General features: G+C 73.1%; 54 protein-coding genes (2 of these 54 cut by a window edge). 41 read left to right on the forward strand and 13 right to left on the reverse strand.

Translation table 11 applies throughout. From position 1 onward, the window contains the following. The 3 genes in view from DEJ23_RS07285 to DEJ23_RS07295 are tightly spaced (at most 36 nt apart) and all read left to right on the forward strand, a layout consistent with a single transcriptional unit that may run on beyond the window. Nucleotides 1-323, forward strand: partial view of a hypothetical protein gene (locus tag DEJ23_RS07285; RefSeq protein WP_111239622.1) — the 3' portion only. The gene continues 364 nt to the left of window position 1, outside the view; only the last 323 of its 687 coding nucleotides appear in the window; its start codon lies beyond the left edge, outside the window; it ends in the stop codon at nt 321-323. A 36-nt stretch (nt 324-359) separates the two neighbouring features. Then, nucleotides 360-1,805, forward strand: coding sequence for an NAD(P)/FAD-dependent oxidoreductase (locus DEJ23_RS07290; RefSeq protein WP_111239623.1), 1,446 nt, complete (start codon nt 360-362; stop codon nt 1,803-1,805). A gap of 3 nt (nt 1,806-1,808) precedes the next feature. Continuing rightward, entirely contained in the window at nt 1,809-2,252 is a 444-nt protein-coding gene (locus tag DEJ23_RS07295) for an SRPBCC family protein (RefSeq protein WP_111239624.1), read from the forward strand. 66 nt (nt 2,253-2,318) lie between these two features. Here the strand turns inward: DEJ23_RS07295 and DEJ23_RS07300 are convergent, their stop codons facing one another. After that, nucleotides 2,319-3,137, reverse strand: coding sequence for a shikimate 5-dehydrogenase (locus DEJ23_RS07300; protein WP_111239625.1), 819 nt, complete (start codon nt 3,135-3,137; stop codon nt 2,319-2,321). Nucleotides 3,138-3,234: 97 nt separating this feature from the next. On the opposite strand from DEJ23_RS07300, the gene DEJ23_RS07305 reads away from it, so the two are divergent. After that, nucleotides 3,235-4,608, forward strand: coding sequence for an L-serine ammonia-lyase (locus DEJ23_RS07305; protein WP_111239767.1), 1,374 nt, complete (start codon nt 3,235-3,237; stop codon nt 4,606-4,608). A 24-nt stretch (nt 4,609-4,632) separates the two neighbouring features. Here DEJ23_RS07305 and DEJ23_RS07310 read toward each other — a convergent pair whose 3' ends face one another. Further along, complete coding sequence (locus DEJ23_RS07310) at nt 4,633-4,854, reverse strand: hypothetical protein (RefSeq protein WP_146240219.1); 222 nt, start codon at nt 4,852-4,854, stop codon at nt 4,633-4,635. Nucleotides 4,855-4,955: 101 nt separating this feature from the next. Between DEJ23_RS07310 and DEJ23_RS07315 the strand changes: the two genes are divergently transcribed. The 7 genes from DEJ23_RS07315 (at nt 4,956) to DEJ23_RS07345 (ending at nt 13,450) form a co-directional block, all read left to right on the forward strand. Then, a complete protein-coding gene (locus DEJ23_RS07315; protein ID WP_146240220.1) occupies nt 4,956-5,204 on the forward strand; it encodes a hypothetical protein in 249 nt (82 codons plus the stop codon). Between the two features lie 45 nt (nt 5,205-5,249). Beyond that, complete coding sequence (locus DEJ23_RS07320; protein ID WP_111239628.1) at nt 5,250-6,935, forward strand: bifunctional 3'-5' exonuclease/DNA polymerase; 1,686 nt, start codon at nt 5,250-5,252, stop codon at nt 6,933-6,935. Between the two features lie 70 nt (nt 6,936-7,005). Continuing rightward, entirely contained in the window at nt 7,006-7,896 is an 891-nt protein-coding gene (locus DEJ23_RS07325) for a phosphatase PAP2 family protein (RefSeq protein WP_111239768.1), read from the forward strand. An 81-nt stretch (nt 7,897-7,977) separates the two neighbouring features. After that, nucleotides 7,978-9,711, forward strand: coding sequence for a serine/threonine-protein kinase (locus DEJ23_RS07330; protein WP_111239629.1), 1,734 nt, complete (start codon nt 7,978-7,980; stop codon nt 9,709-9,711). Between the two features lie 51 nt (nt 9,712-9,762). After that, nucleotides 9,763-12,906 carry a GH92 family glycosyl hydrolase gene (locus DEJ23_RS07335; protein WP_258375329.1) on the forward strand — a complete coding sequence of 1,048 codons (3,144 nt, stop codon included), beginning with the start codon at nt 9,763-9,765 and terminating at the stop codon, nt 12,904-12,906. 34 nt (nt 12,907-12,940) lie between these two features. Then, nucleotides 12,941-13,171, forward strand: a complete 231-nt coding sequence (locus DEJ23_RS07340) for a hypothetical protein (protein WP_111239630.1) — start codon at nt 12,941-12,943, stop codon at nt 13,169-13,171. 75 nt (nt 13,172-13,246) lie between these two features. Further along, entirely contained in the window at nt 13,247-13,450 is a 204-nt protein-coding gene (locus DEJ23_RS07345; protein WP_146240221.1) for a hypothetical protein, read from the forward strand. Between the two features lie 22 nt (nt 13,451-13,472). On the opposite strand, the gene DEJ23_RS07350 is transcribed toward DEJ23_RS07345, so the two are convergent. From DEJ23_RS07350 to DEJ23_RS07360, 3 genes are all read right to left on the reverse strand, one after another. Beyond that, nucleotides 13,473-14,411, reverse strand: a complete 939-nt coding sequence (locus tag DEJ23_RS07350) for an aldo/keto reductase family oxidoreductase (protein ID WP_111239632.1) — start codon at nt 14,409-14,411, stop codon at nt 13,473-13,475. Nucleotides 14,412-14,528: 117 nt separating this feature from the next. Continuing rightward, nucleotides 14,529-15,140 (reverse strand): hypothetical protein, encoded by a 612-nt coding sequence (locus DEJ23_RS07355; RefSeq protein WP_111239633.1) that lies wholly within the window; start codon nt 15,138-15,140, stop codon nt 14,529-14,531. A 55-nt stretch (nt 15,141-15,195) separates the two neighbouring features. After that, nucleotides 15,196-15,951 carry an SDR family NAD(P)-dependent oxidoreductase gene (locus DEJ23_RS07360; protein ID WP_111239634.1) on the reverse strand — a complete coding sequence of 252 codons (756 nt, stop codon included), beginning with the start codon at nt 15,949-15,951 and terminating at the stop codon, nt 15,196-15,198. Between the two features lie 34 nt (nt 15,952-15,985). On the opposite strand from DEJ23_RS07360, the gene DEJ23_RS07365 reads away from it, so the two are divergent. Then, on the forward strand, nt 15,986-16,795 hold the full coding sequence (locus tag DEJ23_RS07365) for a putative RNA methyltransferase (protein WP_181429169.1): 810 nt from the start codon (nt 15,986-15,988) through the stop codon (nt 16,793-16,795). Nucleotides 16,796-16,999: 204 nt separating this feature from the next. On the opposite strand, the gene DEJ23_RS07370 is transcribed toward DEJ23_RS07365, so the two are convergent. Further along, a complete protein-coding gene (locus tag DEJ23_RS07370) occupies nt 17,000-17,419 on the reverse strand; it encodes a VOC family protein (protein WP_111239636.1) in 420 nt (139 codons plus the stop codon). 62 nt (nt 17,420-17,481) lie between these two features. Between DEJ23_RS07370 and DEJ23_RS07375 the strand changes: the two genes are divergently transcribed. The 11 genes from DEJ23_RS07375 (at nt 17,482) to DEJ23_RS07425 (ending at nt 30,222) form a co-directional block, all read left to right on the forward strand. Next, nucleotides 17,482-18,435 carry a YafY family protein gene (locus DEJ23_RS07375; RefSeq protein WP_111239637.1) on the forward strand — a complete coding sequence of 318 codons (954 nt, stop codon included), beginning with the start codon at nt 17,482-17,484 and terminating at the stop codon, nt 18,433-18,435. A gap of 228 nt (nt 18,436-18,663) precedes the next feature. After that, nucleotides 18,664-18,753, forward strand: coding sequence for a potassium-transporting ATPase subunit F (locus DEJ23_RS07380; RefSeq protein ID WP_111239638.1), 90 nt, complete (start codon nt 18,664-18,666; stop codon nt 18,751-18,753). Continuing rightward, complete coding sequence (gene kdpA / locus DEJ23_RS07385; protein WP_111239639.1) at nt 18,753-20,438, forward strand: potassium-transporting ATPase subunit KdpA; 1,686 nt, start codon at nt 18,753-18,755, stop codon at nt 20,436-20,438. Before DEJ23_RS07380 ends, kdpA begins: the two co-directional genes overlap by 1 nt. Nucleotides 20,439-20,449: 11 nt before the next feature. Further along, complete coding sequence (gene kdpB / locus DEJ23_RS07390) at nt 20,450-22,564, forward strand: potassium-transporting ATPase subunit KdpB (protein WP_258375332.1); 2,115 nt, start codon at nt 20,450-20,452, stop codon at nt 22,562-22,564. Nucleotides 22,565-22,567: 3 nt separating this feature from the next. Continuing rightward, nucleotides 22,568-23,173, forward strand: coding sequence for a potassium-transporting ATPase subunit KdpC (gene kdpC, locus DEJ23_RS07395; protein ID WP_111239641.1), 606 nt, complete (start codon nt 22,568-22,570; stop codon nt 23,171-23,173). A 121-nt stretch (nt 23,174-23,294) separates the two neighbouring features. Beyond that, nucleotides 23,295-25,787, forward strand: coding sequence for an ATP-binding protein (locus DEJ23_RS07400; protein ID WP_111239642.1), 2,493 nt, complete (start codon nt 23,295-23,297; stop codon nt 25,785-25,787). Continuing rightward, nucleotides 25,784-26,482 (forward strand): response regulator, encoded by a 699-nt coding sequence (locus DEJ23_RS07405; RefSeq protein WP_111239643.1) that lies wholly within the window; start codon nt 25,784-25,786, stop codon nt 26,480-26,482. Before DEJ23_RS07400 ends, DEJ23_RS07405 begins: the two co-directional genes overlap by 4 nt. 46 nt (nt 26,483-26,528) lie before the next feature. Then, entirely contained in the window at nt 26,529-27,206 is a 678-nt protein-coding gene (locus DEJ23_RS07410) for a response regulator transcription factor (protein ID WP_111239644.1), read from the forward strand. Further along, a complete protein-coding gene (locus tag DEJ23_RS07415) occupies nt 27,199-28,545 on the forward strand; it encodes a HAMP domain-containing sensor histidine kinase (RefSeq protein WP_258375333.1) in 1,347 nt (448 codons plus the stop codon). Before DEJ23_RS07410 ends, DEJ23_RS07415 begins: the two co-directional genes overlap by 8 nt. 76 nt (nt 28,546-28,621) lie before the next feature. Continuing rightward, the gene (locus DEJ23_RS07420) at nt 28,622-29,245 is read left to right on the forward strand and encodes a PepSY domain-containing protein (protein WP_111239645.1); all 624 of its coding nucleotides are present in this window, start codon (nt 28,622-28,624) and stop codon (nt 29,243-29,245) included. Between the two features lie 254 nt (nt 29,246-29,499). Next, nucleotides 29,500-30,222, forward strand: a complete 723-nt coding sequence (locus tag DEJ23_RS07425) for an alpha/beta hydrolase (RefSeq protein ID WP_181429170.1) — start codon at nt 29,500-29,502, stop codon at nt 30,220-30,222. A 75-nt stretch (nt 30,223-30,297) separates the two neighbouring features. Here DEJ23_RS07425 and DEJ23_RS07430 read toward each other — a convergent pair whose 3' ends face one another. Beyond that, nucleotides 30,298-31,647 carry an APC family permease gene (locus DEJ23_RS07430; protein ID WP_111239772.1) on the reverse strand — a complete coding sequence of 450 codons (1,350 nt, stop codon included), beginning with the start codon at nt 31,645-31,647 and terminating at the stop codon, nt 30,298-30,300. A gap of 249 nt (nt 31,648-31,896) precedes the next feature. Here DEJ23_RS07430 and DEJ23_RS07435 point away from each other — a divergent pair, with 249 nt between their 5' ends. The 3 genes from DEJ23_RS07435 to DEJ23_RS07445 all read left to right on the forward strand — a co-directional run bounded on the left by DEJ23_RS07435 (nt 31,897) and on the right by DEJ23_RS07445 (nt 36,149). Then, a complete protein-coding gene (locus tag DEJ23_RS07435; protein ID WP_111239646.1) occupies nt 31,897-32,646 on the forward strand; it encodes an HAD family phosphatase in 750 nt (249 codons plus the stop codon). A gap of 48 nt (nt 32,647-32,694) precedes the next feature. Further along, on the forward strand, nt 32,695-35,205 hold the full coding sequence (locus tag DEJ23_RS07440; protein ID WP_111239647.1) for a glycoside hydrolase family 65 protein: 2,511 nt from the start codon (nt 32,695-32,697) through the stop codon (nt 35,203-35,205). Between the two features lie 176 nt (nt 35,206-35,381). Further along, entirely contained in the window at nt 35,382-36,149 is a 768-nt protein-coding gene (locus tag DEJ23_RS07445) for an SDR family NAD(P)-dependent oxidoreductase (RefSeq protein WP_111239648.1), read from the forward strand. A gap of 2 nt (nt 36,150-36,151) precedes the next feature. Here the strand turns inward: DEJ23_RS07445 and DEJ23_RS07450 are convergent, their stop codons facing one another. Next, a complete protein-coding gene (locus DEJ23_RS07450; protein ID WP_258375334.1) occupies nt 36,152-36,316 on the reverse strand; it encodes a hypothetical protein in 165 nt (54 codons plus the stop codon). Between the two features lie 108 nt (nt 36,317-36,424). Here DEJ23_RS07450 and DEJ23_RS07455 point away from each other — a divergent pair, with 108 nt between their 5' ends. The 3 genes from DEJ23_RS07455 to DEJ23_RS07465 all read left to right on the forward strand — a co-directional run bounded on the left by DEJ23_RS07455 (nt 36,425) and on the right by DEJ23_RS07465 (nt 38,992). Further along, entirely contained in the window at nt 36,425-36,997 is a 573-nt protein-coding gene (locus DEJ23_RS07455; protein WP_111239649.1) for a transcriptional regulator, read from the forward strand. Then, entirely contained in the window at nt 36,994-38,313 is a 1,320-nt protein-coding gene (locus DEJ23_RS07460; protein ID WP_111239650.1) for an MFS transporter, read from the forward strand. Before DEJ23_RS07455 ends, DEJ23_RS07460 begins: the two co-directional genes overlap by 4 nt. Before the next feature lie 214 nt (nt 38,314-38,527). After that, nucleotides 38,528-38,992: a hypothetical protein gene (locus tag DEJ23_RS07465; protein WP_111239651.1), complete on the forward strand. Its 465-nt coding sequence runs from the start codon at nt 38,528-38,530 to the stop codon at nt 38,990-38,992. 123 nt (nt 38,993-39,115) lie between these two features. Here the strand turns inward: DEJ23_RS07465 and DEJ23_RS07470 are convergent, their stop codons facing one another. Then, complete coding sequence (locus DEJ23_RS07470; protein ID WP_111239652.1) at nt 39,116-40,588, reverse strand: NCS2 family permease; 1,473 nt, start codon at nt 40,586-40,588, stop codon at nt 39,116-39,118. A 144-nt stretch (nt 40,589-40,732) separates the two neighbouring features. Here DEJ23_RS07470 and folE point away from each other — a divergent pair, with 144 nt between their 5' ends. From folE to DEJ23_RS07495, 5 genes are all read left to right on the forward strand, one after another. Then, a complete protein-coding gene (gene folE / locus DEJ23_RS07475) occupies nt 40,733-41,356 on the forward strand; it encodes a GTP cyclohydrolase I (RefSeq protein ID WP_258375335.1) in 624 nt (207 codons plus the stop codon). Further along, nucleotides 41,353-42,291: a dihydropteroate synthase gene (folP, locus tag DEJ23_RS07480; protein ID WP_111239653.1), complete on the forward strand. Its 939-nt coding sequence runs from the start codon at nt 41,353-41,355 to the stop codon at nt 42,289-42,291. Before folE ends, folP begins: the two co-directional genes overlap by 4 nt. After that, entirely contained in the window at nt 42,288-43,028 is a 741-nt protein-coding gene (locus DEJ23_RS07485; protein WP_111239654.1) for a pyrimidine reductase family protein, read from the forward strand. The genes folP and DEJ23_RS07485 overlap by 4 nt, the downstream gene beginning before the upstream one ends. A 17-nt stretch (nt 43,029-43,045) precedes the next feature. Continuing rightward, nucleotides 43,046-43,699 (forward strand): HAD-IA family hydrolase, encoded by a 654-nt coding sequence (locus DEJ23_RS07490; RefSeq protein ID WP_111239655.1) that lies wholly within the window; start codon nt 43,046-43,048, stop codon nt 43,697-43,699. Between the two features lie 89 nt (nt 43,700-43,788). Next, nucleotides 43,789-44,334 carry a type 1 glutamine amidotransferase domain-containing protein gene (locus tag DEJ23_RS07495; RefSeq protein WP_111239656.1) on the forward strand — a complete coding sequence of 182 codons (546 nt, stop codon included), beginning with the start codon at nt 43,789-43,791 and terminating at the stop codon, nt 44,332-44,334. A gap of 108 nt (nt 44,335-44,442) precedes the next feature. On the opposite strand, the gene DEJ23_RS07500 is transcribed toward DEJ23_RS07495, so the two are convergent. Then, the gene (locus tag DEJ23_RS07500; protein ID WP_111239774.1) at nt 44,443-44,940 is read right to left on the reverse strand and encodes a molybdenum cofactor biosysynthesis protein; all 498 of its coding nucleotides are present in this window, start codon (nt 44,938-44,940) and stop codon (nt 44,443-44,445) included. A 357-nt stretch (nt 44,941-45,297) separates the two neighbouring features. On the opposite strand from DEJ23_RS07500, the gene DEJ23_RS07505 reads away from it, so the two are divergent. From DEJ23_RS07505 to DEJ23_RS07525, 5 genes are all read left to right on the forward strand, one after another. Continuing rightward, nucleotides 45,298-46,881, forward strand: a complete 1,584-nt coding sequence (locus DEJ23_RS07505) for a DNA-3-methyladenine glycosylase 2 family protein (protein WP_111239657.1) — start codon at nt 45,298-45,300, stop codon at nt 46,879-46,881. Next, the gene (locus DEJ23_RS07510) at nt 46,878-47,417 is read left to right on the forward strand and encodes a methylated-DNA--[protein]-cysteine S-methyltransferase (protein WP_111239658.1); all 540 of its coding nucleotides are present in this window, start codon (nt 46,878-46,880) and stop codon (nt 47,415-47,417) included. Before DEJ23_RS07505 ends, DEJ23_RS07510 begins: the two co-directional genes overlap by 4 nt. 138 nt (nt 47,418-47,555) lie before the next feature. Then, nucleotides 47,556-48,404, forward strand: coding sequence for an alpha/beta fold hydrolase (locus tag DEJ23_RS07515; RefSeq protein WP_111239659.1), 849 nt, complete (start codon nt 47,556-47,558; stop codon nt 48,402-48,404). A 49-nt stretch (nt 48,405-48,453) separates the two neighbouring features. After that, nucleotides 48,454-49,326, forward strand: coding sequence for a hypothetical protein (locus DEJ23_RS07520; RefSeq protein WP_111239660.1), 873 nt, complete (start codon nt 48,454-48,456; stop codon nt 49,324-49,326). Between the two features lie 154 nt (nt 49,327-49,480). Further along, nucleotides 49,481-50,956 carry an APC family permease gene (locus tag DEJ23_RS07525; RefSeq protein WP_111239661.1) on the forward strand — a complete coding sequence of 492 codons (1,476 nt, stop codon included), beginning with the start codon at nt 49,481-49,483 and terminating at the stop codon, nt 50,954-50,956. A 94-nt stretch (nt 50,957-51,050) separates the two neighbouring features. On the opposite strand, the gene DEJ23_RS07530 is transcribed toward DEJ23_RS07525, so the two are convergent. Beyond that, on the reverse strand, nt 51,051-51,833 hold the full coding sequence (locus tag DEJ23_RS07530; RefSeq protein WP_258375336.1) for a LysE/ArgO family amino acid transporter: 783 nt from the start codon (nt 51,831-51,833) through the stop codon (nt 51,051-51,053). Nucleotides 51,834-51,903: 70 nt separating this feature from the next. Between DEJ23_RS07530 and DEJ23_RS07535 the strand changes: the two genes are divergently transcribed. Then, nucleotides 51,904-52,824, forward strand: a complete 921-nt coding sequence (locus DEJ23_RS07535; RefSeq protein ID WP_111239663.1) for a LysR family transcriptional regulator ArgP — start codon at nt 51,904-51,906, stop codon at nt 52,822-52,824. A gap of 101 nt (nt 52,825-52,925) precedes the next feature. Next, on the forward strand, nt 52,926-53,423 hold the full coding sequence (locus DEJ23_RS07540) for a hypothetical protein (RefSeq protein WP_111239664.1): 498 nt from the start codon (nt 52,926-52,928) through the stop codon (nt 53,421-53,423). A gap of 12 nt (nt 53,424-53,435) precedes the next feature. On the opposite strand, the gene DEJ23_RS07545 is transcribed toward DEJ23_RS07540, so the two are convergent. Both DEJ23_RS07545 and DEJ23_RS07550 read right to left on the reverse strand, forming a co-directional pair. Beyond that, nucleotides 53,436-54,215, reverse strand: a complete 780-nt coding sequence (locus tag DEJ23_RS07545; RefSeq protein WP_111239665.1) for an Fpg/Nei family DNA glycosylase — start codon at nt 54,213-54,215, stop codon at nt 53,436-53,438. A gap of 80 nt (nt 54,216-54,295) precedes the next feature. Then, nucleotides 54,296-56,857, reverse strand: partial view of an ATP-dependent helicase gene (locus DEJ23_RS07550; RefSeq protein ID WP_111239666.1) — the 3' portion only. 2,181 nt of this gene lie beyond the right edge of the window; the window shows 2,562 of its 4,743 coding nt (coding positions 2,182-4,743); its start codon lies beyond the right edge, outside the window; it ends in the stop codon at nt 54,296-54,298.

The raw sequence follows: 56,857 nt of genomic DNA on the forward strand, positions 1-56,857 counted from the left end.
CGACGATGCTCGACCGGCGCCGCGACGACCAGGGCTTCGTCGACGGCATCGTGCTGCAGGCCCGGGCACGCGCGTGGGACGACATCGGCACCACGGTCGTCGGACGGCTCGGCTGGGCGCAGCGTCCGACCGACGACTACGAGATCGGGCGGGACGAGCGGCTGCAGCAGATGCTCGACGAGGACTTCGCGGCGCTGCTCGCCGAGCACCCGGCAGGTGCGGAGGCACCCGCGGCCACCCCGGCGGACGCCGACGAGCCGGACGAGGGCGACGGGCCCGAGGACGGCACGGACCCCGCGGACGCGGACACCGCCCGCCCCTGACCGCTCGCCGGGGCTCCGGTCCCTAGGCTCGTGCACATGGTGGATGCGGTGGTCGTCGGTGCCGGACCGAACGGGCTCGCTGCGGCGGTGACGCTCGCGCGGGCCGGTCTCTCGGTCGAGGTCGTCGAGCGGAACGACACGATCGGCGGCGGTGCGCGCACGGCGGAGCTCACCCTGCCCGGGTTCCACCACGACGTCTGCTCCGCCGTCCACCCGATGGCGCTGCAGTCCGAGTTCTTCCGGCGGTTCCGCATGGAGGACCGCATCGAGCTCCGGTTGCCCGAGGTGCAGTACGGCCACCCGCTCGACCGGGGCCGGGCCGGCATCGCGTACCGCGACCTCGAGCGCACCGCCGAGGGCCTCGGCCTCGACGGCCGGGCGTTCCGGAACCTCATGGCGCCGCTGTCCGGCAACGCCGACCAGGTCGCCGACTTCGCCACCGACGCGCTCCTGCACGTCCCGCGACACCCGCTGACGGTGCTGCGGTTCGGCCTCCGGGCGCTGGAGCAGGGCAGCGTGGCCTGGAACGCTCGCTTCCGGGACGAGGTCGCGCCCGCGATGGTGTCCGGCGTCGCAGCGCACTCGATCCAGCACATGCCGTCGCTGTCGACCGCCGCCGCGGCCCTGTCGCTCGGCTCGTACGCGCACGCCCGCGGATGGCCGGTGCCGATCGGGGGCAGCCAGGCGATCGTCGACGCGCTCGCCGCCGACCTGGTCGCGCACGGCGGCACGATCGAGACCGGTCGCGAGGTCCGCTCCCTGGGCGACCTCACCCCGGCCAAGGCGGTGCTGTTCGACACGAGCGTGCCCGGGATGCTCGGGATCGCCGGGAATCAGATCCCGACGCCGAAGCGCGGGGCGCTGCGGCGCTTCCGGTTCGGCAACGCGGCGGCGAAGGTCGACTTCGCCCTCTCCGACCCGGTGCCGTGGACGAACGCCGAACTGCGCCGCGCGGGCACGGTGCACATCGGCGGTACCCGGGCGGAGATCGCCGAGGCGGAGCAGGCGGTCGCCCGCGGCCAGCACGCCGAGCGCCCCTACGTGCTCGGTTCGGAGCCGACCGTGGTCGACCCGAGCCGCGCGCCCCGCGGGAAGCACGTCTTCTGGGCGTACGCACACGTGCCCGCAGGCTCCGACGTCGACCCGACGGACGCGGTCGTCCGGCAGATCGAGCGGTTCGCCCCGGGCTTCCGCGACACGATCCTCCGGTCGAGCAGCCGCACCGCGGTGCAGATGGGGGAGTACAACCCGAACTACGTCGGCGGCGACATCGCCGCCGGGGCCGCCAGCTTCTGGCAGCTCGTCAAGCGGCCCGTCCTGTCGTCGGACCCCTGGCGGATGGGTGGCGGCATGTACCTGTGCTCGGAGTCGTCCGCGCCCGGCCCGGGTGTGCACGGCATGGCCGGTTGGCACGCGGCCCGGAGTGCGCTGCGGCACACGTTCGGGATGTCCGAGCACGTCGAACTCGCACCGGAGGACTGAACCATGGCCAAGAACGTCCGCATCCTGCACTGCAGCCCGGAGGACGTCTTCGACGTCCTCCGTGACGGCTGGCTCTACCCGACGTGGGTCGTCGGCGCCTCACGCATGCGGGGGCAGGAGAAGGGGTGGCCGGCGGTCGGCGCTGCGCTGCACCACTCGTTCGGCGTCTGGCCGTTCGTCATCAACGACACGACGACGGTGCTCGAGTACGCCGAGCCCCGGCGGATGGTCACCCAGGCGCGCGGCTGGCCGGTCGGTGAGGCCCGCGTCGAGATCGACGTCGAGCCGCACCCGCGCGGGTGCAAGGTCACGATGCGCGAGAACCCCGTCGAGGGCCCGGGGACCCTCGTGCCCGGGTTCATCGCACAACCGGGCATCTGGGTCCGCAACCGCGAGAGCGTCCGCCGGCTCGGCTGGGTCGCGACCGGTCGCGCACGGAACGGCTGACGTGACGGCCGGGAGGAGCGGGGCGGCGCCGCCCCGCTCCTCCCGGCCGGCACGCGGTCGCGCTCGTCACTCCGCGCGGCTGAACTCGCTGGCGCGCCGGACCTGGTCGTCCGTCAGGGCGACGCCCGTGTAGCGCTCGAACTGCCGTGCGGCCTGCAGGGCGATGACCTCGGCACCCGTGATGACCCGCGCACCCGCTCCACGGCCGGCCCGCACGAGCGGGGTCTCCGAGGGGAACGCGACGACGTCGAACACCGTGGCCGCGGCGTCGACGCGGTCCTGCTCGAAGGCGAGCACGTCCTCGTCCGCGCCGCGCATCCCGAGCGGCGTGACGTTCACCAGGACGTCGGCATCCGGCGCCTCCTGCTCGGTCGCGACCCAGTCGAACCCGTACTGCTCCGCCAGTGCCGGGCCGGTGTCGGTGTTCCGCGCGACGACCGTCAGCTGCTCGAAGCCCGCGCCGCGGAAGGCCGCCGTGACCGCCTTCGCCATGCCGCCGGACCCGCGGAGCACCACGCGGGCGGCCGGGTCGACCTCGTGGGTACGGAGCAGGGAGGCCACGGCCTCGTAGTCGGTGTTCGAGGCGGTGAGCACGCCGTCGTCGTTCACCACGGTGTTGATCGACTGGATCGCGGCCGCGGAGTCCTCGACCACGTCGACGAGGGGGATGATCGCCTCCTTGAAGGGCATCGACACCGAGCAGCCGCGGATCCCCAGGGCGCGGATGCCGGTGACGGCTCCGGGCAGGTCGGTCGTCGTGAACGCCTTGTACGCGAAGTTCAACCCGAGCTCGTCGTACAGGAAGTTGTGGAAGCGCGTGCCGATGTTGCTCGGCCGGGCCGCGAGCGAGATGCAGACCTGCATGTCCTTGTTGAGGATGGGCATGGCACGAGTCTCCCACGACCTCGCCGATGGAGCGGTCCATCCCGGTCCGGCTGGCGGCGCTGGTCGCCACCCCGTCTGGACGGGTTAGTGTGGCGTGGTGCCGGTCTCCGTCTTCGATCTGTTCAGCGTCGGGATCGGCCCGTCGAGTTCCCACACCGTCGGGCCGATGCGTGCCGGAGCGGCGTTCGCCGCCGGGCTGACCGGCGTTCCCGTCGTCGGGCTCGACGTCCACCTGTACGGCTCGCTCGCGTCGACCGGGCAGGGGCACGGCACGCTCGGCGCGGTGCTCGCCGGCCTGATGGGCTCCGACCCCGAGACCGTCGACCCGGACGCCATGGCGGCGGCACTCGACGACCTCGAGCGGACGGGGACGCTGCGGCTCGCGGGAGGCACCTCCGTGCCCTTCCGGCAGGCCGACATCGTCCTGCACCCGCTGACCATGCTGCCCCGCCACCCCAACGCCATGCGGCTGGCCGCGACCGCCGCGGACGGCACGGTGCTGGCCGAGGAGACCTACTACTCGATCGGCGGTGGGTTCATCACGAGCGACACCGAGGGCGCCGTGTCCGAGGCCGCGATCCCGGTCGACGACGCCGTGCCGCACCCGTTCTCGAGCGGTGCCGAGCTCCTCGCGGCCTGTGCGGCGACCGGCCTGCCCGTCAGCGGCGTCGCGATGGCGAACGAGACCGTCACCCGGAGCGTCGAGGACGTCCGCGCGGGCCTCCTCCACGTGCACGACGTCATGCAGGAGAGCGTCGAGCGGAGCATCCGCCGCACCGGCACCCTGCCCGGCGGCCTGACCGTGCGGCGCCGCGCGGCGGACTGGTACGGGCAGCTCACGCGCGACGACCCGCACCACGACCCGCTCTTCGCCATGGAGTGGGTGAACCTCACCGCGATGGCGGTCAACGAGGAGAACGCCACCGGCGGCCGTGTCGTGACGGCGCCGACGAACGGCGCCGCCGGCATCATCCCCGCCGTGCTCTTCTACGCGCTCACCTACGTGTCCGAACTCGCTCCGGAGGACCACGACGACGCCGTGGTCCGCTTCCTGCTCACCGCCGGCGCGGTCGGGTCGATCTACAAGGAACGGGCGTCGATCTCCGGCGCCGAGGTCGGCTGCCAGGGCGAGGTCGGTTCTGCGGCGTCGATGGCGGCGGCCGGGCTCGCCGAGGTGCTCGGCGGGACGCCGGAGCAGGTCGAGAACGCCGCCGAGATCGCGATGGAGCACAACCTCGGGCTGACCTGCGACCCGATCGGCGGTCTCGTGCAGATCCCGTGCATCGAGCGGAACGCCATCGCGGCGAACAAGGCGATCAACGCCGCCCGGATGGCCATGCGTGGCGACGGCGTGCACCACGTGTCGCTCGACCAGGTGGTCGAGACGATGCGGCAGACGGGTGCCGACATGTCGACGAAGTACAAGGAGACCGCGATGGGTGGTCTGGCGGTCAACGTCCCGCTCTGCTGATCCGCGTCAGGGCGAGGGGGACGGTCAGCCGACCTGCATCTCCAGCGTCGTCGAGCACGGTGCGACGTGGTGCTGTCCGTCGTCGGCGCGGACGACGAGCGACGGGCGGCCGTGCGCGTCGAGCACGTCGACCGCCGTCCCCGAGACGAGCCGACCGCGGTCCTCGTAGCGCACGACGGCGTGCATCGGGACGTCGTCCGGCGCCACCGATCGCCACCGCGGTGCTCCTGCGTGTTCCGTTGCCATGCGCATCATCATGGCGGTTGTCCGATTCGCGCACGAATCGACGAGTCTGGCTCAGCTGCTCCACCGGGTGCCGTGCGCGCGACGCGGGTAGCGTCGTGACCATGAGCGACACGGACCACGACCACCTCGACGACGGCGTCGACATGAGCTTCGAGGAGCGTCGGCAGGACACCTTCCGCAGGATGTCCGGCTCGGACGAGCACGACGCGGACCGGCGGATCGAGGTCTCGGAGGGCTCGGACGGCGACGTCCGCATCGACGTCGCCGACACCGCCGCCGTGCGCCCGGGCGACGCCGCCGGCACCGACCCCCGCACGGACGCGACGCAGGACGCCCACTCCGACCGCTGACGGGTCGGCCGCCCCGCCGACGGTGGTGCACGGCATGATCGTCTGGTGCACCTCGTCCTCCACCGCGTCGACGGCGGCGTCACCGCGACGCCCCTGACCGACGCGGGGGAGCCGCTGGGCGACCCGAGCCGCCTGGACGAGCAGCGCCTCCCGGCCTTCGTCGCCGCACACGACGGACCGGACGTGCGCTGGGTCTGGGACGACACCGCCCGGTGGTACCCGGCGGTCCTCGCCGCCGGCGGACGCGTCGCCCGGTGCGTCGACCTCCGGCTCTGCCGCCGCATCCTGCGCGGTGCGCTCGCCGCGCGGGGCACCGCGCTGGCCGCCGCCCCACAGGACGCGTGGGACGCCCCCGGCCAGGAGGCCCGCCCCACCCGCCCGACCCAGGCCCGCCTCTTCGACGACGCGCTCTTCGCCGTCGCACCCGCCGACGACGCCGCGGACCCGGTCGCCGAGTTCCGTCGCCAGCTCGATGCGATCGCCGGATCGACGACCCCGGGCGCGCTGCGCCTGCTGACGACCGCGGAGTCGGCGGGGGCGCTCGTCGCCGCCGAGGTCCTCCACGCCGGGCTGCCCTGGCGCGCCGACGTGCACGAACGGCTGCTCGAGGAGGCCCTCGGCCCGCGGGTGCCCGCCGGGGTGCGCCCGCGACGGCTCGAGCAGCTGGCGGGCGAGATCCGCGCGCACCTGGGGGACCCCTCCCTCAACCCGGACTCGCCGGCCGACGTGCTGCGGTCGCTCCGGGCAGCCGGACTGGTCGTGTCGTCGACGCGGAAGTGGGAGCTGCAGGAGCTCGAGCACCCGGTGATCGCGCCGCTGCTCGAGTACAAGCGCCTGTCCCGGCTGCTCACCGCGAACGGCTGGGCCTGGCTCGACGAGTGGGTCGTCGACGGGCGGTTCCACCCGAGGTACGTCGTGGGCGGGGTGGTCACCGGGCGCTGGGCGGCGGACGGCGGCGGCGCCATGCAGCTGCCGAAGACGGTCCGCAGCGCGGTGGTCGCGGACGACGGCTGGGTCTTCGTGGTCGCGGACGCGGCGCAGCTCGAGCCGCGGGTCCTCGCCGCGATGGCGGGCGACCGGGCGATGGCGTCCGCCGGTGACGGGCGCGACCTGTACGACGGCGTCGTGGCGTCCGGGGCGGTCGAGACCCGGCAGCAGGCGAAGGGCGCGATGCTCGGGGCGATGTACGGGGCGACCCAGGGTGACGCCGGGCGGCTCGTGCCCCGGCTGGCGCGGGCGTTCCCGGCGGCGCTCGGGCTGGTCGACCGGGCTGCACGCGCGGGGGAGCGCGGAGAGCCGGTGACGACGCTGCTCGGGCGGACGTCACCGGTCCCCGACGAGTCCTGGTCCGCCGCCCGCAGCCGCGCGTGGTCGGTGGACGGCACCCCGGCGCAGCAGCGGGCGGTCGAAGCACGTGCCCGGAGCTGGGGACGGTTCACGCGCAACTTCGTCGTGCAGGGGACCGCCGCCGAGTGGGCGCTGGCGTGGATGGGGTCGCTGCGCACGCGGCTCGCGACGAGGTTCCCCGGTCCCGTGACGGCGGGCCCGCACCTGGTGTTCTTCGTGCACGACGAGATCGTGGTGCACACCCCGGTCGAGCACGCGGCGTTCGTCGCCGAGCAGGTCCGGGCCGCGGCGGCGGACGCCGGACGCCTGCTGTTCCGCGACTTCCCGGTGGTGTTCCCGCTGACCGTGTCGACGGTGCGTGACTACGGGGCCGCGAAGGACTGAGCAGCGCGGCGGTGGAGCGGGGCGTCCGCCGTGGCGGGTGTTCGCAGGGTCCGGCGGGCAGGGTGGGTCGATGGATCGAGACCACCACGACGAGAGCGGCGCGGCCGACACGGCTGCGACCGCGGCACGGCAGGTCGACCGTGCCGAGCGCGCCGCCGTCACCGAGGACCGGCACGTCGGCGACCTCGACCTGACGTCGTGGCGCTCACGTGCGGGCCACGCCGCCGCCGAGGGCTGGGCGGCGCTCGGTCGTCGGTACGGCGCGCTGCCGCTGCTCGTCGTGACCCTGCTCGTCGGCATCGGGATCGCCGCCACCGCGACCTGGGCGGCGTCCGAGGTGTACGACGCCGTCCGTGCGTCCGACGACGTCGCCGTGCTCGACCGTCCCGTCCTGGACTGGATGCTCACGCTGCGTTCCCCGTTCGCCGACCAGGCGGTCACGTGGTGGACCGACATCGCCGGCACGATCGGCATGCCGATCGTCGCCGTCTGCTTCCTGGTCGGCTTCACCGTGCAGCGACGGGCGTGGACGCCCCTGGTGCTGCTCGTGGCCGCGAGCGGCGGATCGCTCCTGATGACCGTCGCGGGCAAGGACCTGATCGGCCGCGCCCGTCCGCCGTTGTCCGACGCGGTGCCGCCCTACGAGCACTCGCCGTCGTTCCCGTCCGGGCACACGCTCAACGCCACCGTGATCGTCGGCACGATCGTGTACCTGCTCATCCTGCGGCAGTCGCGCGTGGTCACGCGGGTGTGGACCATCGCGCTCGGGACGCTCTTCGTCCTGTCGGTCGGGGTGTCGCGGGTGTTCCTCGGACACCACTGGACCACGGACGTCCTGGCCGCGTGGGCCCTGGGGCTGGCGTGGCTCGCACTCGTGGTCACCGCGCACCGGTTGTACCTGACGGCCCTGGACCGCGGAGCGCACCCGGTGCAACGCGGTCCGGCCCCGGCGATCCGGTGAGCGCGCCGCCGGGGCGTCGGGACCGCGCACAGCAGACGACACCGGCATGCCCGGTCAGGTCGCCACGGTAGGTTTCCCGGCATGGCAGAACGGGTCTTCGGCGGCAGGTACCGCGTCACCGGCACGCTCGGGCACGGCGGCATGGCCTCCGTCTACCGCGCCGTGGACGAGCAGCTCGGCCGCGAGGTCGCCGTCAAGGTCTTCCGCATCGGTGCCGTCGACAACGGCGAGCGTGCCCGGGCAGAGGCCGAGATCCACACCCTCGCCGCGCTCCGCAGCCCCTCGCTCGTCACCCTGTACGACGCCGCACTCGACGACGTCGACGGCGACTCGTACCTCGTCATGGAGCTCGTGCCGGGCAGCGACCTGGACACCCGACTGCGCGAAGGCCCGCTCGACACCACGACCACGGCCCGTGTCGGTGCGCAGGTCGCCGAGGGGCTCGCCGCCGTGCACGCGCAGGGCATCGTGCACCGGGACGTGAAGCCGGCGAACGTGCTCCTCGAGAGCGACGGCGAGCACGTCAAGCTCGCCGACTTCGGCATCGCCCTGCTCCGCGACGCCGCGCGCGTGACCGGCACCGGCACCGTGATCGGCACCGCCGCGTACATCTCCCCGGAGCAGGTCCTCGGCCGCGAGGTCACCGGCCAGGCCGACGTCTACGCCCTCGGGCTCGTGCTGCTGCAGTGCCTGACCGGCGAGCGGCCGTTCCCCGGCAGCGCCGTCGAGTCCGCCACGGCGCGGCTCACCCGGGGCCCCGAGATCGACCAGCACCTGCCCACCGCGTGGCGGACGCTGCTGCACGTCATGACGGCGCAGGACCCGGGCGAGCGGCCGACCGCCGCCGAGGCGGCACGACGCCTGCGCGCGCTCGAGCGTGACGGCACCGCGCCGGCCACCCAGCTGCTGCCCGGGAGTCCCGGGGCGCTCACCCGCGCCGCAGGCGGCGTTGCGGGGGCTGCCGCCGCGGGCGCCGCGCTCGGTGCCGCCGGCGGGGGCGCGGCCTCCGCCGACCAGGCGACCCAGGCGATGCCCCCGGCGGCTGCCCCCGCCGACGGCGTGGACGCGGCGACGCGCGCGTACGACCGGACCGCCCCGTTCGCGCAACCCGGTGGACGGTCCGGTGGGCAGGACGACGTCGCGACGACGGTCCTCGGCGCCCAGCGCGGTGCCGGTGCCGGTGGCGTCGGCGGCGCCGCTGCGGGCGGTGCCGCGGTCGGCGGGGCCGCAGCGGGTGGTGCCGCAGCACGTGGCGCCGGTGGTGCAGCGGGCGGCGCCGGCCGAGCCGGAGCGGAGACCGACGGCCCGGGGCGCCGACGCGGACCGATCATCGCCGCGGTCGTCGTGGCACTCCTCGTGCTCGCCGGGATCGGCGTCGCGCTGTTCGCCCTGGGCGGCGACGACGACAGCACGCCTGCGCCGACCGAGTCGAGCGAGCCGTCCACGCCGACCGACCAGCAGTCGAGCGAACCGGAGCAGCAGCCCAGCCAGGAGGAGCAGCCGAGCGAGCCCGCGCCGGAGCCGAGCCAGCCCGAGCAACAGCCGAGCGAGCCCGCACAGGAGCCGAGCCAGCCCGAGGAGCAGCCGAGCGAGCCCGCGGACGAGCCGAGCGTCGGCCCCGAGCCGGGCGGGCCCGCGTCGAACCCCGTGGAGGCACCGCAGGGCGGCAACGGCAACGGCAACGGCAACGGCAACGGCAACGGCCCCGGGAGCAACAGCGGCAAGGGCAACGGCGCCGGTGCTGCAGACACGACGGTCGACACGACCGTCGGTTCGCTGACGGACGGCCCCGGGAAGGGTCACGGCCGCGGCTGACCACCGGCCCTTCGCCTTTCGTCGAGACGATGGAGCAAATAGGCTTGCCCGGTGCGTGAACTGCAACGGAGCGGTGGTCCGACGACGGCGGTGGCAGCCCGGAACGGTGTCGGGTGGACCTCGGCCGAGGCGTGGCTGCTCGAACGCCCCGCCGACACCGACGAGACGGTGGCGGTCGTCCCCGTCCACGGTGGGCGGACGATCGCGCCGGGTGACGAGCTGTCATGGGTCTGGTTCCCGGAGCGGACGCTGCCCGAGGGGCACGACGAACCCGACGAGGCGGACCTCGAGCACTTCTGGGACGCGACGGCCTGTTCGCTCGACGTCGTGTTCACCGACGGCACCCGCCTGAGCGACGCGGCGCCGGACCGGACGGCGACCGACCAGTACGGCACCCGGCTGACGCCGGAGGCGCAGGCAGCGGCCCGCACGCAGTGGGTGGACCAGTGGAACCGACGCGCGGTGGACCTCACGCCGTCCGCCGGACGGGTGGTCGACCGCCTGGAGGCACGGCTCGGCTCCGCCACGCCGTCCACCCCCGGCGACGCTGCGCGGCCGGCGCTCCGCGGATGGCTCGACGACGTCCGGCTCGGTCGGGCGCGGCCGGCTCCGGAGACGCCGCTCGGCCGCGTCCGCACGACCCGCGGCACCCAGGCGTCGTCCCGGTTCTCCCGCGGCAACACCGCCCCGCTCGTCGGGCTCCCGCACGGCGGCGTCTTCGGCCTCCCGATGACCGACGCGTCGAGCAACCGGTGGCCGTACGCGTACCACGAGCACGTCGTCACCACCGACGACGGCCGCGTCCGACCGGCGCTCCAGGCCTTCGCGACGAGCCACATCCCGTCGCCGTGGATGGGCGACCGCGGGGTGTTCCAGGTGATGCCCTCTCCGCTCGCCACCCCCGACACCGACCGTCGGGCCCGGGCGCTCGCGTTCGACCACGACGACGAGCAGGACGGCCCGCACCGCTACCGGGTCGCCCTCGACCAGGGCGTCACCGCCACGATGACGGCCGGGGCCTTCGCCCTCGGGTTCCGCTTCACCGGGGTGCGCAGCATCGTGCTCGACCACCACGGGCGCGTGGCCGACGCGTCCGTCCGGATCGCGGACGGCACCGCCGTCGTGGACGTGCTCCTCGACGACCGCCCGGGGACGCCGCCGCACCACGTGCACCTGCGCGTGCCGGGTGCGACCGCCGACCGGACGTCGGTGGAGGACGGGCAGCTCCGGGGGTGGATCGAGGTCGACGGCGACACCGACGTGCTGCTCGGGATCTCGACGGTCTCGCCCGAGGACGCCCGCGCGAACCTCGACGCGGCCGGGTCCTTCGATGCGATGTGCGCCGAGGCTGAGGCGCAGTGGACGGCGAAGCTCGCGACCCTGTCGTTCGAGGGCGCGACCCCGGAGCAGCTGACGGCGCTGTACTCCGGGCTGTACCGGCTCTTCCTGTACCCGAACCGCGCCGGCGAGACCGCGCGCGACGGGGTCCCGCGGCACCGCTCCCCGTACGGGTCGGTGCTCGCCGATCCGATCCGTGACGAGCCCGGGCCCGAGGTCGTCGAGGGTCCCTTCACCACGACGAACGGGTTCTGGGACACCTACCGGACGGCCTGGCCGCTCCTCGCACTCCTCACCCCGGAGACGGCGGGCGAGCTCGCCCAGGGGTTCGTCGCGCACCACCACGACGGGGGGTGGACGCCGCGGTGGAGCGCACCCGGCGCCGAGGACGTCATGACCGGCACCACGAGCGACACCGTCTTCGCGGACCTCGCGGTCAAGGGCGTGACCGGCTTCGACCTGACCGAGGCCTACCGGAGCGCGGTGCGGAACGCGACCGTCCCGCCACGCGACGAGCGGGTCGGACGCAAGGGGAGCCTCCCGGGCGCCTTCCGCGGCCACGTCGACACGGCGACCTCCGAGGGGATGAGCTGGACCCTGGACGCGGCCATCAACGACTGGGGGATCGCCGTGATGGCGGGCCTGCTCGCGTCGTGCGCGACGACGGCCGACGAGCTCGGCCGGTACGAGGCCGAGGCGGAGTGGTTCGCCCGGCGGTCCCTGCAGTACCGCAACGTCTTCGACGCCGAGCGCGGCTTCTTCATCGGCCGCGATCCGGACGGCTCGTGGCGGGTCGGCACCGAGTTCGACCCGCGCGACTGGGGCGACGACTACACCGAGACCAATGCGTGGGGGACCGCGTTCACCGCGCCGCACGACGGCGCGGGCGTCGTCGACCTGCACGGCGGCCCGGCCCGCTTCGACGCGGCGCTCGACGCGCTCTTCGCGACGCCCGAGACGGGCGCGACCGTGCGTTCCGGCTCGTACGGCTTCGCGATCCACGAGATGACCGAGGCGCGTGACGTCCGGATGGGCATGCTCGGGCTCTCGAACCAGCCGGCGCACCACATCCCGTTCTTCCCGATGTTCACCGGACGCCACGACGACGCGCACCGCATCGTGCGCGCGTGCCTCGAGCGGTTGTTCGTCGGGTCCGACCTCGGCCAGGGCTACCCCGGCGACGAGGACAACGGCGAGATGAGCGCGTGGTACGTGTTCGCGACGATCGGGCTGTACCCGTTGGCGCCGTCGACGGGCACCTACGTGCTCGTGCCGCCGTCGGTCCGCCGGACGGTGCTGGCACAGCCGGGAGGCACGGAGACCGTCCTCGAGGTCGCCGCCGGTTCGTCCGGAGCCCACCTCGCGTCGGTGACGGTGGACGGGTCGCCCTGGACGTCGATCAGCATCCCGCACGAGGTGGTCGTCCGGGCGTCCCGCATCGAGTTCACGCTGTCCGAGGAGCCGACCGGCTGGGCGTCGGCGACCCGCCCGGTCTCGGCGTCGGACGTGCACGGGTACCGGGACGTCCCCGTCGACCTGCTGCCGGTGGGGGTCTCGCCGCTCACCGACGACACCGGACGGACCGTGACGGAACTGTCGCCCGGTGCGACCGTGACGCTGCCCGCACCGGGCGCCGAGGCGGCCCTGGTGACGGTGACGGTCGCGCGGCCGGGGTCGTACTCGTGGCGGACGACGCTCGGGGACACCGAGACCGTGGTCCGGGACGCCGTGTTCGAGCACCCGGGGCAGACGCGGGTGTTCCGGTTCCTCGGTCGGGGCGACACGTTCACCTTCACCGCGGACACGGCCGTGCCGCTCACGCAGCTCGAGCTCGTCGCGGCGGACGGACAGCGTTGACCCGGCGTTCACCCGGCGGGAGCACGCTCGGGGCATGTCGATGAGCACACCGTTCGATCCCCAGCAGCCCGGCGCCGACGTCCCCGTGGACGGGAGCGACGAGACCGAGATCGAGGTCGAGGAGGACCGCGGGGCCGACGTCGGCCCCGACTCGGTCGACCCGGGCACCTCGCCGGTCTCCCACGAGGACGAGGACGAGGCGGGCGGCGGCCCGGTCTTCCGTCGTCCGCAGGTGGGCGACCGGCTGCACCCCGACGACCTCTGACGGGGTCCTGACGGTCTGATGGCCGCCGCGCCCGCTCACCGCTGATTGCCAAGCGGGCGCGGCATGCTCGGGCGCATGTCGTTTGCGAACGCGTTCGACCCGTCGAAGGGTCGCGCAATCCCCGAGGACCAGGTCAGCGAGGACGGGCTCGAGCTCGACGAGGAGACCGCCGCCGAGCTCGGCATCTCGTTCGACGTGGTCGGTGGCGCATCGGCGGACCCGACACGGGTGTCGCCCGTCGACGTCCACGTGCCGAGCGCCCCGGTCGCCGACGACTGACCGCCGACGACCGGGCGGCCCCTCAGGGGACGGTGTGCCCCGCCGCGGTCAGGACGCGGTACCACTCCTCGCGCGAGAGCTCGACGTCCGAGCCGGCGGCCGAGTCCCGGACGCGCTGGGGGTTCGTCGTACCGAGGACGACCTGGAAGTGCGCGGGGTGTCGGGTGATCCACGCGACTGCGATGCCCGTCGGCGTGACGCCGTGCGCCGAGGCCAGCTCCTCGAGGACGTCGTTCAGCTCGGCGTACTGCTCACGGTCGCCCAGGAAGACGCCGTCGAAGAAGCCCTTCTGGAAGGGCGACCAGGCCTGCAGCGTCACGCCGTTCAGGCGAGCGTGGTTGAGGATGTCGTTGTCCCGGTCGATCGACTGGTCGAGACCGGCCATGTTCGCCGTGAGGCCCTGCGTGATGACGTTCGCGTGCGTGATGCTCAGCTGCACCTGGTTGAACGCGAGCGGCTGCCGGACGGACTGCTGCAGCAGCTCCACCTGACCGGGGGTGTGGTTCGAGACGCCGAAGTGGTGCACCTTGCCGGCGGCGTGCAGCTCGTCGAACGCCTTCGCGACCTCCTCGGGCTCGACGAGCGCGTCGGGGCGGTGCAGGAGCAGCACGTCCACGTAGTCGGTCTGCAGCGCCTCGAGGGACTCGTGCACGGACTCGAGGATGTGCTCGTACGAGAAGTCGAAGTAGGCCCCGTTCGGCGTCGGCCGGATGCCGACCTTGGTCTGCAGCTGGACCTCGGCGCGCTCCGACGGCGACAGGGTCACCGCCTCGCCGAACCGCGCCTCGCACCCGTGCCAGCCGCCGTAGACCGCAGCGTGGTCGAACATCGTGACGCCCGCGTGGCGCGACGCCGAGTAGAGCGCGCGGATGTCCTCGTCGCTCATGTCGTTGATCCGCATGAGCCCGACGACGACGTCGGATGCGGTGAGGTCGGTCTGTGGCAACTCCAGTGTCTTCACACGGTCGATCCTGCCAGCGGTCGCCGTGCGCAGAGAGGCCCTGCCGGTGCCCGTCGCGTCGAGCGGCCAGGGGCTGACGTCGGCCCTCAGGTCGGGCGCTCAGGCCAGGCGCTCACGTCAGGCGGGGAGCACCGCGACGACCGCGTGGTGGTCGCCCCACGATGCCGTGAGCGTCTCGCCCGCCGGCACCGGCAGTCCGACCACCCGCAGCACGACGAGGTCGCCGTGGTCCGTCCGCACCGTGGTCTCGGCGCCGTCCGTCCGCGGCTCGACCGCGGTCACCGTGGGGGAGTCCGGAGCCGATCCGCTACCCGCCGCCGTCCCCTCCTTGTCGAGCCGCCCGGAGCCGTCGGCTCGCTCGAGCTCGGCCTCGTGGCCGCCGGTGGCGATCGCGCGGCGCAGGACGTCGGCGTACACCGGGTCCGCGACGGCGTCGTACACCCACCGGTGCCCGAGCACCGAGTGGTGCATCTCGCACACCAGGGAGCCACCGGCTCCGTCGAGCGGAGCGCCCCGGTACGTCAGCGGGGTGTGCAGGAGCCGGCCGTCGGGCGTCCGCACGATGATCACCTCGACGCCGACCTCGCCCTCCGGGTCGTCGAACCGGAAGCGGGTGACGATGTCGACCGGCATGCCGGCGGTGAGCCCGCTCCACGGCTGCGCGGGCAGCCAGACGGCGAGGGCCTCGGCCTTGGACGGTCGGAGTTCTGCGCGGTGGATGACGGCCATGACCCGACGGTACCGAGGACACCTCGGCTCCTGCCGTCGGCCCGCCGCGTGGAGGTCAGTGCACCGAGAAGCCGCCGTCGACCGCGATCGACTGGCCCGTGACGTAGGCAGCACCGGGCCCGGCGAGGAACACCGCCGCAGCGGCGAAGTCCGACGCCGCACCGTTGCGACCGACGAGCGTCCGTGCCGCGAGCGCTGCGACCCGCTCGGGGTCGGCGGACAGCCGCTCGTTCAGGGCGGTCTGCACGAAGCCCGGCACCAGGACGTTGGAGGTGACCCCGCTGCCCGACCAGGCCTCTGCCTGGGACCGGGCCAGTGCCTCCAGGCCGGCCTTCGACACCCCGTACGCGCCGCTCGCGGCGAAGGGGCGGTGCGCCTGCTGCGAGCTGATGCCGATGATCCGGCCGTGGCCCCGCGCGGCCATGCCGGGTGCGAGCCGCTGCCCCAGCACGAACGGTGCGTCGAGGTTGACGGCCATCGTCGCGTCCCACGTGTCCTCGTCGAGGTCCGGCATCGGCGGCCGCAGGTTGATGCCCGCCGAGTTGACGAGGACGTCCACCTCGCCGACGGCGTCCGCGAGCGCGTGGGCTCCCGCTCGGGTGGACAGGTCGGCGACGACCCCCGTGGCGGACCCGCCGCCGGTGGTGATCGTCGCGACGGTCTCGTCGATCGCGTGCCGTGTCCGTGCGGCGACCAGCACGTGGGCGCCGGCGTCCGCGAGGGCGAGCGCGATCGCCCGGCCGATGCCGGAGCTGCCCCCGGTGACGAGGGCGCGGCGTCCGTCCAGACCGAAGAGCTGCTCGAGCGACATCCGGCCAGGCTACCGACGCCCGTACGCTGGGGCGGTGCGCGACGACCTGCTCCCCGTGCTCGCCTGCCCCGTCTGCGCCGAGCCCCTCGCCCGCGTCGACGGCGGACCGGTCGGCTGCGCCTCCGGACACCGGTTCGACGAGGCGAAGCAGGGCCACCTGACGCTGCTGCCCGCGAAGCGTCGGGCCCTCACCGCGGACACCCCGGACATGGTCGACGCCCGGATCCGGTTCTTCGGCCGCGGACACTACGCGCCGGTCGAACGGGCGCTCGCCGAGGTGGTCGCCGGCGCGACCGCACCAGGCGTCGTGCTCGACGTCGGGTCCGGCCCCGGCACCTACCTGGCGCACGTGCTCGAGGCGGCCGACGACCGCACTGGGGTCGCACTGGACCTGTCGCCCGTCGCGATCCGACGGGCGGCACGCGTGCACGCGCGGGCGGGAGCGGTCGTCGGGGACGTGACCGAGCGCCTCCCGGTCGTCGGTGATGCGGTTGCGGTCGTGCTCGACGTCTTCGCCCCGCGCAACCGGCGGGAGTACGCGCGGGTGCTGCACCCGGGCGGGATGCTCGTCGTCGTGACGCCGCGGACCGGCCACCTGGCGGAGCTCGCGGAGGCGACGATCGCGGTGGACCCGGAGAAGGAGCGACGGCTGCGGGAGTCGCTCGAGCCGACGTTCGTGCAGCGGCGGTCCGACGACCTGACCTGGACGATGGACCTGTCGGCGGAGGACGTGCACGACGTGGTGCACATGGGGCCGAGCCACCACCACGTCGATCCGGACCGGACGTTCGCGCCCGCTTCGGTGACCGCTGCCGTGACCGTCAGCACGTGGACGGTGGCCTGACGTCCGTCGCCTCTCGGGCTGCCGTCCGGCGCGCGATCGGTGCGCCGTCCAGCGGTCGGGCCGCCGTCCACCGCGAGATCGGTGGTGCAGAAGACGTCGAGTACGCGGACGCGACCCGACGTCTTCTGCTCCACCGACGTGCCACACGACACGACACGACGCGACGCGACGCGACGCGACGGTCACGTGGCACGGTGCTCGGGCTCAGCCCTCGGCCGGCGCCACGTCGAGCTGCCACACGACGCCGAACCGGTCGCGGAGCTGCCCGGCGAGCGGTGCCCACGGCGACGGCGCGAGCGGCTGCCGGACCTCCGCCCCCTCGGACAGGGCTGCCCAGTACCGCTCGACCTCGGCCGCGTCGTCTCCGTGGACGAACACGTAGAACGCGTTGGCGCCCTGGTCGTACGGCTGGTCGGGCCAGACGTCGAACGCCATGATCCGGAAGCCGGCGTCGGTGGTCACCTGCCCGAAGACGATGCGATCCGCCCAGTCCGGGTCCTGCGAGGCGCCCATCTGTCCGTAGGTCGCCGCCGTGACGGTGCCGCCGAAGGCAGCGGCGTAGAAGTCGAGGGCCTCGCGGGCCTGGCCGTCGAAGTTGATGTGGGTCGTGGTCTCGATGCTCATGGGCACAGCGTCTCGAGCATTGCGGTCAGATCGTGACCGGTTCTCCGACGAAGATGGATCCCATGGCCGGACCGTCGTCGCGCATGCTCGCCCTGCTCTCGCTGCTGCAGGTGCACCGCGAGTGGACGGGCGACGAGCTCGCGGAGCGCCTGACGATGAGCCCGCGGACGCTCCGTCGCGACGTCGACCGGCTCCGCGAGCTCGGCTACCGGATCGACTCCGTGCGGGGTCCGGCCGGCGGCTACCGACTGGCAGCGGGATCCGACCTGCCCCCGCTGCTGTTCGACGACGACCAGGCGGTGGCGATCGCCCTGGCGCTCGCCGTGGCCCCGGCGTCCGGTGCCGACATCGCCGAGTCCGCGGTGCGTGCCCTCGCGACGGTCCGACAGGTGATGCCCGAGCGGCTGCGGCACCGGGTCGACCTGGTGGGTGCCGTGGTCGGGCCGACGGGGCCGCGGGTCGACCCGGACGTGCTCGTCGCCGTCAGCGAGGCCGTGCACCGCCACGAGTTCCTGCGCTTTGCGTACGGGGAGCAGGACAGCCCGCACCGGGTCGAGCCGCACGCGGTCGTCGCCCGGCACGGCCGGTGGTACCTGCTCGCGTGGGACCCCGAGCACGACGAGTGGCGCACCTACCGCGTCGACCGGATGACGCCGCGGATGCCGACGCGGCTCGCCTTCGCCCCGCGTGCCGTGCCTGGGGGAGACGCGGCGGCCTTCGTCTCGGCGCGCTTCAAGGGGGCCGAGCGCGAGGACGTGTGGCCGTGCCGGGGCAGCGTCCTGCTGGCGGTGCGGGACGCCGCGCGGGTGGCGCCGTACCTGGCCGAGGACGCCGTGCTCGAGCCACTCGATGACGATGACGACCGCCGACGGCTGACGCTCGGGTCGTGGTCGTGGGACGGCCTCGCCGGCGTGGTCGCCGCACTGACGGTGCCGTTCGTCGTCGAGGGACCGGACGAGCTCCGTGCGGCGGTGCGGCGTTCGGCGGACCGGCTGGAGCGTGCCGCGGTGCGTTAGGGCGGTGCACGCGTTCGTCAGGAGGGCGTCAGGATTCCGTGAGGACCGGCCTGGAGGCACGGAACCGGAACCAGCATCGGTTCCGCACCACACGTGGTGCGGTCCGCGCCGCCCGGCGTCGGCCCCGCAGCAATCCCTGGAGTCCTTCGTGTTCGACGTCTTCGTCGTCGCCGGTGTCCTCGCCGTGTTCGGCGTGGTGGCACTCATCGCCAAGGGGGTGGAGCGACTGTGATCGTCGTCACCATCGCCGCCGCCGTCCTCGGCATCGCCGCGGTCGTCTACCTCGTGTGGGCGCTCGTGCACCCGGAGCGGTTCTGATGAGCGCTGGTGACACCTGGGCCGGCATCGCCCAGGTCGCCACGCTCGTCCTGCTCCTCGTCGTCGCGCACCGCCCGCTCGGCGACTGGATGGCGCGCGTCTACACGCCGACGAAGCACGCCCGTGTCGAGCGTGTCGTCTACCGGGTGATCGGCGTCGACCCGGACGCCGAGCAGTCCTGGCCCGCGTACCTGCGCGGCGTGCTGCTCTTCAGCGCCGTCGGGCTCCTGCTCGTCTACCTGCTGCAGCGGATCCAGGTCGTGCTGCCGGGTGACCTCGGCCTGCCGAACGTCGGACCGGCCCTCGCCTTCAACACCGCGGCGTCGTTCGTCGCGAACACGAACTGGCAGTCCTACTCGCCCGAGGCCACCGTCGGCTACACGGTGCAGATGGCGGGTCTGGCGGTCCAGAACTTCCTGTCCGCCGCGGTCGGTCTCGCGGTCGCCGTCGCCCTGGTGCGCGGCTTCGCACGCCGGAGGTCCGGCACGCTCGGCAACGTCTGGGTCGACGTCGTCCGCGGCACCGGTCGTCTGCTGCTGCCCGGGGCGTTCGTCTTCGCGGTCGTCCTGGTCGCCGGCGGCGTCGTGCAGTCCTGGGGGACCGGCACCGACGTCACGACGCTGGTCGGGGGGACGCAGCACGTCCCCGACGGGTTCGTCGCGTCGCAGGAGGCCATCAAGGAGCTCGGCACGAACGGTGGCGGCTACTTCAACGCGAACTCGGCCCACCCGTTCGAGAACCCGCAGGCGTGGACGAACCTCGTCGAGATGTTCCTGCTCCTCGTTATCCCGTTCTCGCTGCCCCGCACGTTCGGCCGTCTCGTCGGGGACACCCGCCAGGGGTACGCGATCCTCGCCGTGATGGGCACGATCTTCCTGGTGTCCCTCTCGGTCATGTCGATCGCGGAGACCGCGGGCGGCGGCAGCGCCACCCAGGCGGCCGGTGCGGCGACGGAGGGCAAGGAGGCGCGCTTCGGCATCCTCGGATCGACGCTCTTCGCGACCGCCACGACCTCGACGTCCACCGGCGCGGTGAACGCCATGCACGACAGCTTCACCCCCGTCGGCGGCATGATGGCGCTCGTCAACATGATGCTCGGCGAGGTCACACCGGGCGGTGTCGGCTCCGGCCTGTACGGCATGCTCGTGCTGGCGGTCATCACGGTGTTCATCGGCGGCCTGCTCGTCGGGCGCACGCCGGAGTACCTCGGCAAGAAGATCCGTGCCCGCGAGATGACCTTCGCCGCGCTGTACATCCTCGTCACGCCGACCCTGGTGCTGCTCGGTACCGGACTGTCCCTGGTGATCCCGGGCGTCCGGGAGCAGGTCCTCGGCACGAGCATCTTCAACCCGGGCAACCACGGCCTGTCCGAACTGCTCTACGCCTTCACCTCGGGTGCGAACAACAACGGTTCGGCGTTCGCCGGTCTCACCGCGAACACCACGTGGATGAACTCGGCGCTCGGCGTCGTGATGCTGCTCGGCCGGTTCATCCCGATCGCCCTCGTCCTGGCGCTCGCCGGGTCGCTCGCGGCGCAGGACAAGGTGCCCGCGACCGTCGGCACCCTGCCCACGAACCGGCCGCTGTTCGTCGGCCTGCTCGGAGCCGTCGCCGTGATCGTCACCGCCCTCACCTACTTCCCGGTCCTCGCCCTCGGTCCGCTGGCCGAGGCCCTCTCCCGATGAAAGCCGAACCCATGTCCAGCCCGACCCCCTCGTCCACCGCAGCCGGTGCGGCGGAGGCGACCAGCGCCTCCCGGCCGGTCACCCGCTCGTCCGCCTTCGGGCCCCGTCAACTGGCGGCGGGCCTCCCGGGCGCACTCCGCAAGCTCGATCCGCGGCTCATGTGGCGGAACCCCGTCATGTTCATCGTCGAGGTGGGCGCCGCGCTCACCACGGTGACCGCCTTCGTCGAGCCGTCGGTCTTCACCGCCGCCATCGCGGTCTGGCTCTGGCTCACGGTGGTCTTCGCCAACCTGGCCGAAGCCGTCGCCGAGGGCCGTGGCAAGGCGCAGGCCGACACCCTCCGGAAGACGCGGTCGACCACCAGCGCCCGCCGGGTGCTCCGGTGGGACGCGGCCGACCCCGCAGCCCTGACCAACGACACCGAGGAGATCGCCTCGGTCGACCTGGCGAAGGGGGACGTCGTGGTCGTCGTCGCCGGCGAGGTGATCCCCGGCGACGGCGACGTGGTCGAGGGCATCGCGAGCGTCGACGAGTCCGCCGTCACCGGCGAGTCCGCACCCGTCATCCGGGAGTCCGGCGGCGACCGCAGCGCCGTCACGGGCGGGACCCGGGTGCTGTCCGACCGGATCGTGGTACGCATCACCTCGACCCCGGGCGAGACGTTCATCGACCGGATGATCCGCCTGGTCGAGGGGGCCGCGCGCCAGAAGACGCCGAACGAGATCGCGCTGAACATCCTGCTCGCGTCGCTGTCGATCGTGTTCGTGATCGTCTGCCTGACGATGCAGCCCATCGCCGGGCTCGTCGGCGCGACGGTCAGCGTGCCGGTGCTCATCGCACTGCTCGTCTGCCTCATCCCGACCACCATCGGCGCGCTGCTCTCGGCGATCGGCATCGCCGGCATGGACCGGCTCGTGCAGCACAACGTGCTCGCGATGTCCGGACGTGCGGTCGAGGCGGCGGGTGACATCACGACGCTGCTCCTCGACAAGACGGGCACCATCACGTACGGCAACCGGCGGGCGTCCCGCGTGGTGCCCGTGCCCGGCGTGACCGAGTCGGAGCTCATGGCGGCGGCCGCGCTCTCGAGCGCCGCCGACGGCACGCCGGAGGGGCGTTCCATCGTGGAGCTGGCGGTGGCCGCGGGGGTCACCACCGGACTGCCGACCGGCGCCGTCGAGGTGCCGTTCACCGCACAGACCCGCATGTCGGGCGTCGACCTCGTCGACGGTTCCTCGGTCCGCAAGGGCGCCGCCGCCGCGGTCCTCGCCTGGGCGGGTGCCGCGGAGGTCGGGACCGTCTCCGCGATCGACGCCACGGTCGCGGAGATCTCCGACCAGGGCGGGACACCGCTCGTCGTCGGACGTCGCGACGCCGGCGGGGTCGTCACCCTGCTCGGGGTCGTGCACCTCAAGGACGTCGTGAAGGACGGCATGGCCGCCCGGTTCGCCGAACTGCGGAGCATGGGCATCCGCACGGTGATGATCACCGGTGACAACCCGCGCACCGCCGCCGCGATCGCCGCCGAGGCCGGGGTCGACGACTTCCTGGCCGAGGCGACGCCGGAGGACAAGCTCGCCCTCATCAAGCGGGAGCAGGAGGGCGGGAACCTCGTCGCGATGACCGGTGACGGCACGAACGACGCCCCCGCGCTCGCGCAGGCCGACGTCGGCGTCGCGATGAACACCGGGACGACCGCGGCGAAGGAGGCCGGCAACATGGTCGACCTCGACTCCGACCCGACGAAGCTCATCGACGTCGTCCGGATCGGCAAGCAGCTGCTCATCACCCGCGGCGCGCTGACGACCTTCTCGATCGCCAACGACATCGCCAAGTACTTCGCGATCATCCCCGCGATGTTCCAGGCGGCGTTCCCGGGCCTCGGGGCACTCAACGTGATGGGTCTGCACAGCCCGTCGTCGGCGATCCTGTCGGCCGTCGTGTTCAACGCCCTCGTCATCGTGGCGCTCATCCCGCTCTCCCTGCGGGGCGTGCGCTACCGGGCGGCCTCGGCGTCGTCCGTCCTCGGCCGCAACCTCCTGGTCTACGGACTCGGCGGCGTGGTCGTCCCCTTCATCGGCATCAAGTTGATCGACCTCGTGGTCGGTCTCATCCCGGGGTTCTAGACCATGGCTTCCTCCTCTCGCTCCTTCCTCCGCTCCACCGGTGTGGCCGTGCGCCTCACCCTCCTGTCGACCGTCGTCCTCGGCGTCGCCTACCCGCTCGCGGTGTGGGGCGTCGGCCAGGCCGCGTTCCACGACCAGGCGAACGGCTCGATGGTCACCGACTCGTCCGGCAACGCGGTCGGCTCGTCCCTGATCGGGCAGTCCTTCGCCGCTGACGACGCCGATCGATGGTTCCAGTCGCGGCCGAGCGCCGCGGGCGAGGACGGCTACGACGCGAACGCCTCGTCCGGCTCGAACCTCGGCCCGAACAACCCCGACCTGCTGCAGAGCATCGAGGAGCGCCGCGAGGCCGTGGCGAAGGCCGACGGGGTGCCCGCGTCGGACGTCCCCGCCGACGCGGTCACCGCCTCGGGCTCGGGCCTCGACCCGCACATCAGCCCGGAGTACGCGCTGCAGCAGGTGTCCCGGGTGGCCGACGCCCGGGGCATGTCGGAGTCGACGGTACGGGCGCTCGTCGAGCAGCACACCGAGTCGCGGCAGCTCGGGTTCCTCGGCGAGCCGGTCGTCAACGTGCTCGAGCTGAACCTGGCGCTGGCGAAGGCGCGCTGACGCCGGCCCGGCCCGCGGATCGCGCCCCCGAACGGACGTCGCGCCCAGTCACACCGGGGCGCGACGTCCGATCCAGGGCGCGATCGACCACCACCAACCCGAACAGCGAGAGGATGAGCACGTGAAGCGCGGGAAACTCCGGGTGCTGCTCGGCGCCGCCCCCGGTGTCGGCAAGACGTACACGATGCTCGAAGAGGGGCACCGGCTGCGTGCCGAGGGCCGGGACGTGGTCGTCGCCGTCGTCGAGACGCACGAGCGTGCCGCCACCGCCGCGCTCGTCGACGGGCTCGAGGTCATCCCGCGCCGGGTCGTCGAGCACCGTGGTGTCGCACTCGACGACATGGACCTCGACGCCGTGGTGGCCCGCGCCCCCGACGTCGCCCTCGTCGACGAGCTCGCGCACACGAACGCCCCCGGCAGCCCGAACGAGAAGCGCTGGCAGGACGTCGAGGTGCTGCTGGCCGCCGGCATCAGCGTCATCTCGACGGTGAACATCCAGCACATGCAGTCCCTCGGCGACGTCGTCCGCGAGATCACCGGCACGGTGCAGCGCGAGACCGTCCCCGATGCCGTGGTCCGCGCCGCCGACCAGATCGAGGTCGTCGACCTGTCCCCGGCGTCCCTGCGCGAACGGCTCTCGGACGGGCTGGTCTACCCGGCCGCGCGCATCGACGCCGCGCTCTCGAACTACTTCCGGCTCGGCAACCTCACCGCCCTGCGCGAGATCGCGCTGCTCTGGCTCGCCGACGAGGTCGACGACGCACTCAAGGCCTACCGCGCCGAGCACGGCATCGACCACCGCTGGGAGACCCGCGAGCGCGTCCTCGTCGCACTCACCGGCGGCCCCGAGGGCGAGACGCTCCTGCGACGGGGCGCCCGCATCGCCGCCCGGAGCGCCGGCGGGGAGCTCGCCGCCGTGCACGTCACGACGAACGACGGGCTCCGCGAGCGGCACCCAGGGGCGCTCGGCAAGCAGCGCACCCTGCTCGAACAACTCGGTGGCACGTACCACCAGGTCGTCGGCGACGACGTGCCGTCGACGCTCGTGCGGTTCGCGAAGTCGGTCGACGCGACCCAGATCGTGATCGGCGTGAGCCGCCGCAGCCGGCTCGCGGCGGCGCTGACCGGTCCGGGCATCGGCAACACGGTCGTGCGCGAGTCGGGTGACATAGACGTGCACGTCGTCACCCACGAGCGAGCCGGCGGCGGGTTCGCGCTGCCGAAGCTCGGTGGGAGCCTGTCGCGCGGCCGGATCGCGGCGGCGTTCGCGGTCTCGCTGATCCTCGGCCCACTGCTCACCTGGGCGCTGTCGTTCGGCAGCGACCCGGACTCGATCACGGTCGACGTCCTGGCGTACCAGCTGCTCGTGCTCGTGGTCGCGCTCACCGGCGGGATGTGGCCGGCGGTGTTCACCGCGGTGCTGTCCGGGCTGAGCCTCGACTACTTCTTCGTGCAACCCCTCTACATGGTCACCGTCCAGCAGCCGTGGCACCTGGTGGCGCTCGTGATGTACGTGATCAGCGCCGTCCTGGTCAGTTTCGTGGTCGACCGGTCCGCCCGTCGCAGCCGTGCTGCACGACGGGCGGCGGCCGAGTCGGGGCTCCTCGTCGGGATCGCCGGCAGCGTCCTCCGCGGCGACGACGCCCTGCAGGCGCTGCTCGACCGTACCCGCGAGGCGTTCGGCTTCAGCGGCGTGCGGATCCGGCAGGGCGACGAGGTCCCGGCCACGTCCGGGACCTTCGCCGACGGTGCGGACGCGACCACGAGCCTCCCGTCCGGCGCCGTCCTCGAGTTCGCGGGCGCACCCGACGACCCGACCCAGCGCCGACTGCTGCGCGTCGTCGAGCAGCAGCTCGACGCGGCGGTGGAGCACCGCCGGCTCAGCCGCACCGCGGTCGACGCGGAGCGGATCGCAGCGGCGGACCGGGTGCGGAGCGCGATCCTCGCGGCGGTCGGCCACGACGTGCGCCGACCGATCGCCGCGGCGTCCGCCGCCGTGCAGACGCTGCGGGCCGCCGACATCCAGTTGTCGACGGTCGACCGGGAGGCGCTGCTCGCCACCGCCGACGAGAGCCTCAGTCAACTGGCGGTGCTGTTGGCCGACCTGCTCGACGTGAGCCGCGTGCAGGCCGGGGTGCTCGCCGTCACCCCCGTGCCCACCGCGCTCGAGACGGTGGTCGCCCCCGCACTCGACGAACTCGAACTCGGTCCGGACGACGTCGACCTCGACCTGCCCGCCGAGCTGCCGCCCGTCCTCGCCGACCCCGTGTTGCTGCAGCGCGTCGTCGTGAACCTGCTCGCGAACGCGTCCCGCTACGCCCCGGAGGGCACACGCGTCCGCGTCGCGGCGAGCGCCTTCGGCGGCGGGGTCGAACTCCGCGTCGCCGACCGCGGACCCGGCATCCCCGAGGACCGGCGAGACCAGGTGTTCCAGCCCTTCCAACGGCTCGGCGACACCGACAACGAGACCGGCCTCGGGCTGGGGCTCGCGCTCGCACGCGGCTTCACCGAGGGCATGGGCGGCACGATCGAGGTCGACGACACCCCCGGCGGCGGACTCACCGTCGTCGTGCGGCTGCCGATCGCCGGACACCTGGAAGTGGATGTCAAGTGAGCACCAAGGTCCTCATCGCCGACGACGACGCGCAGCTCGTCCGCGCGCTGTCCGTCACGCTCGCCGCCCGCGGGTACGAGGTCGTCACCGCCCGTGACGGCCGCGCCGCGATCGACGCCGTGATCACCGAGCGGCCGGACATCGTCATGCTCGACCTCGGCATGCCGCGCCTCGACGGCATCGGGGTGCTCGAGGGCATCCGCGCCTGGTCGCAGGTGCCGGTGCTCGTGCTCTCCGGGCGGACCGACTCGTCGGACAAGGTCGACGCCCTCGACGCCGGCGCCGACGACTACGTGACGAAGCCGTTCCAGATGGACGAGCTGCTCGCCCGGCTGCGGGCGCTCGCCCGGCGGCAGGCGACGGCGGCGGCGACCGCGGGTGCGACGCCGACGGTGACGATCGGCGACCTCGTGGTGGACCTCGTCGCGAAGCAGGTGACCCCGCCGTCGGGCCCTGCGATCCGGCTCACCCCGACCGAGTGGCGGTTGCTCGAGGTCCTCGTGACGAACCCGGGCCGGCTGATGACCCGCGAGATGCTCCTGACCGAGGTGTGGGGTCCGACGCACGGCAACGACTCCGGGTACCTGCGCCTGTACATGGCGCAGCTGCGGCGGAAGCTCGAGCCCGAGCCGTCGCACCCGCGGTTCCTCGTGACCGAGTCGGGCATGGGGTACCGGTTCGACCCGACGGGCTGACCGCCGGCTTCAGCGCCGCTTCAGGACGCCACGCCATGCTCGGACGATGCGGGTGCTGGTGGTCGACGACGAGGTCCGGCTCGCCGACGGCATCCGCACCGGGCTGCAGGCCGAGGGGTTCGCGGTCGACGTCGCCCACGACGGCGTCGACGGGCTCTGGTACGCCCGCGAACACACGTACGACGCGATCGTGCTCGACCTGATGATGCCCGGCCTGAGCGGTTGGAAGGTCTGCGAGACGCTGCGTGCCGAGCAGGACTGGACCCCGGTGCTCATGCTCACGGCCAAGGACGGTGAGTGGGACCAGGTCGACGCCCTCGACGCCGGAGCCGACGACTACGTGACGAAGCCGTTCTCGTTCCCGGTGCTGGTGGCCCGTCTCCGTGCGCTCGTCCGGAGGGGGTCCCGCGAACGCCCCACGGTCCTCCAGGCGGGGGACCTGCGGCTGGACCCGGCGGAGCGACGCGTCTGGCGGGGCGAGGTCCTGCTCGACCTGACGAGCCGGGAGTTCGCGGTCCTCGAGTACCTGATGCGGCACCCCGGGCAGGTGCTCGGCAAGCGCGAGGTCATCGCGAACGTCTGGGACGACGACTTCGCGGGGGACCCGAACATCGTCGAGGTGTACGTCGGACACCTCCGCAGGAAGGTCGACCGGCCGTTCGGCCGGACAGCGATCGAGACCGTCCGCGGGGCCGGGTACCGCCTCGACGCCGACGGTGGTTGAGCGCGGACCGGGGCGGTCGCGCCGGCCCGCGTCGATCCGCGCCCGTGCGACGGGAGGCGCGGCGCTCGTCGTCCTCCTCGCCCTGGTGATCGGGGCGGTCGCCTTCGTCGCCGTGCTGCGCGGGTCGCTGACGGACGGTGTGCGGTCGGCAGCCGAGCAGACCCTCGACGGCCTCGCCGCCCGCGTCGAGACCGACGGTGCCGCCGCGGTCCGCGCCGAGGACGACGACGTCCTCGCCCAGCTGCAGGACGCCGACGGTCGGGTGCTGGCCCGGAGCGAGGACGGCCCGGACCAGCCCCTCGACGCCGACGCGGACGACGGCTACCGGCACGACGGCGAACGCTGGCTCCTCGTCACCGACGACGTCGACCTGCCCGCGGGCGGTGACGCCGTCCTCGTCGTCGGCGCGCCGCTCGAGGACACCGACGCGGCCGTCCGCACCACCACCGTGCTGCTCGTCGTCGCTGTCCCGGTCGTCGTGGCGCTCATGTCGCTCGTGACGTGGTCCGTCGTCGGTCGGGCGCTCCGACCGGTCGACCGGATGCGCCGCGAGGTCGACGACATCGAGGGCGCGAACCTGGACGCACGCGTCGCCGAACCCGGCTCCGGGGACGAGGTCGACCGGCTCGCCGCGACGATGAACCGGATGCTCGGGCGCCTCGAGGCGTCGCAGCAGGCACAGCGGCAGTTCGTCTCGGACGCCTCGCACGAACTCCGCTCGCCGCTGGCGACGATCCGGCAGCACGCCGAGGTCGCCCGCGCGCACCCGGAGGCCACCGGCACCGCCGAACTCGCCGACGTCGTCCTCGACGAGGGTGCCCGTCTGCAGGACCTCGTCGAGTCGCTGCTCCTGCTCACCCGGGTCGACGAACGTGGTCGGGACCGTGACCGTGCGGTGGACCTCGACGACCTCGTGTTCGCCGAGGCATCGCGCGCACGGTCCGCGCACGGTCCGACCGTGCGGATCGACGTGTCCGGGGTCGCACCGGCACGCGTGCGCGGCGACGACCGGCTGCTCGCGCGGGTGGTGCGGAACCTCGTCGACAACGCCGTCCGGCACGCCGAGCAGTTGGTCGTCCTCGGCCTCGGAGCCACCGGCGACAGCGCCGTCCTCACGGTGGACGACGACGGGCACGGGATCCCGGAGTCCGACCGGTCCCGCGTGTTCGAGCGGTTCGTCCGGCTCGACGAGGGGCGTGCTCGAGACGCCGGCGGTTCGGGCCTCGGGCTCGCGATCGTCGACGCCGTCGTGCGGGCGCACGGCGGGGACGTCGCCGTGTCGGCAGCGCCCGGCGGGGGAGCGCGGTTCACCGTCCGGCTGCCCCTCCAGCAGGACTGACCGGGGCACGCGCCGTCCCGGTGTCGCCCCAGGTCGCTTCAGGTCTGCTTCAGCGCCCGGTCCACATGGTGGGTGCATGCACACCACCACGATGAAGACCACCGCCCGCCGTACCGCACTGCTCGCCGCGCTCCCGCTGGTCGGGGCCCTGGCGCTCGCCGGGTGCGCGACGGACGACGACGATCGGGACGACGCCGCGGGTCCCGCAGCACCGGTGCCCTCGGTGTCGGCGAGCACGGGTGCCGCGACCACTGCCGCGGCGTCGAACGACGCACTCGAGGCCGCCGCCGCGACCGCTCGCGACGCCGTCGGCTCCGGCACCGTGACCTCGATCGAGCAGGAGGCCGGCGGCAGCTCGTGGGAGGTCGTCGTCGTCAGCTCCGACGGCACCGAGCAGGAGGTGCACGTCGACGCCGACGGGAAGCGCACGACCGCTGGTCCGACGAAGGAGCCGGCGGACGCCGACGACGCCGCGGAGAACGAGCGCTTCGTCGGGGCCGCGGACCTCTCGGTCACCGATGCCGCCTCGGCGCTCACCGACACGGTCGCGGGGACCGTCACCGAGCTCGGCCTCGACGACCACGCGGGCAAGGTCGTCTGGGAGGGTGACGTCGTCGACGGCTCCGGCACGAAGCACAGCGTCCGCATCGACGCCGGCAGCGGGAAGGTCGTCACGAGCACGGTCGACACCGACGACTGACCCGCTGAGCCGCGACCGTCGCGGACCGGCCGGGCCGGCCCCTGCGCTGTCGATGGAGCAGGAACAGTCGGGTGCCGGCGAACCACTCGACGACGTCTGCTCCATCGATGGCCGGCGGAGGACCTGCGATCGGCGCGACGCCCCGGAGGCACGGCGGCGGTAGCGTCGAGCCGTGACGATCGAGCTGCGCCGGGTCGGCACGAGACCGTGATGCGCCGCGACCTCGCCGGGGTCGAACGACGGGAGGACCGCCCGTGAACCGCGCCCTGCGCTGGACCGCCTGGACCGTCACCGTCGTGGTGCTGCTCGCCGTGGTGTTCCTGGTGTACGCCAACACCGTCATGCAGGGCACCCGCAGCGCCGCGCTGCAGGTCTGGCGTGACGACCGCGTGGCCGTCCGCGACGCCGTTGACAGCGTCGTGATGACCCCGACCGGCACCGCCGACGGAGAAGGGATCGTCTTCATCCCCGGCGCGAAGGTCGACCCGTACGCGTACCTGGCGACCTTCCGGCAGGTGGTCGCGTCCGGCACGACGGTCGTCATCACGAAGCCGACGCTCAACCTCGCCTTCTTCGACACCCGACCACTGTCGACCTTCGAGGGGCATGCCCCGCAGGTCACCACCTGGGCGGTCGGCGGCCACTCGCTCGGCGGCGTCCGGGCGTGCCAGCTCGCGCAGGACGCCGACGGCCTGCTGCTCCTCGGCAGCTACTGCGCGGACGACATCGCCCGCTCGTCCATCCGCGTCCTCAGCGTCTCCGGTTCCCGCGACGGCCTCTCCACCCCGGAGAAGGTCGCCGCCGCCCGGCACCTCCTGCCGTCCACAGCGACCGTGACCGAGGTCGAGGGCGCCAACCACGCCGACTTCGGCGCCTACGGCGACCAGCCCGGCGACCGCACGGCGACGATCCCGCGCGAGGACGCGCGGGCGCAGATCAGCGCGGCGATCGAGGACTGGGTGCGCACCCTGGGCTGACGTGACCAGACGACGGACGGGAGGCTCGGTGCCAGCTGGCACCGAGCCTCCCGTCCGTCACGTGGTCCGAGCCCGTCAGTGGATGCGGCCCGCCTCGTGGTCGCGGCCGCTCCGGCGGCCCGTCGCCCGGGCGATGAAGTACAGCACCACGCCCACGGCGAGGAGCAGGGCGGCGTACAGCCAGACCTGCCCGCTCTGCTGCGTGAGCAGCAGGATGCAGGATGCGACGCCGAGCACCGGCACCCACGTCCACACACGGAAGTGGTCGTGCTCGACCCTGTCCTTGCGCAGCACCAGGACGGCGACGTTCGTGCTGATGAACACGAAGAGCAGCAGGAGCACGACGGTCTCGGCGAGCGTGCCGACGTCGCCGACGAGCGTCAGGACCATCGCGACGACGGTCGTCGCGATGATGGCGACCCACGGGGTCTTCCGGTTCGGCAGGACCTTGGCGAGGACGGCGGGCAGGAGCCGCTGCTCGGCCATGCCGTAGGTCACGCGGCTCGACATGATCATGGTGAGGAGCGCGCCGTTCGCCACCGCGACGAGGGCGATGATGCTGAACACCCAGTCCGGGATCGGGACGCCCGTGGCCGAGACCACGGCGAGGAGCGGACCGCTCGACTCGGAGAGCTCCGAGGCGGGCAGGGCGATCGAGCTCGCGAGCGCGACGAGCACGTAGACGACGCCTGCCGTGGCGAGGGCGCCGAACAATGCGCGGGGGTAGACGCGGCGGGGCTCGCGGACCTCCTCGGCGACGTTCGCCGAGGTCTCGAAGCCGACGAACGAGTAGTAGGCGACGATCGCGGCGCTGAGGGTCGCCAGCGCGGGGTTCGCGTCGGCCGGGAACGCGCCGACGCGGGAGACGTCGCCGCCCCCGCCACCGAGCATCACCGCGACCACGACGATGACGATGACCAGGCCGGAGACCTCGATGATCGTCATGACGACGTTGCTCTTGAGCGAGTCGGAGATGCCGCGCGCATTCAGGCACGCGATGAGCGCGAGGAACACGATGGCGGTCGGCACCGGCGGCAGGTCGACGAACGTGCCGAGGTAGTCGCCGGCGAACGCCAGGGACAGGCCGGCGGCGCTCGTGACACCGGCGGCGAGCATGCTGAAGCCGACGAGGAACGACACGATCGGCGTCTTGTACGCCCGTTCGGCGAACACCGCGGCGCCACCCGCCTTCGGGTACTTCGTGACGAGCTCGGCGTAGGAGCCCGCGGTCAGCAGCGCCAGGAGCAACGCGAGGACCAGCGGCGCCCAGAGCGCACCGCCGACGTCCTTCGACAGGGTGCCCATCAGGGCGTAGATGCCGGCGCCGAGCACGTCGCCGAGGATGAAGAGGAACAGGAGCGGGCCGGTGATCGCCTGCTTGAGCTTCGAGCCGCTCTGCGCGGGAGCGCTGGTGTCGCTGGTCATGGTGGTGCCTTCCGTCCGGCCCAGCGTCACGACCGACGGCTCCCAGGATTCTCGGATCATCCGCTGCACGCGGCGCGCGGTCCGGTGCTGGCTCCTGCACGGACGACGACTGACGTGAACTCTCTCCACAGCACTCCGGCGAGCCTGAGCGCCGGCGCTGGAGCGGTCCTAGACTCGCCTGGAACGACCGAGCACGACTCCCGTGGTCCGCACCGGACCCACCACCCCACCAGTCCACGGAGGATGCCCATGACGACGCCGGACCGGCGCTCACCAGCGCGACTCGCCGACACGCGGGCGCTCCTGTTCGACCTGGACGGTGTCCTCACCCCCACCGCGGACGTGCACATGCGCGCCTGGAGCCGGCTGTTCACCCCGTTCCTGGTGGCGCACGGCGCCCGGCCGTACAGCCAGCAGGACTACTTCGACCACATCGACGGCAAGCCCCGGTACGACGGCGTCCGCTCCCTGCTCGAGTCGCGGGGCATCGACCTGCCGCAGGGGACGCCGGACGACGCCCCGGGCAGCGACACCGTCTGTGCGCTCGGCAACCGGAAGAACGCCGAGTTCACCGCGGAGCTGACCGAGCACGGCGTCGAGCCGTACCCGGGTTCGCTCCGGTTCCTCGTCGCCGCGATCGCCGCCGGCATGCGGGTCGCCGTCGTCTCGAGCTCGGCGAACGCCACCGCGGTGCTCCGGACCGCCGGGATCCTCGACCACTTCCCCGTCGTGGTCGACGGCCTGGTCGCACGCCAGGACGGCCTGACCGGCAAGCCCGCGCCGGACACCTACCTCGACGCCGCCGGCCGCTTCGGGCTGGCCCCGGCGGAGTGCGTCGTGGTCGAGGACGCCACGAGCGGTGTCGAAGCCGGTCGGAACGGTGCCTTCGGCCTCGTCGTCGGCGTCGACCGCGGTGCCGGTGCCGACGCACTGCGCGAGCACGGGGCCGATGTCGTCGTGCGCGACCTCGCCGAGCTCGTCGACCAGCTCCCGCGCTGACCGCGGCCCTCGTCCAGACCCCGAACTCCCTCCCACGGAGCACACTGCATGAACCCCATCACGTCTGATCCCCTCGACCGCGTCCGCTACCCGGTCGACGAGTGGGCGCTCGTCGAGACCGAGTACACCCCGGACGAGCAGGGCGTCGCGGAGACGAACTTCGCGGTCGGCAACGGCTACCTCGGCCTGCGCGGCAACCTCGACGAGGGCCGCGGCGGCGTGCAGTACGGCACGTACATCAACGGGTTCCACGAGACGTGGCCGATCCGGCACGCCGAGGACGCCTTCGGCTTCGCGAAGACCGGACAGACGATCATCAACGCGCCGGATGCCAAGGTCATCCGGCTCTACGTCGACGACGAGCCGCTCGTCCTGGCCGAGGCCGACATCCTCCGGCACACCCGGCGCCTCGAGTTCCGCGGCGGGTACCTCTACCGCGAGACCGAGTGGTCGACCCCGTCCGGCAAGCGCGTGCTCATCCGCTCGCGCCGACTGGTGTCCTTCACCGACCGGCACCTCGCGGTCATCGACTACGAGGTCACCGTGCTCGACGGCGACGCCTCGATCCTGCTCTCGAGCCAGATCCTCAACCGGCAGGACGTGCAGGACGAGTACCACGCCGGCATGCGGGCGGCGGCGAACGCCTTCGACCCGCGCAAGGCCGAGGCGTTCCACGAGCGCGTCCTCGAGCCGAAGCTCAAGCGCGGTACCGGCGGCCGGTCCCTGCTCGGCTACCAGGCGGTGAGCTCCGGCATGACGATCTGCGTCGGCGTGGAACACCACCTGGAAACCGAGAACAGCTGGGACGAGGCCTCGTCGATCGACGACGACCTCGCAAAGCACGTCTACCGGGTGCAGGCACGTGCCGGGGTGCCGATCCGGCTCGTGAAGCACATGGTCTACCACACCTCGCGTGGGGTGCCGGCTCGAGAGCTCGCGGACCGTTGTGACCGCACGCTCGACCGGGCACACGCCGAGACGGTGGACGAGACCTTCGCGAAGCAGCGCGCGTGGATGGACGACTACTGGACGCGCAGCGACGTCGAGATCCCGGGCCAGCCGGCGATCCAGCAGGCGGTCCGGTGGAACCTGTTCATGCTCGCGCAGGCGACGGCCCGCACGGACGGGCACGGCATCGCGGCGAAGGGCGTCACGGGCTCCGGCTACGGCGGCCACTACTTCTGGGACATGGAGATCTACGTCCTGCCGTTCCTGTCGTACACGGCGCCGATCGTCGCCCGGAACGCGTTGCGCTTCCGCTACAACATGCTCGACGCGGCCCGGTCCCGTGCCCGTGAGCTGAACCAGCGCGGAGCGCTCTTCCCGTGGCGGACGATCAACGGCGAGGAGTCCAGCGCGTACTACGCCGCCGGCACGGCGCAGTACCACATCGACGCGGACATCGCCCATGCGCTCATGCAGTACGTGCGGGCCTCCGGTGACACCGAGTTCCTGAAGCGTGGGGCGATCGACATCCTGGTCGAGACCGCCCGTCTGTGGTCCGACCTGGGCTTCTGGCGGTCGAACGGCGACAAGAAGTTCCACATCGACGGCGTCACCGGACCCGACGAGTACACGACCGTCGTCGACGACAACCTGTACACGAACGTCATGGCGCGGGCGAACCTGTGGTTCGCCGTGAACGCCTGCCGCGAGCTCGCGGTCGACGACCCGGAGGAGTACGGCCGCATGGTCCGGCGCACCGGGCTGGTCGACGACGAGCTGACCGAGTGGGAGCACGCAGCCGAGTCGATGGAGATCCCCTTCGACCCGCACCGCGGCATCCACCCGCAGGACGCCCAGTTCCTCGACAAGGAGCTCTGGGACCTCGAGAACACCCCGGACTCCAAGCGGCCGCTGCTGCTGCACTACCACCCGCTGGTCATCTACCGGTTCCAGGTGCTCAAGCAGGCCGACGTCGTGCTCGCGCTGTTCCTGCAGGGCCACGAGTTCACGGCGGCCGAGAAGCGCCGTGACTTCGACTACTACGACGCGCTCACCACCGGTGACTCGACGCTCTCCGCGGTGGTGCAGTCGATCATGGCTGCGGAGGTCGGCTACCACGACCTGGCGGCGCAGTACTTCCTGACGGCGCTCTACGTCGACCTCGCCGACCTGCACGGCAACACCTCGGACGGCGTGCACATCGCGTCGACGGGCGGCATCTGGGGTGCGCTGGTCAACGGCTTCGGCGGCATGCGCGACCACGGCGGGCGGATGACCTTCAACCCGCGGCTGCCGATGGACTGGGAGCGGCTGACCTACCGCATCCAGGTCCACGGATCACGCATCCGGATCGACCTGGAAGAGGAGGCGATGACCTTCACGGTCGAGACCGGCGAGGGCTTCACGGCGTGGGTGCACAACCAGCAGTGGGACATCACGCCGGGTGCGCCGACGGTCGTACCGCTGCCGCACCACGGTCCGAGGATGACCGGGCACGCTCCGACGACGAGCGACATCCAGGGCACCCTGCGGGCGGACGGCTCCGTCATCACCGCGTCGGTCCCCATGATCTCCCTCGACCGGACCGTCGACATCGACGAGACCACCGCCTGACCAACGGACCCGTCTCCCCCCCCCTGGTGCCCGTCGCAGCTCGTGCTGCGGCGGGCACCGTCGTCCTCGGCGCACCGCCTGCACGTGCGTCCAGTCGCCTCCGGGCACCGTGGCGTCCGTGCCCCCGGGCCGACGGCGTCTCCTGCGGCACGGCAGCGCAACGAGAGGAGACACACATGGACAAGCGGTTCGAGGGCAAGGTCGCGATCGTCACCGGAGCGGGCTCGGGCATCGGTGCGGCGACCGCGCGGGCCTTCGTCGACGAGGGGGCGGACGTCCTGCTCGTGGACAGTGTCGAGGACAAGGTCCGAGCGGTCGCGGACAGCCTGCCGACCGGTCGCGCCGTCGCCCTGCAGGCCGACGTCGCCGACCCCGCGGCATGGGAGACGATCGTCTCGGACGCGGTCGACCGCTGGGACCGCATCGACGTGCTCGTGAACAACGCGGGGACGTTCACCTCCGGTGACATCACGGACATCGAGCCCGACGAGTGGCGCCGCGTGATCGACACGGACCTGTCGAGCGTGTTCTTCGGCACGCGGGCGGCGCTGCCGTTCCTGCGCGAGACGAAGGGGTCGGTCGTGAACACGTCCTCCGTGTCCGGGGAGGACGCCGACTGGCGGATGAGCCCCTACAACGCGGCGAAGGGCGGTGTCTCGAACTTCACGAAGGCCGCGGCGCTCGACAACGGGCAGTTCGGCGTCCGGGTGAACGCGGTGGCGCCGGGGCTCATCTGGACGGACATGACCCAGCAGCAGGCCGAGGACGAGGAACTCCAGCACCAGTTCGCGGAGCGGGTGTCGCTCGGCCGGGGCGGTCGGCCGGAGGAGGTCGCCGCGGCGGTCTTGTTCCTGGCCAGCGACGCCGCGTCCTACATCACGGGAGCGATCCTGCCGGTGGACGGCGGGACGACCGCGAGCAACGGGCAGCCGGCGCAGGCCTGACGTCAGCCGTCGCGGAGGTCGGGTTCGTCGGCGACGAGCTCGACCTTCACTCGTTCGCCGTCCTCGAGGAACGCAGCGTGGTGCTCCGGACCTCCGGCGAACGGGTGTCGGTCCTCGTAGAGGCGGTGCCACCCGTTCGCGGGCGCGTCCTCCCACAGCGTCTGCACGTCGACCGTGGTGCCGGCGTGGAAGGCGAGGTGGGACAGGCCGGGGCGTCTCCGGTCAGTAGCACAAGAACCATTGCGCAACTGCTCTTGTGCAACTACGGTCGAGCCATGGACGTCCAGCGACTCGACGACGCGGCGCACATGCGCGCGCTCGCCCACCCGACCAGGTTGCGACTCGTCGGTCTGCTGCGGACCGGTGGTCCGCAGACCGCGGCGATGCTCGGCGACCAGGTCGACGAGGCGCCGGGGACGATCAGCTACCACTGCAAGCGCCTGGCCGACGCAGGGTTCATCGAGCCTGCGCCCGAGCTCGGCACCGACCGGCGTGAGCGCTGGTGGCGGGCGGTCGCACAGCACACGTCGTGGAACCTGGCGGACGCGCTCGACGACCCGGACCGGATGCTCGCCGCGACCGCGCTCGACCACACCGTCGCCCAGGCGTACGCCGCGGAGTACACGGCGTTCATCGACGCGGTGCCCGCACTCGGGCGGGAGTGGGTGGCGGCCTCGAACAGCAGCGACCGGTCGCTCCGGCTCACCGTCGACGAACTGCGTGCGCTCGGCGCGGAACTCCAGGGCGTCCTCGACCGGTGGGAGGCCCGGAGCGTGGAACACGAGCCGGGCGACGGGTCCGAGCGCGTCACCGCCGTCGTGCAGAGCTACCGGTCGGCCCGCCCGTGAACGCGCACTGGCGGTTGCGGTCGCTCCTCGCAGTGCAGGTGGTCTCGCGGACCGGCAACGTCGCGACGACGATCGCCGTGCCGTTCGTCGTCCTGTCGCGCGGCGGTTCCGCGACCGACGTCGGGGTCGCGGCGTTCGCGGCGACGCTGCCGATCGTCCTCGGGGGAGCGTTCGGCGGGGTGCTCGTCGAGCGCGTCGGCTTCGTCCGGTCGAGCGTGGTCTCCGACGTCGTCAGTGCCGTGACGCTGCTCGCGGTACCGGTCCTCGCCTGGACGGTCGGACTGCCAGCGTGGGGGTTGCTCGTCCTCGTGTTCCTCGGCGGGCTCTTCGACACCCCGGGGGAGTCCGGCCGACGGGTGCTCCTGCCCGGACTCGCGACTGCCGCGGGCATCCCGCTCGAGCGGGCGGTGGGGCACTTCGAGGCGTCGGTCCGGTTCTCCGTGCTGCTCGGGGCGCCGGCTGCGGGGCTGCTCGTCGGAGCGCTCGGACCGCTGTCGGCGCTCACCGTGACCGCCGGTGTGTTCGGCGCGGCTGCGCTGCTCGCCGCCGTCACGCTGCGCGGCGCCGGGGTCGCCCCGGTGGCCGGTGCGGAGCCCGCGGAGCCGTCGGCCGGGTACTGGCGTGACCTCGGCGCCGGACTGCGCTTCTGCGTGCGGGACCCGCTCTTCCGGCTCCTGATCGCCCTCGTGCTCGTCACGAACCTGCTCGACGCCGCCCGCTCCACCGCGCTCCTGCCGCTGTACGCCGACCGGGTGCTCGGCGGGGCGCAGGCACTCGGCATCGTCAGCGGGACCTTCGGCGGGGCGGCCTTCGTCGGGTCGCTCGCGTTCGGGTACGTGGCGCACCGGGTGCCCCGCCGGATCACCTTCGTGGTCTGCTTCGTCCTCGCCGGTGGGCCGTCGCTCGTGGTGCCCGCGCTCGGCCTCGGGCTGCCGTGGGTGCTCGGCGCGTGCGTGCTGTCCGGCTTCGCAGCGGGGGCGCTCAACCCGATCCTCGGGGCGGTCGAGCTCGAGCGGATCCCGTCGCACATGCGGGCGCGGGTGTTCGGGCTGCTCTCCGCCGGGTCGTGGGCGGGCATCCCCCTCGGTGGACTGGCCGGTGGCGTCGCGGCGGACGCCATCGGGGTCACGGCGACGTTCGGAGTGGTCGCGGTCGTCTACACGGTCGTGACGCTCTCGCCGCTGCTGGGCGGGTCATGGCGGTCGATGGAGCGGCAGGCCCCGACGGAGTCCGGCCGGCCCGACGAGCGTGACGGGCAGGGCGGGGGCGAGGGCGCTCTCGTGCTCAGAACACGTTCTGAACAGCGTGAGGCATGACGTTGCTCACCGCGCCCGCCGTTCCGCCGTCCCGCGGCCCCTGCGGAGCGTCGGCAGCTCGAACGCAAGCGCGGCGAGCGCATCTGGTGCACGGTCGACGAGGACACCCGGACCGTGCACGTCCTCGCGGCCCACACACACCATCCGAACGCGACCGAGTAGGGGGACGGGCTTGCTCGGAGCGGCCCGAGCACTGCTCCGGTAGACGAGGAGCATGACGGACGAGCGGAACGACGACGGACAGGGCCCGGACGACGCACACGTGGTGCCCGAGGGGGTGTCCGAGGCCACGGTCGAGGCCCTCGGCACCCTGTCGGCCGCGGTCGAGGTGCTCGAGCACGCGCGGGGGCTCCTCTACGGGTTCCACCGGCTCACGGGCACGGCGGACCTCAACCTCGGCGAGGCCGTTGAGCAGCTCCGGAAGGCCGGGCACACCGAGCTCGCCGAGCGGATCGACACCGAGCTGGTGGGCCGCAACGTGATCGACGGGCGGTGGACGTTCCAGATCGTCGAGGACTACGACGACAACTACTACGCGCTCGCCAAGGAGCTCGAGCAGACCGCGCGCGACCAGCTCGTCGGCGGCAAGCGGCACCTGTACGAGGCGAGCATGAAGGAGGACCGGCGCACCGCCGGACGTCGCCGCCACGAAGCCGGGCCGGCCGACCTGCCGGACTGAGGCCGCGCCTCCCGGCCGGACGCACCGGACGACACGAGACGCCCCCGTCGACGCGAGACGCCCCCGGATTCGGGGGCGTCTCGACGGTTCGGGGGCGTCTCGGCAGAGCGAGTGGAGCCCCCCCTACCCGACGCCGAGCAGGCCCTCGAGCGGCCCGCGCGCGAAGTACAGCAGGAAGCCCGCGGCGACCACGTAGAGCAGCCACGAGACCTCGCGCCCGCGGCCGGACAGCAGCTTGATGAGCACCCAGCTGATGAAGCCCGCGCCGATGCCGTTCGCGATCGAGTAGGTCAGCGGCATCACGACGATCGTCAGGAACGCCGGCAGCGCCGCCCCGAAGTCGGTCCACCCGATGTCCTTCACCTGCGCGACCATGAGCGCACCGACGACCACGAGCCCGGCGGCCGCGACCTCGAGCGGGACGACCTGGGTGAGCGGCGTGAGGAACATCGACGCCAGGAACAGCAGCCCGGTCACGACCGAGGCCATGCCCGTCCGGGCGCCCTCGCCGATGCCGGAGGCGGAGTCGATGAACACCGTGTTCGACGACACCGATGCGCCACCACCGGCGATGGCACCGGCGCCCTCGACGACGAGCGCCGACTTCAGCCGCGGGAAGGTGCCGTCCGGCTTCGCGACGCCGGCCGCCTTGGCGAGACCGGTCATGGTGCCCATGGCGTCGAAGAAGTTCGTGAAGACGAGGGTGAAGACGAGCATCGACGCGGCGACCGGGCCGATGCGGGTGAACGCGCCGAAGACGTCCGCGTGCCCGACGAGCGACAGGTCCGGCAGGGCGAACAGGGCGTTCGGCAGGCCGGGGGCGTTGAGGTTCCAGCCGGTGGGGGAGTCGACCGAGGTGGGGACCTTGAAGATCGCCTGCAGGATGATCGCGATGATCGTGGTGCCGACGATGCCGATGAGCAGCGCGCCCTTGACGCGGCGCGCCATGAGCGTGCCGATGATCACGAGTCCGATGAGGAAGACGATGGTCGGCAGCGCGCCGACGGACCCGTCCTCACCGAGCTGCAGGGGCGGCGACGCCATCGTCGTGGTGCGCACGAAGCCGGAGTCGACCAGGCCGATGAACGCGATGAACAGGCCGATGCCGACGGTGATCGCGGCCTTGAGCTGCGCCGGCACCGCCGTGAAGATCATCGTCCGGATGCCGGTCAGCGCGAGGATGACGATGACGATGCCGTTGATGACGACGAGGCCCATCGCCTCGGCCCAGGTCACCTGCTGCACGACGCTCACGGCCAGGAACGAGTTGATCCCGAGGCCGGCCGCGATGCCGAACGGCAGGTTCGCGACGAGGCCCATCAGGATCGTCATGACGCCGGCGACGAGCCCGGTGGCGGCCGCGACCTGCGCGTTCTGCAACCAGCCGCCGAGGACGTCCTGCGGCGCCTGGTCCTGGCTGAACCCGCCGAGGATGAGCGGGTTGAGGATGACGATGTACGCCATCGTCACGAAGGAGACGAGGCCACCGCGGACTTCACGGGGGATGCTCGAGCCGCGCTGGGTGATCGAGAAGTAGCGGTCGAGGCCGGACGCGAAGCGGTTCCGGGGTGGGGTGTCGGTCTGCTGGGCGCTCACCGAACGAGTTTACAGAACGCTGAGAGCGCGGCGGGTCGCCCTGGTACCACCCGGTCGGCCGGGAGGCACGGCACACCTCGACGGGGTACGGCGCGGTCGACAGGTGGCCGCGTTCTGCGGCCAGCAACGGTGTTGGATGAGAGGGTGAACGAACGTCTGGACCGCGCACGGATCGAAGCCGCCGTGCGCGAGCTCCTCCTCGCCGTCGGCGACGACCCCGACCGCCCGGAGCTCGAGCGGACCCCGACCCGTGTCGCCGACTCGTACGCGGAGTTCTTCGCCGGCATCGGCGTCGACGCCACGGAGATCGCCCGTTCGGGCGCCGTGCATTCGGAGGACGGCGAGCGCGGCCAGCTCGTCGTGGTCCGGGACGTCCGCTTCCGCTCGATGTGCGAGCACCACCTGCTGCCGTTCACCGGGGTGGCCCACCTGGCCTACGCGCCGGCGAGGCAGCTCATCGGCCTCGGCACCCTGTCCCGCGTGCTCGACGCCGTCGCCTCGCGTCCCCAGTTGCAGGAGCGTCTCGGGGAGCAGGTCGCCGCAGCCGTCACCGAGGGCCTCGACGCCGCCGGCGTGCTCGTCGTGCTCGACGCGACGCACCAGTGCGTGACGACACGGGGTGAACGACAGTCGGGTTCGTCGACGGTGACCGTCGCGGCCACCGGCACGCTCGCCGAGCCCGCCGGCCGTGCGGAGGCGATCGCACTCATCGGTGCCGGTGCCGGTGCCGGTGCGGGTTCCGGGGCCGACCACGGGGCGGACGCATGACGACCGAGCAGCCGACCACGAGCCTCCCGACCGTGTCCTCCGCACCCGGATGGGTGGTGCCGGACCTGCGCGACCCGGTCCGCACCATCGGCCGGCGGACGTTCGACTTCGACCGCCGGATCGCGGTCATGGCGATCGTGAACCGGACCCCGGACTCGTTCCACGACGAGGGCGCAACCTTCGCGCTCGACCGCGCCGTCGAGGCAGCCGTCCGCGCCGCCGAGCAGGGCGCCGACTGGGTCGACATCGGCGGCGTGAAGTTCGCGCCCGGCCCCGAGCTGTCGGCCGCCGACGAGCTCGACCGCGTGCTGCCGGTCGTGTCCCAACTCGCCGAGCAGTCCGACGTCGTCATCTCGGTCGACACCTTCCGGCCCGAGGTCGCGGCGGCGACGATCGCCGCCGGTGCCAGCGTCGTCAACGACACCACCGGCCTGTCCGACCCGAGGATGGCGTCCGTCGTCGCGGACTCGGACGCGACGATCGTCATCACGCACTCGATCGCGCCGCCTCGGCAGGAGCTGCCCTCGCCGCCGACGTACGAGGACGTCACGGCCTCGGTCGTCGACTTCCTGCGCGAGCGTGTCGACCGGGCGCTCGCCGCGGGCATCCCGGAGTCGCGGATCATCGTCGACCCGGGGCACGACCTCAACAAGAACACCGTGCACACCCTCGAGCTGACCCGCCGCCTGCCCGAGGTCGTCGCGCTCGGCTACCCGGTGCTCGCCGCGGTGTCGAACAAGGACTTCGTGGGGGAGTCGCTCGGGCGCCCCCGCGGTCAGCGTCTGTCGGGGTCCCTGGCGGCCGCGACCGTCAGTGCGGTGCTCGGGGCCCGGGTCGTCCGGATGCACGACGTCGTCGAGAGCGTCGACGCGATGCGCATGGTCGAGGCGGTCCTCGGCTGGCGCGCCCCCGTGGAAGCGAGGCACAACACGTGAACACCCTGCCGCCGTCGGTCGCCGGCCTGTCCGACGACGACCTGCTCGACCTGTACACCGCGGAGGTCCCCGACGGCCCGTGGCTGCGGGTGAACTTCGTCGCGACGCTCGACGGGTCCGCCTCGGCGTCCGGCCGTACCGCGTCCCTCGGCGGCGACGACGACCTCCGCGTGTTCGACCTGCTCCGCCGGGTGGCCGACGTGGTGCTCGTCGCCGCCGGCACCGTGCGTGACGAGGGGTACGGCCCGATGGTGCTGCACGACGAGGACGTCGCGTGGCGCCGGGCACACGGGCTGCCCGATCACCCGGTGTTCGCGATCGTCACGAACTCGGGGTCGATGGACGCGTCCTCGCGGGTGTTCACCGAGGCGCCGGTGCGGCCGGTCGTGCTGACGTCCTCGTCGGGCGCGTCGTCCTCGTCGGGGCGCGCGCTGGCCGAGGTCGCCGACGTGGTGGAGTGCGGCTCCTCGTCCGTCGACGTGGACGCCCTGCGGGGCGCTCTGGCCGCTCGGGGGCTCGACCGCATCCACTGCGAGGGCGGGCCGTCCTTCCTCGGGGCGCTCGTCGCCGCCGACGCGGTGGACGAGCTGACGCTGACGATCGACCCGACGCTCGAGGGTGGGGAGGGGCCACGCATCGCGACGGGTTCGTCGCCGGAGCTCCGGCGGATGCGCCCGGCGCACGTGCTGCTCGGCGACGGGGGCGTGCTGCTGACGCGGTGGGTGCGGAACCGGTAGCGGCTAGGGTCGGTCACGTGATCGACGTCGTGGTGTCCGGGGTGCTGTTCGACATGGACGGGACGCTCGTCGACTCGACCGCCGTGGTGGAGGACGCCTGGAGCCGCTTCGGTGCCGAGCACGGGATCGACCCCGCCGAGATCCTCGGCTTCTCGCACGGTCGGCAGACAATCGACACGGTGCAGCGGTTCCTCCCGCACCTGTCGCCGGACGAGCAGCGCGTGGTCGTCGACACGATGATCGCCGCCGAGATCGGCTACACGGACGGCATCGTCGAGGTGCCCGGGGCCGCCGCGTTCGTGCAGCGCCTGCTCGACGTCGGCGTGCCGGTCGCCCTCGTCACGAGCGCCCCGCGCGAGCTCGCCGTGAAGCGCATGACCGCCGCGGGGGTCCCCGTGCCCGAGGCACTCGTGCCCTCCGAGGACGCCGAGCGGAGCAAGCCGCACCCCGAGGGCTACCTGCGCGGCGCCGCCCTGCTCGGGGTGCCGCCGGAGCGGTGCCTGGCGTTCGAGGACGCCCCCGCAGGGGTGGAGGCCGCCATCGCCTCGGGTGCCACCACCGTCGTCGTCGGGACGCTCGAGGCGCCGGCCACCGAGGGACTGCCGCGCATCGCGGGGTACGACGGCGTCGAGGTCTCGTGCGAGGGGTCCGCATTCCGCATCCGGGGCTGAACGTCGGCTCCGGACTGCGAACGTCCCCAGGCCGTCCGGACGACCGTGGACGTCGCGCCGGGAGACCCCCGGCAGTGGAAGGAGCGACCATGGCAGCCCTCGACGGCAAGAAGATCCTCGTCATCGCGACGAACTACGGCGTGGAGCAGGACGAGATCGTCGTCCCCACCGACCAGCTCCGCGAGCGCGGTGCGGACGTCACCGTGGCGGCGCAGGAGTCCGGCTCGATCGAGACCCTCGTCGGCGACAAGGACCCGGGCAAGTCGGTCTCCGTCGACACCACCATCGGCAGTGTCAGCGGCGCGGGCGACTACGACGCACTCGTCGTCCCCGGTGGCACCATCAACGCGGACACCATCCGCCAGGACGCGGACGCGGTCGCACTCGTCAAGGCCTTCGCGGAGGCCGGCAAGCCCGTCGCCGCGATCTGCCACGGCCCGTGGACCCTCGTCGAGGCCGGCGTGCTGCAGGGGAAGACCATCACCTCGTTCCCCTCGCTGCAGACCGACGTGCGCAACGCCGGCGCCGAGTGGGTCGACCAGGAGGTGCAGGTCGACGGCGGCCTCATCACCTCGCGCAACCCCGGCGACCTGCCGGCGTTCGTCGACGCGATCGAGCAGGCCCTCACGGCCTGACCCCCTCCGCAACACGCAACGTGGGCGGTTGCTCGCAGCGACATCCCGCTGCGAGCAACCGCCCACGTTGCGTCTCGTGGGGCGGACCACGCGGCGCCGGTCACCGCGTCAGAGCGCGACGGGGCGTGCCGTGCGGAGCACCGCGGGGCCGAGGGCGAGCACGCCGTCGGACTCCGGGTCGCAGCGGACCCCGCCCCGCCCGCGCATCGCCCGGAAGGCGCCGGGCGCCACCTCGTGGTCCATCCACGCGCACGGGTTCGCCGGGCGGTACCCGCGGAACAGCACCGGACCGTCGCAGCCGGCGCTCTCGAGCGAGAACGGCTCGCCCCGGAGCGCCTCGACGTCCGCACCGCGCAGGAAGACGTTGCGCCGGGTCGCCGCCGGGTCCACCGGTGCGCCGACCGCCTCGGCGACGGCGTCGAGCCCCTCGAGGCCGATCACCGTCACGCTCGCGTGCACGTGCGCCCGCGCGGCGTAGTAGCGGTCCCCGACGATGCCGAGGCCCGCGCGGAGCTCGATCCGGTCGCGGAGCTCCGGTCCGTCGGCGGGCAACGCGCCGTCCGCCGGTCGCCCCTCGTAGCGGTGGCGCGGGGAGACGAGCAGCATCGCGACCTCGACGTCGGTGCGGTACGGCAGGTCGCCGGGGCCGGCCACGTCGTCGACGGAGGTCACGGTGTCCACGGTAGTCGGGCCTCCCGGTCGCACGGCGGGCACCTCCACGCGGGACGCCCTGCACGCGGGACGCCCTGCACGCGGGACGCCGCCCTGCACGCGAGACGCCCGCCCTGCACGCGAGACGCCGGCGGATCCCCCGGCGTCTCGGTGACCCGGCGGCGTCCCGCACGGACGCCCCCGTCTCACGCACACGCACCCGTACCCGCCCTCCCGTGCCCGCACGCCCCGCCCTGCTGCCGCGTCCGATTCCCGCCAGTGGCTGTCGGGGGACCGTGTCAGGCTGGCCGCGTGACGAACCCGGCACCGCCCACCGAGCGCGACGACCTGCACGCGGAGCGGTACCGCGCCGTCGCCTCGCGGGACGCCCGCTTCGACGGGCAGTTCGTCACGGCCGTGCACTCCACGGGCATCTACTGCCGCCCGAGCTGCCCTGCCCGCACCCCGCGGGCCGAGGGCGTCACGTTCTACCGCACGAGCGCCGCGGCGCACCTCGCCGGCTTCCGTGCGTGCAAGCGCTGCCTGCCCGAGGCGACGCCCGGCAGCCCCGAGTGGGACGTGCGCGAGGACGTCGCCGGCCGTGCCGTCCGACTCGTCCTCGACGGGGTGGTCGAGCGCGAGGGCGTCCCCGGTCTCGCCGCCCGCGTCGGGTACTCGGAGCGGCAGCTCAACCGGATCATGACCGAGGAGCTCGGTGCCGGACCGAAGGCACTCAGCAGGGCGCACCGGGCGCAGACGGCCCGGACGCTCCTCACGTCGTCCGACCTGCCCGTCGCCGACGTCGCGTTCGCGGCGGGGTTCTCGAGCGTCCGCCAGTTCAACGACACCGTCCGCGAGGTCTTCGCCCTCACCCCCTCGGAGCTCCGCGCCCGGCGGGGCACCGCCCCGGCGGTCGCCGACGACGGCTGGCTGCACGTCCACCTGCCCGCCCGCGAGCCGTTCGACCTGCAGGGCCTCCTCGACTGGCACGCGCTCCACGCGCTCCACGCGCTCGAGCACGTCGAACGCGACGTGACGGGTCGCGTCACCGGGTACGGCCGCCTGCTCTCCCTGCCGGGAGGCCCGGCCCGCTTCACCGCCTCGGCCCCCGTCCCCGGCACGGCGGGATCGGGCGCGGGGCGCACCGGGGTCGCCCTGCGCGTCCGGCTCGCCTCGCTGTCCGACCTGCCGACGCTCGTGGCGCGGGTCCGTGCCCTGTTCGACCTCGACGCCGACCCCGAAGCGGTCGACGCGGTCCTCGGTGCCGATCCCGTGCTCGCGTCCGCGGTGCGACGGGTGCCGGGCATCCGGCTGCCCGGAGCGGTCGACGCGCACGAGATCGTCTTCCGCACACTCATCGGGCAGCAGGTCTCGGTGGCCGCCGCACGGACCGCGCAGACCCGGCTCGTGGCCGCCCTCGGCACACCCGTCGACCCGGCCCTGGCCGACGGCGGCCTCCTGTTCCCGACTGCCGAGACCATCGCCGCCCGCGGGTACGAGGTCCTGCGCGGCCCGGCGGCCCGGGTCGACACGGTCCTGCGGGTCGCCGGAGCGCTCGCCGACGGGTCGCTCGTGGTGGACGGCGGGCAGTCGCTCGCCGACCTCCGGGCCGGGCTGCTCGCCGTGAAGGGCATCGGGCCGTGGACCGCGGACTACGTCGCCCTGCGCGTCCGGCACCACCCGGACGTGTTCCTGCACAGCGACCTCGCGGTGCGGAACGGTGCACAGGAACTCGGTCTGCCCGGTGGCGTCCGCGAGCTCTCCCTACGGTCGGAGCAGGTGGCGCCGTGGCGGAGCTACCTGACGATGCACTGCTGGCGACCGATCGTCGACCGCGCGAGCGCGGCGGCCGAGGCGGCGGCCGCCACCACGAACCACCAGGAGGACGAACGATGACCGACCAGCTCCCCTCGCCGACGGACCCGTCGGCGACCATCCAGACGCTCGACAGTCCCGACGGGCCCTTCACCGTGCTCGAGGACCACGAGGGACGGGTCCTCGCCTCGGGCTGGACCGACGACTCCGCACAGCTGCTCGCGCGTCTGGCCGACCGGTACCGGCCCGGGCACGTGTCCGAGGGACGGGTCGCCTCGGCCGACGCCGTCGAGGCCTACTACGCGGGTGAGGTCGAGCACGCGATGCGGGTCCCGGTGCGGCAGTACGGCACCGAGCTCTTCACCGAGGGCTGGCACCAGCTGCGGGCGATCCCGGCGGGCTCGGTGCTCACCTACACCGAGCTCGCGGCGGCGATGGGCCGGCCGGGTGCGGTGCGGGCGGCCGCGAGCGTGTGCGCCCGGAACGCTCCGGCACTGTTCGTCCCCTGTCACCGGGTCCTCCGCTCCGACGGGACGCTCGGCGGGTTCGCGTGGGGGCTCGACGTCAAGCGCGCCCTGCTCGAACGCGAGTCCGTCGGGGTCACCGCCCTCGTGTGAGGGGCACCGCGGGTGGAGCGCTCCCCCTGCTTGCGGGTGGTGACGGCCGCGGTGCGGACTGCCATGCTCTGGGTACCGACCCGCACGGTCCGTCCCGAGGACCCGACGCAGCGCCGTCGCACCACCTCGTGAGGACCCATGCACGCAGACCAGCACGCACCGCCCGGCGGGCACGACGACCACCTCGACCGCACCGTGCTGTCGGCGGACGGCACGCCCCTCGCGGTCGCCGAGGCGGGTTCCGGACCGGCCCTGGTCGTGGTCGGCGGCGCTTGGGACCACCACGGCACCCCGGCGGTCGACAAGGTCGTCGCGGCACTGCGCGACCGCTACCGGGTCGTCACGTACGACCGGCGCGGCCGTGGGGCGAGCGGGGACACCGCACCGTGGTCGATCGAGCGCGAGGTCGAGGACCTCGCGGCCGTCGCGGCTTCGATCGACGGGCCGGTCGACGCCGTCGGCTCGTGCGTCGGTGCGGGCGTCGTGTTGCGCGGGCTGGCAGCCGGCGTGCCGTTCGGTCGCGCCGTGCTCTGGGAACCGCCCTACCGTGCCACCGTCGACCCGCACGGCGACGACGTGCTGTTCGCGGACTTCCTCGACGGGCACGTCGCAGCCGGCCGTCGTGCCCAGGCGGTGCGGGCGTTCCTCGCGCAGGTCCTCGGCGTCCCGATCCCGTACATCACCGCCGCGCGGCTGAAGCCCGGCCTGTGGCGGGCACTCCTCGCCGACGCGCACGTGCTGTCCCGCGACGTCCGGGTCCTCAACGGCCTGTCGGTGCCCGAGCGGGTGGCGGCGTCGGTCGGGGTGCCCGTCCTCGTGGCGTCCGGCGACGGCGGCCCGGAGTGGATGCGGGCGGCCGCGGTCGCGCTGGCCGAGTCGGTGCCCGGCTCGCAGCACCTCGTCGTTCCGGGGCAGGGACACGTGCCCGACCCGCGGGTGCTCCGGCAGCTCGTCGACCGGTTCTCCCGGATGCCCGCCGCGGAGTGACGCGCTCCGCCGGCGCTGGTCGGCACGACAGGTGCGAGAGGATGGTGCGGTGACTGCTCCTCGCCTCGGCCTGCTGCTCGACGTCGACGGACCCATCGCCAGCCCGGTGACCCGGACGATCGCGATCCCGTCCATCGTGGCGGACCTCGTCGCGCTCGCCGCCGAGGGCATCCCGATCGTCTTCAACACGGGTCGGAGCGACGCGTTCATCCGGCAGGAGGTCGTCGGTCCGCTCCTCGACGGCGGCCTCGCGGCCGGTGGCCGGGTGCACGCGGTGTGCGAGAAGGGCGCGGTGTGGTGCTCGATCGGCCCGCAGTACGAGGGCGGCATGAGCGACCTGACGATCGCCGAGGACCTCGCGCTGCCGCGGGACTACGCCGACGAGATGCGTGAGCTGGTCCGCGAGGAGTACGCCGACCTGGTGTTCTTCGACGAGACGAAGCACGCGATGGTGTCGATCGAGCAGCGGGTCGAGGTCCCGAACGCCACGTACCTGGCGCGGCAGGCCGAGTTCGACGCGAAGGCGATGGCGGCCCTCGAACGGCGCGGTCTCGGCGTCCGCCGACTCGACGACGTGCGACCGGACGCGGACGGCGCCGTGCAGTGGCGGGTCGACCCCACGATCATCTCGACCGACGTCGAGTCGGACCGGTCCGGCAAGGACATGGGCGCCGAACGTGCCCTCGAGCTGCTCGCGCACGACGGTGAGCTCCCGCGCACCTGGCGGACCGTCGGTGACTCGCGGAGCGACTACGCGATGGCCGACTGGCTGCACGCGAACGGGCACGACGTCGCGCACGTCGACGTCCGTCCGTCCGACGGGGTGCCGGCGACGCCGTACCCGGTGCTCACCGCCCCCGAGGGCGTCATCCACGACGAGGCGGGCGCGCGCTTCCTGGCGGACTGGCGCCGCGGGGCCTGAGCCGCACCGCGCCGGCCGCACGCCGACGGGCATCCCTGACCCGCGCCTCCCGTCCGGACGGCTGCCCGTACATCTGGCCCGGCACCGTTTGCGAGCCGGGGTGGTACACCAGTACCCTCACGGGGTCCACCGCCAGACGATGACGGGATCCCCCATGGCATCACCCCTCCGCATCAAGTCGATCGAGGCGTCCCTCGCCGACTCCGAGGAGCAGGGCCGTTCACTGAAACGGTCCCTCAAGACGTTCGACATCGCCGCGATGGGCATCGCGGTCGCCGTCGGCGCCGGCATCTTCTCGGTCGGCGCCAACGCCGCCGCGAACTTCGCCGGCCCGAGCGTCATCATCTCGTTCCTGCTGGCGGCCGTCACGTGCGGCCTGGCGATCATGTGCTACGCCGAGTTCGCCTCCACGATCCCGGTGGCCGGCTCCGCGTACACCTTCACCTACGCCACGATGGGCGAGCTGCTCGCGTGGATCGTCGGGTGGGACCTCATCCTCGAGACGCTCACCGCGAGCGCCGTCATCGCGAAGTACTGGGGCATCTACCTGAGCACCGCGTTCGGGGTGTTCGGCATCGACCTGCCGTCGACGATCCAGCTCGGCCCGATCGGCTTCACGTGGGGTCCGGTCCTCATCGTCGGCGTCTTCACCGTGCTGCTCGCGTTCGGCACGCGGCTGTCGTCGCGCGTCTCCGCCGTCATCACGGTCATCAAGGTCGCGATCGTCGTCTTCGTCATCGTCGCCGGCGCGTTCTTCGTCAAGGCCGCCAACTTCACGCCGTTCGTGCCGCCGGCGGAGCCGTCCAAGGGTGCCGAGGGCGGCGTGCTGACGCAGTCGCTCGTGTCCTTCGTGACCGGTCAGGCCCCGGCGCAGTACGGGGTCTTCGGCCTGCTCGCCGCGGCGTCGCTCGTGTTCTTCGCGTTCATCGGCTTCGACGTCGTCGCGACCAGCGCCGAGGAGACCGAGAACCCGCAGAAGACGCTGCCGCGCGGCATCTTCATCGGCCTCGGCATCGTGACGCTGCTCTACGTGGGCGTCAGCATCGTCATCACCGGCATGGTGTCCTACCAGCGACTCGCCGACGAGGAGGCGCCGTCGCTCGCCTCGGCGTTCGACATCGTCGGGCTGCCCTGGGCGGCCGGCATCATCGCGATCGGGTCGCTCATCGGCCTGACCACCGTGGTGATGGTCCTGCTGCTCGGACTGTCCCGCATCGTGTTCTCGATGAGCCGTGACGGGCTGCTGCCCCGCTGGTTCTCGAAGACGAACCCGAAGACCCAGACCCCGGTGCGGGTGCAGGTCGTCGCGGGCATCGTCGTGGCGTTCATCGCCGGGTTCACCGCGGTCGACAAGCTCGAGGGCATGATCAACATCGGCACGCTGTCCGCGTTCGTGCTGGTGTCGATCGGGATCGTGGTGCTCCGGAAGAGCCGTCCGGACGCGCCGCGTGCCTTCCGGGTGCCGTTCTCGCCGGTGCTGCCGATCATCTCGGCGGTGCTGTGCTTCTGGCTCATGCTCAACCTCGAGGTCGAGACCTGGCTGCGGTTCATCGTGTGGCTGGCGATCGGCTTCGCGATCTACTTCGGCTACAGCCGTCGGCACAGCCGGGTGGGTCAGGGCCTGCAGTAGCGGCTGCCGAGGCAGCCGAACCACGAAACCGACGTCAAACCAGCTCAACGGGCTGGTTCGACGTCGGTTTCCTGGTTCGATGCGGACCGCGCGGCTAGGCCCCGACGGCGAGCGCGACACCGAACGACAGCATCACGACGGCGACGAGCCCGTCGAAGACCCGCCAGGTCAGCGGCTTCGCGAACAGCGGGCGGAGCAGTCGCCCGCCGAAGCCGAGCGCGCCGAACCACAGGCAGCTCGCGACGACGGCGCCGACGGTCCACCACCAGCGGTCGTCGACGCCCTGCTGGTTGGCCACCGAGCCGAGGAACACGAGCGTGTCGAGGTACACGTGCGGGTTGGCCCACGTGAACACGAGCATGGTCAGGACGGCCGCCCGCAGCGTCGGGACGGGAGGCGCGCCCCGCCTCGGCCCCGCCACCGCGGCCGTGCTCGTGGCCGGGCTCGTGGGCCCGTTCGCACCCGTGGCTGCGCTCGCACCCGTGGTCGCGCCTACGGTGGTCTGTGTGCCCGAGGCCGCCGCGGCCGGCACGACCACGCCGTCGTCGACCGCGTCCTCCTCGACCCGCATCACGTCCCCCGACGGGCGCAGTGCCCGGCGGGCCGCGAGCACCCCGTACACGACGAGGAACGCCGCGCCGACGAACCGCACCACCACGAGTGCGACGGGGAACCGTTCGACGACCACCCCGACGCCGAGCACGCCGGCCACGATGAGCACCGCGTCCGACACGGCACAGACGGCCACCGCGGCGGCGACGACCCGCACCGGAGCGCTGACCGCGAGGCGGAGCAGGTACGCGTTCTGCACCCCGATCGCGACGATCAGGGCGAGGCCGGTGCCGAGGCCGGCGAGCAGGGGGAGGAGTGCGGTCACGGACCCGACGCTACGAGCGGCCCGTGATCCAGTCCAGCTCACGTTCCTGCAGCACCGTAAGCTCTGCTGCATGCTCCGGCTGCAGCGGGACCACCTCGAGACGCTCCTCGCAGCCGTCGACCACGGCACCCTCGACGCCGCCGCTCGAGCGCTCGCGATCACGCCCTCCGCGGTGTCGCAGCGCATCAAGGCGATGGAGCAGCAGCTCGGACGGGTGCTCCTCCAGCGCACCACACCGGTGGCGCCGACCGCGGACGGCGAGGTCGTGCTCCGTCACGCCCGGCAGGCTCGTCTGCTCGACGACGAGACCGCCCGTGCGCTCGGGGCGGTCGGGGACGACGACGCCCCGGTCGTGCCGTCGATCCCGCTCGCGGTGAACGCGGACTCCCTCGGAACGTGGTTCCTCGACGCCCTCGCCCTGGTCCGGGCCGACACCGAGGTGGTGTTCGACCTGCACCGCGAGGACCAGGACCGGACCGCCGAGCTCCTGCGCGCCGGCACCGTGATGGCGGCCGTGACCGCCGAGTCCGACCCGGTGCAGGGGTGCTCGTCGGTCCCGCTCGGGATCGACCGCTACCGAGCCGTCGCGTCACCGGCGTTCGTCGACCGGTACCTCGCCGGCGCGGACACCGAGCGGCGCATGACGACCCGGCTCGACGCGGTGCCGCTCGTCGACTACGACCGCGACGACGACCTGCAGCAGGGGTACCTCCGTCGGGTCCTCGGGCACGCACCGCGAGGACCCCGGCACTTCGTCCCGACCTCGGCGGACTTCGCCCGGGCGGTCTCGCTCGGGTTCGGGTGGGGGATGCTGCCCGAGGCCCAGTGCCTCGAGGGTCTGCGGTCCGGATCGCTCGTCGAGCTCACCCCGGGGCGCCGGGCCGACGTCGCACTGTGGTGGCAGCGGTGGAACCTGGCGTCACCGCTGCTCGAACGGGTGACCGCGGCCGTGCGGGCCACGGCGCGCGAACGACTGCACCAGGCGACCTGAGCCTCCGGCGCCCACGGATCCCCACCCGAGCGGTCCGGTGCCCTTCGCTTCCCGGACGGCGCTGAGGAGCTGCACGGGTACCGGGGCCTACCGTCCACGGCATGACCACGCGAGCCAAGTCCGCCACGGCGCTGCTCGGCGCTGCCACCCTCGCCCTCCTCCTGACGGCGTGCGACCCGGGCGGCGCCCAGAACATCAACCCGGTCGGCAAGGTCCCCGGGGAGGAGGAGCCGTCGCGGTCGGTGGAGTGCGCGGTCGCGTCGAGCGCCGCCGTCGACGCCATCGGCACCGCGGTCGGTCCGCACGACACCACCGAGTTCGCGAACGTCGCCGAGGGTGACGGCGGCTGGTACCTCGCCACGTCGATCGTGCCGTCGGACAGCAAGGACGCGAACGACGACGAGCTCACGATCTGGGCGACCACCTCGGACCCGACCGCCGACGACTGGGACGGCACGATCTACGCCGTGAACGAGAACGCGAAGGAGGCGACCTCGGACGAGTCGCAGTCCGCCTCGCCGGCGCCGAGCTCCTTCAGCGCCGACTCCGACGCGGCGAAGCGCGCCGAGAGCTGCGCGGTCGAGGCCGCCGACCGCTGAACCCGTCCCTGGTCAGGTCTGGCAGCGCGGGCACCAGTAGGTGTCGCGCAGTGTGAGCTCCGAGTCGCCGAGCTCGCCCCGACGGATCGGTGTCCCGCACCGCAGGCAGGGCCTGCCGGCGCGGCCGTAGACCCAGAAGCGCCGTCCGGGTCGGTCGACGCCGGTCGTGACGCGGTTGCTCCGGTCGCGGTTCATCGTGATGAGCCGGTGCGACAGCGCGACCACCCGCGCCGGGTCCTGCACCTGTCCGACGGGTCGCGTCGGCAGGACGCCCCGCAGGAAGCAGAGCTCGTTCCGGTACACGTTGCCGAGGCCGGCCAGCACGCGCTGGTCGAGCAGCGCGAGCCCGATCGCGCGTTCCGCGTCCGCCGTCAGGTTCTCGAGCGCCCGGTCGGCGTCCCAGTCCGGACCGAGCAGGTCGGGGCCGAGGTGCCCGACGACCTCGGACTCCTGGTCGCGCGGCACGACCTCGAGCACGCCGAGCGTGAAGCCCACGGTCGAGACGTCGGCCGCGTCGAGCACCGCCCGGGCCTGGTGCGCCGGTCGTCGCCAGCGCTCCCCGGGGGCGTAGACGTCCCACCGGCCCTCCATCTTCAGGTGCGAGTGCACGGTGAGGTCGCCGATGCGGTGCAGCAGGTGCTTGCCGCGCGGGACGACCTCGTCGACGGTGCGCCCGACCAGGTCGAGGGTCGCGAACGCGGGGACGCGGAAGTCCGAGCGGGTCAGGACCTTTCCCGCCAGCGCGGTGTGCAGGCGTCGGGCAGCGCGGAAGACGGTGTCACCCTCGGGCACGGTGCACCTCCGCTCCGGCTCGTCCGTGCGCCCGTGTCGCGTCCCGTGCGCGAGAGGGCGGCCGGGAGGGCCTGGTCGCCTCAGACACGCAGCCGCAGTCCCTGCGGGGTCGCCGTGAAGCCCGCCTCGCGCAGCGCTGATCCGAGTGGCGTCTCCAGCACGAAGTCGCCGTCGACGCGCTCCACCGCGAGCTTCCGCAGACCCGTGCGCACCGTGGTGGCGAGGGACCGTGCCGCGACCGCGAGGTCGGCCGGGTCGTCGGTGAAGGTCAGCACCGACTTGCCCCCGCGCTCGACGTAGACCGCGAGCCGTCCGTCGACGGTCGTCACGAGCGCCCCCGCCTTGCGGCCGGGTCGGTGCCCGCGGCCGGTCGTCGCGGCGGACGGTGTGGTCGCGTCCGGGGCGGCCCCGCTTCCCGTGCCGGTGCCGGCACCGGAGTCGGCCGGGGCGTCCTCCGACGGCCAGGGCAGCGCAGCGCCGTACGGGTTCGCCGGGTCGGTCGCCGCGAGCGTCAGGGCCTGGCGCTCCCGGTCCGGGTCGGTGCGTTCGTCGTCGTCGAGGTCGCGCGCGTACGTGCGGAGCCGATCGATCGTCGGCCCGGTCGCGAACTGCGCCGCCCCGAGGCCCTCGACGAAGTACCCGCGCCGCGCGCGGCCGGACTCCTCGAAGCGGCTGAGCACCCGGTACACGCCGGCGAACCCGCCGCGGACGCCCTCGACCTGCACCGCACCGCGCGTGACGACGCCGTACCGCTCGAGCAGCTGTTCGGCGGTGGCGGCCGCGCGCAGCGTCGAGTCGGACTCGGCGAGCGGCAGGAGCGACCAGCGACCGCCGACCGAGGGCGGCCCGGACTGCGACGGCAGCGTCGGGCGTCGACGCCCGCGGTACGCCCGCGTCCGTGACGTGCTCGTCGCCTTCGCCCCGCCGCCGAGCATCGCCCGGAGCGGCGCGAACGTGTCGTTCGTGATCTGCCCGGCCCAGACGAGGTCCCACAGGGCGGTCGTCAGCGCCCGGTCGTCCGTGCTGCCGACGGCCTGTCCGAGCTGGCGGAAGAAGTACGCGCCGCCGCCGGCCAGGGCGCCGAGCACGTCACGCTGCAGCTCGGTGGTGTCGTCCCCGGCGGGTTCGGCCAGCGTCGTGGACGCCGTCTCGGCCAGGTGCAGCCGCACCCACCCGTCGTTCCCCGGGAGCGTCCCACCGCCGGACCACAGGACCTCGCCCGTCGCGGTGAGCTCGTCGAGCATGCTCGTCGAGTAGTCGCTCACGCGGGACGGCAGCACGAGGGTCTCCCAGGCGCTGGCAGGCAGGGCGACACCGGCGAGCTGGTCGATCACCTGCAGGACGCCGTCCACCCCACGGAGGCCGCCGCGCGTGCCGAGTGCCTGCACGTGCTGCCACGCGGGCAGGAACCGGGCGAGGGCGTCGGCGGACACCGGCTCGACCTCGTGCCGGAGCGCCGCGAGCGACTTCGTGCGGATGCGACGCAGGACCTCGGCGTCGCACCACTCCGCGCCCTGGCGGTCCGGGCGGAACTCGCCCTCGACCACGCGGCGGTCGGCGACCAGCCGTCGCAGCGTGTCCTGCACGACGGCGACGCCGAGACCCAGGCGACTCGCGGCCTCCTGGGCGGAGAACGGACCGTGCGACCGCGCGTACCGGCCGACCAGGTCGCCGAGCGGATCGGCGACGGGCTCGACGAAGGCCGTCGGCACGCCGATCGGGAGCGGGACGCCGAGGGCGTCGCGCAGGCGGGAGGCATCCTCGATGACGGACCAGCGTGTCGCACCGCCCTGCGTGAACGACAGCACGCGGCGGTCGCGCTCGAGCGTCTCGAGTGCCGCCCTGACCGTCTCGGCCGCACCGCCCGGGCCGTCGGCCGCGGCGTCCGCCACCCAGCTGCGGGCGACGAGCTCGGGCAACTCGAGGGCACCGACGAGCCGCAGCACGTCGACGAGTCCCTCGGCGTCGCGGGCGCGACGGTCGGGGGAGAGCCGCTGCAGGTCGCGTTCCACGGACGCGATGACGGCGGGGTCGAGGAGCTCGCGCAGCTCGGCGCGTCCGAGCAGTTCGCCGAGCAGGGTCGAGTCGAGCGACAGCGCCGCCGCCCGACGTTCCGCCAGGGGCGAGTCACCCTCGTACATGAACGCCGCGACGTACCCGAACAGGATCGACCGGGCGAAGGGCGACGGCTGCTCGGTCTCCCGTTCGACCAGCCGGATGCGACGCTCGGCGATCTGGTCCGAGATGCCGAGCAGCGCCGGGACGTCGTACACGTCCTGCAGGACCTCGCGCACGGTCTCGAGCACGATCGGGAACGTCGGGTACTTCCGGGCGACCTCGAGCAGCTGCGACGCCCGCTGGCGCTGCTGCCAGAGCGGGGACCGCTGCCCGGGGTTCCGGCGCGGCAGGAGCAGGGCCCGCGCCGCGCACTCGCGGAACCGGGCGGCGAAGAGCGCCGAGCCCCCGACCTCGTCGGTGACCAGGGCCTCGAGGTCGTCGCGCTCGAAGACGAACAGGTCGGCTCCGGGCGGCTCGGCGTCGGTCTCCGGGATGCGGACGACGATGCCGTCGTCGGCCGCCATCGCGTCGCCGTCGATCCCGTGACGCTCGCGCAGCCGGGCGCCGACCGCCAGGGCCCACGG

Origin of the sequence: Curtobacterium sp. MCSS17_008 (assembly GCF_003234185.1) — a bacterium.
Taxonomy (GTDB): domain Bacteria; phylum Actinomycetota; class Actinomycetes; order Actinomycetales; family Microbacteriaceae; genus Curtobacterium.

Coding starts and splice junctions, on each gene's coding strand:
- DEJ23_RS07420 (WP_111239645.1), top strand. CDS start 28,622: ATGCACACCACCACGATGAAGACCACCGCCCGCCGTACCGCACTGCTC.
- DEJ23_RS07375 (WP_111239637.1), top strand. CDS start 17,482: ATGGCCGGACCGTCGTCGCGCATGCTCGCCCTGCTCTCGCTGCTGCAG.
- kdpA (WP_111239639.1), top strand. CDS start 18,753: ATGAGCGCTGGTGACACCTGGGCCGGCATCGCCCAGGTCGCCACGCTC.
- DEJ23_RS07495 (WP_111239656.1), top strand. CDS start 43,789: ATGGCAGCCCTCGACGGCAAGAAGATCCTCGTCATCGCGACGAACTAC.
- DEJ23_RS07315 (WP_146240220.1), top strand. CDS start 4,956: ATGAGCGACACGGACCACGACCACCTCGACGACGGCGTCGACATGAGC.
- folP (WP_111239653.1), top strand. CDS start 41,353: ATGACGACCGAGCAGCCGACCACGAGCCTCCCGACCGTGTCCTCCGCA.
- DEJ23_RS07370 (WP_111239636.1), bottom strand. CDS start 17,419: ATGAGCATCGAGACCACGACCCACATCAACTTCGACGGCCAGGCCCGC.
- DEJ23_RS07290 (WP_111239623.1), top strand. CDS start 360: ATGGTGGATGCGGTGGTCGTCGGTGCCGGACCGAACGGGCTCGCTGCG.
- DEJ23_RS07330 (WP_111239629.1), top strand. CDS start 7,978: ATGGCAGAACGGGTCTTCGGCGGCAGGTACCGCGTCACCGGCACGCTC.
- DEJ23_RS07465 (WP_111239651.1), top strand. CDS start 38,528: ATGACGGACGAGCGGAACGACGACGGACAGGGCCCGGACGACGCACAC.
- DEJ23_RS07445 (WP_111239648.1), top strand. CDS start 35,382: ATGGACAAGCGGTTCGAGGGCAAGGTCGCGATCGTCACCGGAGCGGGC.
- DEJ23_RS07510 (WP_111239658.1), top strand. CDS start 46,878: ATGACCGACCAGCTCCCCTCGCCGACGGACCCGTCGGCGACCATCCAG.
- DEJ23_RS07435 (WP_111239646.1), top strand. CDS start 31,897: ATGACGACGCCGGACCGGCGCTCACCAGCGCGACTCGCCGACACGCGG.
- DEJ23_RS07535 (WP_111239663.1), top strand. CDS start 51,904: ATGCTCCGGCTGCAGCGGGACCACCTCGAGACGCTCCTCGCAGCCGTC.
- DEJ23_RS07410 (WP_111239644.1), top strand. CDS start 26,529: ATGCGGGTGCTGGTGGTCGACGACGAGGTCCGGCTCGCCGACGGCATC.
- DEJ23_RS07430 (WP_111239772.1), bottom strand. CDS start 31,647: ATGACCAGCGACACCAGCGCTCCCGCGCAGAGCGGCTCGAAGCTCAAG.
- DEJ23_RS07360 (WP_111239634.1), bottom strand. CDS start 15,951: ATGTCGCTCGAGCAGCTCTTCGGTCTGGACGGACGCCGCGCCCTCGTC.
- DEJ23_RS07355 (WP_111239633.1), bottom strand. CDS start 15,140: ATGGCCGTCATCCACCGCGCAGAACTCCGACCGTCCAAGGCCGAGGCC.
- DEJ23_RS07540 (WP_111239664.1), top strand. CDS start 52,926: ATGACCACGCGAGCCAAGTCCGCCACGGCGCTGCTCGGCGCTGCCACC.
- DEJ23_RS07345 (WP_146240221.1), top strand. CDS start 13,247: ATGTCGTTTGCGAACGCGTTCGACCCGTCGAAGGGTCGCGCAATCCCC.
- kdpB (WP_258375332.1), top strand. CDS start 20,450: ATGTCCAGCCCGACCCCCTCGTCCACCGCAGCCGGTGCGGCGGAGGCG.
- DEJ23_RS07300 (WP_111239625.1), bottom strand. CDS start 3,137: ATGCCCATCCTCAACAAGGACATGCAGGTCTGCATCTCGCTCGCGGCC.
- DEJ23_RS07295 (WP_111239624.1), top strand. CDS start 1,809: ATGGCCAAGAACGTCCGCATCCTGCACTGCAGCCCGGAGGACGTCTTC.
- DEJ23_RS07325 (WP_111239768.1), top strand. CDS start 7,006: ATGGATCGAGACCACCACGACGAGAGCGGCGCGGCCGACACGGCTGCG.
- DEJ23_RS07455 (WP_111239649.1), top strand. CDS start 36,425: ATGGACGTCCAGCGACTCGACGACGCGGCGCACATGCGCGCGCTCGCC.
- DEJ23_RS07440 (WP_111239647.1), top strand. CDS start 32,695: ATGAACCCCATCACGTCTGATCCCCTCGACCGCGTCCGCTACCCGGTC.
- kdpC (WP_111239641.1), top strand. CDS start 22,568: ATGGCTTCCTCCTCTCGCTCCTTCCTCCGCTCCACCGGTGTGGCCGTG.
- DEJ23_RS07310 (WP_146240219.1), bottom strand. CDS start 4,854: ATGGCAACGGAACACGCAGGAGCACCGCGGTGGCGATCGGTGGCGCCG.
- DEJ23_RS07515 (WP_111239659.1), top strand. CDS start 47,556: ATGCACGCAGACCAGCACGCACCGCCCGGCGGGCACGACGACCACCTC.
- DEJ23_RS07340 (WP_111239630.1), top strand. CDS start 12,941: ATGTCGATGAGCACACCGTTCGATCCCCAGCAGCCCGGCGCCGACGTC.
- DEJ23_RS07525 (WP_111239661.1), top strand. CDS start 49,481: ATGGCATCACCCCTCCGCATCAAGTCGATCGAGGCGTCCCTCGCCGAC.
- DEJ23_RS07500 (WP_111239774.1), bottom strand. CDS start 44,940: ATGCTGCTCGTCTCCCCGCGCCACCGCTACGAGGGGCGACCGGCGGAC.